Raw genomic sequence first — 53713 nt, forward strand, 5'->3', positions numbered from 1 at the left:
CTGCTGCGCCATCAGGTCGCCCAGCGGGTCCACGGCGGGCGGTGCCGGACGCAGCGGCGCGGGCACGTCGCCGACGGCGCCCGCATTGTGTGGCGCGATGCCGGCGACGGTGCTGTCGCGGCCCTGCGCCTTGGGCGCGTCGCGCAGGCGCTCGGCGATCAGCGCTTCCATCGGGTCGATGGCCTGCTGCGGATAAAGGTCCAGCACCAGCCGGTGCTGGTAGGCGGCCACCGGTGCGAGCGAGAAGACCTGCGGGGCGACCGTCTGCTTGAGATCGAACACGATGCGCACCACGCTGGGGGCGAACTGGCCGACGCGCAGGCCGTTGATGAAGGGGTCGCCGGGCTTGATCTTGCCGACCAGCTCGCGCAGCGCCGGGTTGAGGTCGATGCCTTCGATGTCGACCGCCAGCCGCGGCGGATTGCCGACCACCAGCTGCTGCGACCTGAGCCGGCCATCGGACTCGATGGTGACGCGCGTGTATTCGTTCGCCGGCCATACCCGAACCGCCACGATGGTGGCGCCGCGTGCGATCTCGTGCACGCCCAGCAGCAGGGCGAGGCTGCCGCCCTGCAGCAGCAGCGCCCGCCGATGCAGTCCCTTCGGGTTCATGCAGCGGCCTCGAGCAAGCGGCTGCCGAGCACGGTGTTCGCCTGCAGTGTCACGGTGCGGGTATCGTCGGTCATTGCTTCGATATTAATAGCAAGGTCGGCAAGCGGAATGCGCCCTGCAGCATTTTCGGGCCACTCCGCAAGCTTGAGGCCGGGGCCCGCGAAGATGTCGCGGAAGCCGGCGTCGTCCCATTCGTGCGGATCGCTGAAGCGATAGAAGTCGAAGTGAAAGATGGCGAGCCCGCCGGGCGCCTCGTGCGGCTCGACCACCGCATAGGTCGGGCTCTTGATGCGCGAGCCGATCCCCAGCGCCCGCAACAGGTGGCGAACGAAGGTGGTTTTGCCGGCACCGAGGTCTCCATGCATTGCGATGAACGCATCGCCCAGCGCTTGCGATGACGCGAGCTTGACCGCGAGGGCATCGCAGTCGTCCTCGCTCAGCCAGCGTTGCACCAGGGTTCGCGTTTCTACAATCGGCAGGTGATCGGAAGCCATCAACTCGTGAGTCGGATTCAGGCCTGGGCCCGGGAGCTCGGATTCTCCCAAATCGGGATTGCGGGTGTCGATCTGTCGAGCGCGGAGGCGGGCCTCGCGCAATGGCTGGCACAGGGCTTTCACGGCGAGATGCACTACATGGCCGCGCACGGCACGCGGCGCGCGCGGCCGGCCGAGCTGGTGCCGGGCACGGTGTCGGTGATCACCGCGCGCATGGACTACCTGCCGCGCGGCACCTCCGAGGATTGGCAGGCCATCGAGTTCGACCGGCTGCGGCGCCCAGGGGAAGCCATCGTTTCGCTCTATGCCCGCGGCCGCGACTACCACAAGGTGATGCGCACGCGCCTGCAGAAGCTGGCCGATCGCATCGGCGAGGAGGTCGGGGCCTTTGGCCATCGCGTCTTCACCGACTCGGCGCCGGTGCTCGAGGCCGAGCTCGCCTCGCGCAGCGGCCAGGGCTGGCGCGGCAAGCACACGCTGGTGCTGGACCGCGAGGCGGGCTCGATGTTCTTCCTGGGCGAGATCTATGTCGACATGGCGCTGCCGGCCAGCGCGCCCGTCAGCGCGCATTGCGGCAGCTGCAGCGCCTGCATCGAGATCTGCCCCACGCGCGCCATCGTCGCGCCCCACCGGCTCGATGCGCGGCGCTGCATCTCCTACCTGACGATCGAGCATGCCGGGCCGATCCCGCTCGAGCTGCGGCCGCTGATCGGCAATCGCATCTACGGCTGCGACGACTGCCAGCTGATCTGCCCCTGGAACAAGTTCGCGAAGAAGAGCGCGCTGCCCGATTTCGATGCGCGCGAGGGGCTGACGGGGCGCCGGCTCGGCGAGCTTTTCGCATGGAAAGAGGCGGAGTTCCTGCGCTTCACCGAAGGCAGCCCGATCCGCCGCATCGGCCACGAGCGCTGGCTGCGCAATATCGCGGTGGCGCTGGGCAATGCGCTGCGCGCCGGGCAGGAGGAGGCGCGCGACGCGCTGGCCACGCGGCGGGGTCATCCGAGCGCGCTGGTGCGCGAGCATGTCGAATGGGCCCTCGGCCAGGGCGATCAAGGTTCAACGCCGCAGGATCGCGGAGATCTGCGCGGTGGCGGCATCGAGCGAGCGCATCGAGCTCAGCCGTAGCGAGGCGTACTTGAGCGCCGGGTTGCTGATCAGCTTGCCGGCGAAGTGGCCGTTGAAGCGCGCGTCCGTGCAGCCGCTCATGTCGAGCTCCAGCGAGGCGTTGGCAGGAGAGACGAAGTCGGTGCTGGAGCCGCTCAGGGTGCAGGCCGCGTCGGGGAGCTGGCCGCGCACGCTGCCGTCGCTGGCGATCTGCAGGCTGCCGTCGAAGACGGCCGGCGGGCCCAGCGCGCCGGTGTCCTGCTGCGTCACGTAGAGCAGGAACGGGCCCTGCCACCCGCCCTGGTAGCGGGTGTACTCCTGGGCGTGCAACGCCGGCGCAAGCGATGCCGCAGCGAGAACCAGCAGGGAGCGCATCGCCGAGATGTTAGTCCCAGCCGCCCAGCGAAAGTGCGAATGGAAGGCTCGCGACGCCCAGCAGCGTGGACAGCGTCACCAGCCCCGCGACATAGGGGCCGTTGTAGCCCATGCGTGCCGCCAGCACGTACGCGCTGGAAGCGGTGGGCACGGCGGAGAAGGTCATCAGCACCGCCGCCTGGGCGGCATCGAGCTTCAGCCCCAGCGCCAGGCCCCAGGCGATCAGCGGCAGCACCAGGTGCCGGATCGCCAGCACCGAGACGGCCAGCGCCTTGCCGCGCGCCAGCGTCGCGAACTGCATCCCCGCGCCCGCAGCCATCAACCCCAGCGCGAGCGAGGCGGCGCCGATGCGCGTGAGGGTGGGGGTCAGCCAGTCCGGCACGGTGACGCCCAGCAGGTTGGCCACCAGCCCGCTGAGCGTGGCGATGATCAGCGGATTGCGCAGCAGCTGGCGCGCGAAGCCGCTCTGCGCATGCCGCGTCATCGGCCAGACCGCGGCGATGTTGAAGAGCGGCACGCACACGCCGATCAGCACCGCGATCATCAGCAGGCCGGCCGGCCCGGCCATGCGATCGGCCAGCGCCAGGCAGATGAAGGAGTTGAAGCGAAACGCAATCTGCGCGCTGGCCGCGTGGTCGCTGCGGTCGATGCGCGTGCGCAGCCAAGGCAGGAAGGGCAGGGCGTAGGCCAGCGCGATGCCGGAGAGGCCGACGCCGACGCCGGCGGTGAGCAGGTGCGAGGTGGCGCCGAAGTCGAGCGGGCTGCGCACGATCGAATGAAAGAGCAGCACCGGGAAGAGGAAGTAATAGACGAGGCTCTCGACCTGGTCCCAGACCCGGCGATTCAGCGCGGTGTAGCGGCACAACAGCCAGCCGCAGGCAATGAGGGAGAAGTCGGGGAAGAGCAGCTGGGCATAGTTCACCCGTCGAGGATAAACGTGGTTTTTCCATGGGTTATCCACGAACTGGGGCGTGTGCGAAGCCGTTAGCATCCCAGCTTTCGAAATTCGATCTCCAGGAGTCTTCTTCATGCAACGTCGTCAATGGAATGCACTCGCCGGCGCCGCCGCGCTGGCGCTGGTCGCCGGCCCGGCCTGGTCGCAGGGCTATCCCAACAAGCCCATCGAGCTGCAGGTGCCCTTCGCGCCCGGGGGCACCACCGACATCGTGGCCCGCGTGATCGCCGAGCCGCTGGGCAAGCACCTGGGCCAGAGCGTGGTGGTGATCAACAAGGCCGGCGGCGGCGGCATCGTGGGCGCGGCCGAGACCGCACGCGCCACGCCGGACGGCTACAGGCTGGGGGTGGCGACGGTGTCGAGCACGGCCGCCAACCCGGCCATCAACCCGAAGACGCCCTACGACCCGATCAACGACTTCACGCCCATCATCAACATCGCGGCCACGCCGAACATCATCGCGGTGCACCCGAGCTTCCCGGCCAAGAACTATGCCGAGTTCGTGGCCGAGATCAAGAAGAGCCCGGGCAAGTACTCCTACGCCTCCTCGGGCACGGGCGGCATCGGCCATCTGCTGATGGAGCTCTACAAGAACCTGACCACCACTTTCGTGACCCACATTCCCTACCGCGGCGCCGGTCCGGCCCTGAACGACACGGTGGCCGGGCAGGTGCCGATCATCTTCGACAACATCCCCTCGGCGCTGCCCTTCATCAAGGCCGGCAAGCTGGTGCCGATCGTGGTCGCCGCGCCCCAGCGTCTGAAGGAGCTGCCCAACGTGCCGACCTTCAAGGAAGTGGGCCTGGAGCCCGTCAACCGCATGGCCTACTACGGCATCCTCGGGCCCAAGGGCCTGCCGAAGGAGGTGGTCGACAAGATCAACGCAGGCGTCAAGAAATCGGTCGAGGACCCGGCCGTGCGCAAGCGCATCGAAGACACCGGCTCGCTGATCGTGGCCAACTCGCCCGAGCAGTTCGCCGAGCAGATCAAGGCCGAGTTCGCGGTGTACAAGCAAGTGGTGGCCAAGCAGAAGCTCACGCTGGACAACTGAAGCACCCGGCGCTTCCCACAGAAAGCCGCCCGCGATCCGGGCGGTTTTTTGTTTTTTGCTATCTTGCCGTCCCATGACTGCGGCCATCCTCGACACGCCCCTCGCCACGCCCGAGATCGATGACTTCATCGACGCGCTGTGGCTCGAGGACGGCCTGTCGAAGAACACGCTGGCGGCCTACCGGCGCGATCTGGCGCTGTTCGCGCAATGGCTGCATGCCCAGGGCGGCCGGGCGCTGGACGCCGCACGCGAAAGCGATCTGCAGGCCTACATGGGCGCGCGGCTCACGGCCCGGGGCAAGGCGACCTCGGCCAACCGGCGCTTGACGGTGTTCAAGCGCTATTTCCGCTGGGCCGTGCGCGAGCGGCGCATCGGTGCCGATCCCAGCCTGCGGCTGGTGCCCGCGCGGCAGGCGCCGCGCGCGATCAAGACGCTGTCGGAGAAGCAGGTGGACGACCTGCTTGCCGCACCCGACATCGACACGCCGCTGGGACTGCGCGACCGCGCGATGCTCGAGCTGATGTACGCGAGCGGGCTGCGCGTGAGCGAGCTGGTGGCGCTCAAGGTCTTCGAGCTGAGCCTCAACGACGGCGTGCTGCGCGTGCTGGGCAAGGGCAGCAAGGAGCGGCTGGTCCCCTTCGGCGGCGAGGCGCGGCGCTGGATCGAGCGCTACATGCACGAGTCGCGGCCGGCCATTCTCGACGGCCAGCAGACGGCCGATCTCTTCGTCACCGCACGCGGCGCGGGGATGACGCGCGTGATGTTCTGGATGATCGTCAAGAAGCACGCGCAGGCGGCGGACATCCATGTGCCGCTGTCGCCGCACACGCTGCGCCACGCCTTCGCCACGCACCTGCTCAACCACGGCGCCGACCTGCGCGCGGTGCAACTGCTGCTTGGCCATGCGGACATCTCGACCACCACCATCTACACGCACGTCGCGCGCGAGCGCCTGAAACAATTGCATGCGCAGCACCATCCGCGCGGATGAAGTGCATGCCATGTGAAGGAATCGAGCGACAAGGAACGAAGCGATGACCCGGAAGCTTTCCCCTCGCGTCCGTGGCTGGCTGCTGGGCGTGGCCTGCAGCCTCGCCGTCGCGGCCGTGCATGCACAGGCCGTCCCGAAGACCATTCGCATGGTCGTGGCTTATCCGGCCGGCGGTGTCAGCGACGTGGTGGCGCGCGCACTGGCCGAAAGGCTGGCCATGCAGTTGGGCAGCACGGTGGTGGTCGAGAACAAGGCGGGCGCCAGCGGCACCATCGGCATGGATGCGGTCGCCAAGGCCCCGCCCGACGGCGCGACGCTGGGCTTCGCGGCCATCAGCCCGCTGGTGCTGAACCCGCACCTCGGCAAGTCGCCCTTCGACCCGCTGAAGGACATCACGCCGGTGGCGAGCGTCATGTACTCGCCCGTGCTCCTGCTGGCCACGGAGGCCACGGGCACGCGCGATTTCCGCACGCTGATGGAGGACGCGCGGGCCCGGCCGGGGGCGGTGCGCTGGGCCACTTCGGGCCAGGCCTCGCTGGGTCACATCCTGCTGGAGCAGTTGCGCAGCGCGGCGCGGGTGGACATCACGCATGTGCCCTACAAGGGCGGCGCGCAGCAGATGAACGATGCGCTGGGCGCGCAGTTCGAGATCCTGTCGATCAACGCGGGGCCGGCGGTGGCACCGCATATCCGCTCGGGCAAGCTGCGCCCGCTCGCGGTGGGCGCGCCGGTCCGGTTGCAGAGCCTGCCGAAGGTGCCGACGCTGGCCGAGCTGGGCTTTCCGGCGGCCAATCTCAGTTCCGTGTTCGGCGTGTTCGCACCCGCTCGAACGCCCGCCATCCTGATCGCCAAGTACAACGCCGAGATCAACAAGGCGCTGGACAGTCCCGAACTGCGGGCCCGGTTGGTTGCCACCGACAACGTGCCCGCCGGCGGCGGGGCGGAGGCCTTTGCCGACGAGATCGCCGAGGAGTACGAGAGCAACGCGCGCATCGTGAAGGCGGCGGGCATCAAGAACGACTGAAGCAGGGGCGCGGGCCGCCCTGCGGCAGGGAACGTCGCGCCAAGCTGATCGTGTGTCTAGGCTTCCTGCTGCGAAGCAGGCTTGTCAGCCGGGGACGCGAGCGCCTCCAGTTCCTCCGGAGTGAAGCCCGCGCGCGCCCGGGCCTCGAGGTTGAAGGGAGCCCGCAGGCGCGGCGCTTCGTGGCGGCGGTAGAGCACGCGGTAGTGCGCGATCGGGTCCAGCCCCTCTCGTTCGCAAAGCCAGCGGTACCAGCGGTTGCCGATGGCGACATGGCCGATCTCGTCGCGCAGGATGATGTCCAGGATCTCGCAGGCCCGGATCGCATCCGGCGTGTTCACGCGGCGCAGCTTGGCCTGGATCAGCGGCGTTGCATCCAGCCCGCGCGCTTCCAGCGTGCGCGGCACCAGCGCCATGCGCGCCAGCACGTCGTGCCGGGTCTTCTCGCACATGGTCCACAGGCCGTCGTGGCCCGTGAAATCGCCGTAGCGCCAGCCCATGCCGCGCAGGAGCTCGTGCAGCAGAGTGAAGTGCAGGGCCTCCTCGTCGGCCACGCGCAGCCAGTCGCGGTAGTAGGCCTCGGGCATGCCGTCGAAGCGCCAGGCAGCGTCGAGGGCGAGGTTGATGGCGTTGAATTCGATGTGGCAGATCGAATGGATCAGCGCCGCCCGGCCTTCGGGCGTGAAGGGCGAGCGTTTCTCCACCGCGGTGGCGGCCACGCGCAACGGCCGGTCCGGACGGCCGGGCACGCCGGCCTCGTCGCCTTCGGTGCGCACGGGCGTGGCGGGCGCCGGATGCGCCCGCATCCGCGCTGCCGCGGCATGCGTCGCGGCCACCTTCTGGTCGGGGTCGGTGAGGCGCAGCGCGGCCAGGGCATCGAGGCGAGGGTGCTGCATCCCTACAATTCTAGTTTTGCACCCCAGGAGACTTGGAGATGGCCCTCTACGAACTCGACGGCGTGGCACCGCAACTCGGGCAGGGCGCCTATGTGGCGGACAGCGCGACCGCCATCGGCCGCGTCATCATGGGCGACAACGCCAGCCTCTGGTTCGGCGTGGTGGCGCGCGCCGACAGCGACACGCTGACCATCGGCCGCAACAGCAACGTGCAGGACCTTTCGATGCTGCACGCCGACGCCGGCGTGCCCATGACCATCGGCGAGAACGTGACGGTGGGCCACCACGTCGTGCTGCACGGCTGCACGATCGGCGACAACTCGCTGATCGGCATCGGCGCGGTGATCTTGAATAACGCCAAGATCGGCCGCAATTGCATCGTCGGCGCCGGCAGCGTCGTGACCGAGGGCAAGGAGTTTCCCGACAACTCGCTGATCATCGGGGCGCCGGCCAAGGTGGTGCGCACGCTCGACGATGCCGCCGCCGAGCGGCTTCGGAAGAACGCCGATCACTATGTGGAAAACGCCCGCCGCTTCGCGAAGGGCCTGAGGAAGATCGGCTGAGAGCCGATCGGAAAGACTGCCTTGAGCGAGTTGCACAAATTCCTGTTCGACGGCCTGCCCGTGCGCGGCATGATCGTGCGCCTGACCGATGCCTGGCAAGAGATCCTGGCGCGCCGTGCCTCGAACACTGCCACCGGCCCGTACCCCGCGCGCGTGGCCGAGCAGCTCGGCGAGATGACGGCAGCGGCCACGCTGATGCAGGCCAACATCAAGTTCAACGGCGCGCTGATCCTGCAGATCTTCGGCGACGGGCCGGTCAAGGTCGCGGTGGCCGAAGTCAAACCCGATCTCAGCCTGCGCGCCACCGCCAAGGTGCTCGGCGAGCTCGATCCCGATGCGCATCTTTCCGAGATGGTCAACGCGAACGGCAAGGGCCGCTGCGCGATCACGCTCGATCCCAAGGACAAGCTCCCGGGGCAGCAGCCGTATCAGGGCGTGGTGCCGCTGGTCGATGGCGACGGCCGCAAGCTCGAGCGGCTCAGCGAGGTGCTGCAGCACTACATGCTGCAAAGCGAGCAGCTCGACACCACGCTGGTGCTCGCCGCCGACGACAAGGTGGCGGCCGGCCTGTTGATCCAGCGACTGCCCGTCAAGGGCGCGGCCAACCTCGAGGGCACCGGCCGCGGCGCCAGCGACCCGATCGGCGTGGACCAGATCGGCCACAACGAGGACTACAACCGAATCGCCATCCTTGCCGCCAGCCTGACGCGCGACGAGCTGCTCACGCTCGACGTCGAGACGATCCTGCGCCGCCTGTTCTGGGAAGAGAAGCTGCTGCGCTTCGAGCCGCAGAGCGGCATGCTGGGCCCGCATTTCGCCTGCACCTGCGGGCGCGAGCGGGTGGCGCAGATGATCCGCGGGCTCGGTCAGGAGGAGGCTGAGTCCATCCTCGTGGAGCGCGGCGACATCGAGGTGGGCTGCGATTTCTGCGGCAAGCAGTACCGCTTCGATGCGGTCGACGCGGCGCAGATTTTTACTGCGCCGAGCGACCAGTTGCCGGCGAGCCCGGTGATGCAGTAGGGGGCGTTCGACGAAGGGGCGAAGTGCTGCGCGAGGGCTTCGACAGGCTCAGCCCGAACGGGGTTGGCTTCGACAGGCTTAGCCCGAACGGGGTTGGCTTCGACAGGCTCAGCCCGAGCGGGGCTGGTTTTGACAGGCTCGGCCCGAACGGTTCTGCTTATCGAAGGCGAGTCGGTGTCAGCGCACGCCGGTCGCGAAGCGGCCGAAGCGGATGTCCGGCGCACTGGTGTTGTGGCGCGAGGGAATGCTGCGGCCGAAGCGAACATCGGCCGCCTGCAGCGTCCTGACCTCCGGCAGCGGCTTGCTTTGCTCGGCGGCATCCGGCGTGGGCCGCCATGCCACTTCGCTCATGTCCGCGTTGTCCGGCGCGACATACATCGAGCGCAGCACCGCGAAGCGCGCGCCTTGGCCTCGCCCCGGCGTCATGGCCACGTCGAGCGTGGTGCGCGCCTCGCTGATCTCGCGCACGTCGACCTTCGCCTCGCCGCCGTTCGCGAAGCGCAGCTTGAAGACCAGCGGCTTGGTGTCGATCGCGATCGATGCAATGCGCGCCATCGGCCTGCCGGCCTGCTCGACCGGGCCCATGACGAAGGAGGAGCCGTACACGCCGTCGCCGAAACGCGGCGCGGGCAGGGGCTTGATGCGCCAGTAGCCGTCGGACGGGTACATGACGATCGCCTCCAGCGGCTTGGCGCCGGTCTTGGCAAAGACCTGGATCATGTGGAAGCCGCGATCTTGCCGGCCGTCGACGCGCACCGGCACGCGTTCGGGCCGCCAGAAGGAGGGGAGGGTGATGCCCACGACCTGCCATCGCGGGCCGTCGTGCAGCACCTTGCGCCGCTCCTTGAAGCTGTAGCGCGGGTCGGTCGGGTGCGTGCCGCCATCGAAGTTGCAACCCGAGAAATCAGGTGCCGTGCGGTCCTGCTCGATGCTGGCGAGGTAGGCAGGCGGCAGTGCCTCCACGCGAAAGCGGCGAATGCGGGCGCCGTCGAGATTGAGGGAGACGTTGTCCTCCTCGGCGCAGGCGGTCTTGTGGGTGTCGTTGCTCACGGTGGCCTGGGCCGGCGCGGCCGAAGCCGCTGCGCAAGTCAGCAGGGCCCCCAGCAGGGCGGCTGCGCGGAGTCTGAGATGCTTCATTCCTTCGGTTCCTCTTCGCTATGACGAGCGTCCGGCGACAAGATCGCTGAACAATCGGTGCTCGCAGGCCGGGTCGGAGCACTTCTCGCAGGTCCAGGACCACGCGATGGCGCCCTCCGGAGCAGCAGCGCTGCCGGCATCGGCATCCGCTGCGGGCTTGATTGCATTCCACGCGTTGGCCAGCTGTTCCGCGCCCTCGCCGTGCACCACTGCAAAGCTCAGCTTCGCGTCCATGAGTGCCTTGCGCAGCAGGTCGTCGACCGGGGTCGGCGAGGCGGGTGCGATGAGCAGGATGAGGGCACCACGATGAGCCTCGAGCGCGCCGGCATCGAACGAGCCTTTCCACAGGGGCTCGACCACCAGGTGCGCCAGGATGCCGCGCTGCGCCAGCCGTTGCGCGAGCGCTTCGCTCAGCCTGGCTTTGCCGCTGTCATCTGCGCCGAGCAGCGCGATCACGCAGCCGGTTGGCAGGGCGGGGGTCATGAAAGCCTTCAGCGCGTGATCTGCACGAACACTTCGTTGGGCTTGACCATGCCGAGCTCCTGGCGTGCGCGCTCCTCCACCATCTCCAGCCCCTGCTTGAGGTCGTTGACTTCGGAGTTGAGCCGGTCGTTGGCGAGCGCCGCTTTCGCGTTGACGTCCTTCTGCTCGGCCAGCTTGTCCTTCAGTTGCGCCACGTCGCGCACGCTGCCGCGCCCGGTCCACAGTTGCCACTGGAGAATCAGCAGCAACAGGACCAGGATGACCGGAACGATGCGCGAACGCATGGTGCTCCGTCCCGCGGGTCAGCGCAGGTTGTAGAAGGCCGCGCGTCCGGGGTAGCTGGCGACGTCGCCGAGGTCTTCCTCGATGCGCAGCAGCTGGTTGTACTTGGCGATGCGGTCCGATCGCGACAGCGAGCCGGTCTTGATCTGGCCGGCGTTGGTGCCGACCGCGATGTCGGCGATGGTGGAGTCCTCGGTCTCGCCCGAGCGGTGGCTGATGACGGCGGTGTAGCCGGCGCGCTTGGCCATCTCGATCGCGGCGAAGGTCTCGGTCAGCGTGCCGATCTGGTTGATCTTGATGAGGATCGAGTTGGCGATGCCCTTGTCAATGCCTTCCTGCAGGATCTTGGTGTTGGTGACGAACAGGTCGTCGCCCACCAGCTGCACGCGCTTGCCGAGGCGCTCGGTCAGGAGTTTCCAGCCGTCCCAGTCGCCTTCGTGCATGCCGTCCTCGATGCTGATGATCGGGTACTTGTCGACCCAGGTCGCCAGCATGTCGGCCCAGTTGCCGGCCGACAGGGTGAGGTTCTCGCCGGCGAGCACGTACTGCCCGTCCTTGTAGAACTCGCTGGCGGCGCAGTCCAGGCCCAGGGCGATCTGGGTGCCGGCGGCGTAGCCAGCCTTGTCGATGGCTTCCAGGATGAGCTGGATCGCGGCCTCGTGGTTCTCGACGCTGGGGGCGAAGCCGCCCTCGTCGCCCACGGCCGTGCTGATGCCGCGGTCGTGCAGGATCTTCTTGAGGGCATGAAAGACCTCGGCGCCGTAGCGCACGGCCTCGCGCAGGCTGGGCGCGCCCACCGGGATGATCATGAACTCCTGCAGGTCCAGGCTGTTGTTGGCGTGCGCGCCGCCGTTGATGACGTTCATCATCGGCACCGGCAGTTGCATGCCGCCCATGCCGCCGAAGTAGCGGTACAGCGGCAGGCCCGATTCTTCGGCCGCAGCGCGGGCCACGGCCATCGACACGGCCAGGGTCGCATTCGCGCCCAGGCGGCCCTTGTTGTCGGTGCCGTCGAGGTCGTTCAGCGTGCGGTCCAGGAAGGCCTGCTCGCTGGCGTCCAGGCCCAGCACGGCTTCGGAGATCTCGGTGTTGATGTTCTCGACGGCCTTGAGCACGCCCTTGCCCAGATAGCGGCCCTTGTCGCCGTCGCGCAGCTCGATCGCCTCGCGCGAGCCGGTGGAAGCGCCGGAGGGGACCGCGGCGCGGCCCATGGTGCCCGATTCGAGCAGCACGTCGCATTCGACGGTGGGGTTGCCGCGGCTGTCGAGGATCTCGCGCCCGACGATGTCAACGATTGCACTCATTGCTTGTTACCTTCTCTCTTCGAAAATCAGCTTTGGTTCTTGCGCATCAAACCTTCCCCGCCAGGGGAAGGGCAGGGGAGGGGAGGACGCATGGGCTCCGAAGGAGAGCCATCAGGCCACTCCTTCGACAACGACCATGCGCATGATCGCAGCTCCGGCGCGCGCTTCGCGTGCCTTGCCGTATTCCGGCGAGGCATAGAACTTATTCGCCGCCTCCACGTCCGGGAACTTCAGCACCACCAGGCGCTGCGGATTCCAGTCGCCTTCCAGCACGTGGACCTTGCCTCCGCGCACGCAGACCTCGGCGCCGTGCGCCTTCATGGCCTCGGAGGACCACTTCTTGTAGTCCTCGTACTGCGTGGGATTGGTGACTTCGACGTTGGCGATGATGTAGGCGCTCATTGGAAGGAGTTCTCCAGGAATTCGTTCTTCTTGGTGACGCGGTCGAGCGCCAGCAAGGTCTCGAGCAGCGCCTTCATGTGCTTGAGCGGCACGGCGTTCGGGCCGTCGCTCAGGGCGTTGGCGGGGTCGGGGTGCGTCTCCATGAAGAGGCCCGCCACGCCCACCGCCACCGCGGCGCGCGAGAGCACGGGCACCATCTCGCGCTGGCCGCCCGAGCTGGTGCCCTGGCCGCCGGGCAGCTGCACCGAGTGGGTGGCATCGAAGACCACCGGCGAGCCGGTCTCGCGCATGATCGCCAGCGAGCGCATGTCCGACACCAGGTTGTTGTAGCCGAAGCTGGCGCCGCGCTCGCAGGCCATGAAGCTGTCTTCGGGCAGGCCCTTTTCCTTGGCGGCCGCGCGCGCCTTGTCGATCACGTTCTTCATGTCGTGCGGCGCGAGGAACTGCCCCTTCTTGATGTTGACCGGCTTGCCCGACTGCGCCGCGGCGCGGATGAAGTCGGTCTGCCGGCACAGGAAGGCCGGGGTCTGCAGCACGTCGACCACCAGCGCGGCGGCCGTGATGTCCTCTTCGGTGTGCACGTCGGTCAGCACCGGCAACCCCAGCTCCCGCTTGACCTTGGCCAGGATCTCCAGGCCCTTGTCGCGGCCCGGGCCGCGAAAGCTGGTGCCCGAGGAGCGGTTGGCCTTGTCGAAGCTGCTCTTGAAGATGAAGGGGATGCCCAGCGAGGAGGTGATTTCCTTCAGCGTGCCGGCGGTATCCATCTGCAGCTGCTCGGACTCCACCACGCACGGTCCGGCGATCAGGAAGAAGGGCTTGTCCAGCCCGATGTCGAATCCGCAAAGCTTCATAGATCCCCCCACGCTTGCGTCGCTCCGGCGCCGCTCATGCGACGACCTTCAATGCCTGCTTGTCCGCGCCCTGATGTTCGAGCGCCGCCTTGATGAAGGCGTTGAACAGCGGGTGGCCGCTCCATGGCGTGGACTTGAATTCGGGGTGGAACTGCACGCCGATGAACCAGGGATGCACGTCCTGCGGCAGCTCGACGATCTCCGTCAGGTGCTCGCGCTGCGTCAGCGCCGAGATCACCAGGCCGGCGCGGCGCAGCTCGTCGAGGTAGTTCACATTGGCTTCGTAACGGTGGCGGTGCCGCTCGGTCACCACATCGCCGTAGATGCTGTGGGCCAGCGTGCCGGGCGCCACGTCGGAGCTCTGCGCGCCCAGGCGCATGGTGCCGCCCAGGTCGGACTTCTCGTCGCGCAGCTTGATGGTGCCGTCGCGGTCCTTCCATTCGGTGATCAGGGCGATCACCGGGCAGCTGGTGTCGGGGTCGAACTCGGTGCTGTTCGCATTCTTGAGGCCCGCCACGTTGCGCGCGTACTCGATGGTCGCGACCTGCATGCCCAGGCAGATGCCGAGGTAGGGCACCTTGGTCTCGCGGGCGAAGCGCGCCGCGGCGATCTTGCCTTCCACGCCGCGCTGGCCGAAGCCGCCAGGCACCAGGATGGCGTCGTACTTGCCGAGCCGGGCCACATCCTGCGGCGAGATGGTCTCGGAGTCGATGTATTCGATCTTCACCCGCGCATGGTTCTTCATGCCGGCATGGCGCAGTGCCTCGTTGAGCGACTTGTAGCTGTCGGACAGGTCGACGTACTTGCCGACCATCGCGATGCTCACTTCCTTCTGCGGATGCTCGACCTCGTAGACCAGGTCGTCCCAGCGCTTGAGCTTGGCCGGAGGGGTGTTGATGCGCAGCTTGTCGCAGATCAGGCCGTCCAGGCCCTGCTCGTGCAGCATGCGCGGGACCTTGTAGATGGTGTCCACGTCCCACATCGAGATCACGCCCCACTCGGGCACGTTGGAAAAGAGCGAGATCTTGGCGCGCTCGTCGTCGGGGATGGGCCGGTCGGCGCGGCACAGCAGGGCGTCGGCCTGGATGCCGATGGCGCGCAGCTCCTTGGCGGTGTGCTGCGTGGGCTTGGTCTTGAGCTCGCCGGCCGCCGCGATCCAGGGCACGTAGCTCAGGTGCACGAAGGCCGAGTTGTTGGGGCCCATGCGCAGGCTCATCTGGCGCACGGCCTCGAGGAAGGGCAGAGACTCGATGTCGCCCACGGTGCCGCCGATCTCGACGATGGCGACGTCGACCTCGTGCGGCGTGGCGATGCCGGCGCCGCGTTTGACGTATTCCTGGATTTCGTTGGTGATGTGCGGGATGACCTGCACCGTCTTGCCGAGGTAGTCGCCGCGGCGCTCCTTCTCGAGGACGGTCTTGTAGATCTGGCCGGTGGTGAAGTTGTTGGCGCGGCGCATGCGCGTCGTGATGAAGCGCTCGTAGTGGCCGAGATCGAGGTCGGTTTCGGCGCCGTCGTCGGTGACGAAGACTTCGCCGTGCTGGAAGGGCGACATCGTGCCGGGGTCGACGTTGATGTAGGGGTCCAGCTTGATGAGGGTGACTTTGAGGCCGCGGGACTCGAGGAGTGCGGCGAGCGAGGCGGAGGCGATTCCCTTGCCAAGGGAAGACACCACACCACCGGTGACGAAGACGAATTTGGTCATGCCAGTTCCGAACGTGGGTCCGGGCAGTGGGAAATGCAGATTATAGGTGCGGCCTCATGGCGTCGAAGACGCGGGGCCACGCGGCGAACGCGTGCGTAGCCGGGCTGCTACATTGCCGGCTTATATGCAAGACCTCGCCGGCAAACACATCGTCCTGGGCCTCACGGGCGGCATCGCCTGCTACAAGTCGGCCGAGCTGTGCCGGCTGCTGGTCAAGGCCGGCGCCACCGTGCAGGTGGTGATGACCGAGGCGGCGACCCAGTTCATGACACCCGTCACGATGCAGGCGCTGTCGGGGCGGCCGGTCTACACCTCGCAGTGGGACGCGCGCGAGCCCAACAACATGCCGCACATCAACCTGAGCCGGGAGGCCGACGCGATCGTGCTGGCGCCCGCCAGCGCGGACTTCATCGCGCGGCTGGTCGAGGGGCGTTCCGACGAACTGTTGAGCCTGCTGTGCCTCGCACGGCCCATCGAGCGCGTGCCCTTGCTGATCGCACCTGCCATGAATCGAGAGATGTGGGTTCATCCTGCGACGCAGCGCAACCTGCGCCAGGTCGATGCCGACGGCGCACGCGTGCTGGGCGTGGGCAGCGGATGGCAGGCCTGCGGCGAGACCGGCGATGGCCGCATGCTCGAGCCCCAGCAACTGTTCGAGGAGATCGTGGCCCAGTTCCAGCCCAAGGTGCTGGCCGGGCAGCAGGTGGTGGTCACGGCGGGGCCGACCTTCGAGGCGCTCGATCCGATCCGCGGCATCACCAACCACTCCTCGGGCAAGATGGGCTTCGCGATCGCGCGCGCCGCGCGCGAGGCCGGCGCCGAGGTCACGCTGGTGGCAGGCCCGGTGCATCTGCCCACGCCGCGCGGCGTCGCGCGCATCGACGTGCAGTCGGCCCGGGAGATGCTCGAGGCCTGCCGGCAGGCCGCACAGAGCGCGTCGGTGTTCATCGCCACCGCCGCGGTGGCCGACTGGCGGCCGGCCTCGCAGAGCGAGCAGAAGATCAAGAAGGACGGCAGCGGCCAGGCGCCGGTGCTTCATTTCGTGGAGAACCCCGACATCCTGCAGAGCATTGCGCAGGGCGAGCGCGCCAAGGCCGGCAAGCTCTTCTGCGTGGGCTTCGCCGCCGAGAGCGAGAACCTCGCCGCGCATGCCAAGGCCAAGCGCGAGCGCAAGGGGATTCCGCTCCTGGTGGGCAACATCGGCCCGCTGACCTTCGGCCAGGACCACAACAGCCTGCTGCTCGTCGATGCCAATGGCGTGCGCGAGCTGCCCCGTGCGCCCAAGCTGGCGCTGGCGCGCGACCTCGTGGCCGAGATTGCGGCGCGATTGCCGCCAGGGAGTCCGTGATGAATCCGCAATGGAACACGCCGCCGGACGGCGATTTCGCCCGCTACGTCGAGCGCCTCACCGCGCAGGCCGCGCAGCCCCGCGGCCCGGTACAAGAGGGCGAGCATGGGCTCGACGTCGGCATGACGCAGCAGCACCAAATGCCGCCGGCCCAGCAGCAGGCGGAGGCGCGTCCGGCGGCCATCGGCGCCGGCCTGGGCCGCAACCTGCTCAAGGGGCTCGGCATCGCCTGGCTACTGGCCTTGCTGGTGCTGCTGGCGGCCGATGCGTCCCTGGTCCTCGTCGTGGCCCTGTTCGCGGGCGGCCTGTGGCTGGCCTACAAGCTCAAGCACCTGGTGTTCCCGCCGGGCGTGGAGAACTGGAAGCAATGGCTGGAAGAAGCCGCGAAACGACAACAGCAACTGCAACAGCAACGAAAGCGCAACTCGAAGTGAACGTCGACGTCCGAATCCTCGATCCCCGCATGCAGGACCAACTGCCTGCCTACGCCACCCCCGGCAGCGCCGGGCTGGACCTGCGCGCCTGCCTCGATGCGCCCATCACGCTGGCGCCCAACGCCTGGCAACTGGTGGGCACCGGCATCGCGATCCACCTGGCCGACCCGGGCTATGCGGCGCTGATCCTGCCGCGCTCGGGCCTGGGCCACAAGCACGGCATCGTGCTGGGCAACCTGGTGGGACTGATCGATAGCGACTACCAGGGCGAACTCAAGGTCAGCGCCTGGAACCGCAGCGACACGGCCTTCGTGCTGCAGCCGATGGAGCGGCTGGCGCAGCTGGTGATCGTGCCGGTGGTGCAGGCGCAGTTCCGTGTGGTCGCGCAGTTTCCGCCGAGCGAGCGCGGCGAAGGCGGCTACGGCTCGACCGGCAAGCACTGACCGGGGCCGTGTAGGCGCAGGCTTGCGGGGCCTGGGCCATGTTGCTCACAGGTAAAGAACGGAACCGGCGATATGGCCTGGGCATCGAAGGTTTCAACATGTGTTCACGGTCATCGCGCAGCGGTGCAATCCGTTAGAGCCCATGGAGAGCGCATTGCGCCGACCTGTTTCGAGGAGTACACAGCATGAAAAGCCCAACTCGTTTTGTTTCCGTCACCGCCTCCGCGCTCGCGCTTGCTGCGCTGACCGCGTGCGTGGCGCCCCAGCCGGTCTACCAGACTTCGCGCTACCGCTACCAGCCCAGCTACCCGGCGGCCCAATCGCCCTATGTCGAGTACGGCCGCGTCGCCAACATCGAGGTGATCCGCAGCCAGAGCTCCGGCGCCGGCACCAGCGGCGGAGGTGCCGTGGCGGGTGGCGTCCTCGGCGGCGTGGTGGGCAACCAGTTCGGCCACGGCAGCGGACGCGCCGCGGCCACGGCACTGGGCGTGGTCGGTGGTGCCCTGCTGGGCAACAGCATCGAGGCCAATGCGAACGCGCCGCGTGTCTACGAGAGCTACCGCGTCTCGATCCAGACGGACCATGGCGGCTATCGCTCCTTCGATGTGCCGAGCCCGGGCGACCTGCGCATCGGCGACCGCGTGCGCATCGACGGCGGGCAGATCTCGCGCTTCTGAGCGCGCAGCCAAAACGAAAAGCCGGGCACCGCCCGGCTTTTTTTCGCCTGTCGATCGGCCTGTTCAGTGCAGCGTGCCGCTGCCCGGCGTCGTGGGCGATACCTTGAAGAAGCCGGTCCCGGCCGTCCCGCGGCCGATTTCCTCCTCGGTCGCTTCCCGCACCGAGCGCACCGTGAGATCCAGCCGCAGCGCGATCCCCGCCAGCGGATGATTGCCGTCGAGCACCAGGTGCTCGGGGTAGATCTCGCTCACGGTGTAGATCGCATCCTTGGGCATGTCGGGATTCACGCCGGCCGGCAGCGCGGCGCCGTCGAAAGTCATGCCCTCCTCGATGCCCTCGGGGAAGAGCGATCGCGGCTCGAGAAAAAGCAGTTGATCGTTGAAGTCGCCGAAGGCCTGCTCGGGCTCGAGCTGCAGCTGCACGCGGGCACCGGGCTCATGACCGAGCAGCGCGGCCTCGATCGCGTCGAAGAGATCGTCGCCGCCGACCAGGAACTCCACCGGTTCCTCGAGCACGTCCAGCACGTCGCCGAGGGTGTCCTTCAGCGTCCAGGTCAGGCCGACCACGCATTGTTCAGAGATTTCCATACGAGAATTCTCCCATGGAGATTCAACGACCCCTGGCCCTGCTCGGCGGCCTGAGCGCCGCGCAGTTCATGCGGCGCCACTGGCAGAAAAAGCCCTTGCTGGTGCGCCAGGCCATTCCCGGCATGGTGCCATCGATCGGGCGCGAGGAGTTGTTCGCGCTCGCCGGCCGCGAGGAGGTGGAGTCGCGGCTGATCCGCCACGGCAAGAGCGGATGGGCGCTCAAGCACGGGCCCTTCGCGCGCCGGGCGCTGCCTTCGCCGAAGCAATCCGCCTGGACGCTGCTGGTGCAGGGCGTGGACCTGCACCACCAGGGCGTGCATGCATTGCTCCAGCAGTTCCGTTTCGTACCCGATGCGCGGCTGGACGACCTGATGATCAGCTATGCGAGCGACACTGGCGGCGTCGGCGCGCACTTCGACAGCTACGACGTGTTCCTGCTGCAGGCGCATGGGCGGCGGCGCTGGTCCATCGGCAAGCAGCGCGATTTGCGGCTCGTGCCCGATGTGCCGCTCAAGATCCTCGCGCACTTCGAGCCCGAGGAGAGCTTCGTGCTCGAGCCCGGCGACATGCTCTACCTGCCGCCGCGGTATGCCCACGAAGGCGTGGCCGAAGGCGGCGATTGCATGACCTATTCCATCGGCCTGCGCGCGCCTGCGGCCGCGCCGCTGGGGGCCGACCTGCTGGCCCGCATCGCCGAGGCGCATGCCGAGGCTCTGCAGGACGCACCTGCCGGATCTGCCGTTCACTACAAGGACCCTGCGCAACCGGCGGTGCCCGCGCCGGCCGAGATGCCGGCTGCATTGCAGGCGTTCGCGCGCAAGGCCGTGATGGCGGCGCTGCGCGACCCCGACGCGATCGACCGCGCGCTGGGCGAATCGATGACCGAGCCCAAGCCCACCGTGTGGTTCGAGCAGGGCGAACTGCCCGACGCACTGGGCAGCATCTCGCTCGACCGCCGCACGCGCATGCTCTACGACGCGCGCCATCTCTACATCAACGGCGAAAGCTTCCGCGCCTCGGGCCGCGACGCCCGGCTCATGCGCCGGCTCGCGGACCAGCGAACGCTGGGACCGCGCGATCTCGCGACTGCGAGCGAGGACGCACGCGCATTGCTGGAAGACTGGTGCGAAGCGGGGTGGCTGCATGCCGAATGAAGTCTCCACCGGCAGCCTGCTGCCCGAAGGTGCGTTCGATGGCCGCCGCGCCTTCGAGGCGCATGTGCATGCCGCCCTGGCCGCCGCCGCGCGCGAGAACTGGCGCGAGATCGTGTTCGCGGATGCCACCTTCGTCGACTGGCCGCTGGGCGAACGCGCGATGGCCGAGGCCCTGCAGGCCTGGTCCGCGGCCGGCCGCAGCTTCGTGATGCTGGCGCAGCGCTTCGACGTGTTCGAGCGCGAGCACGCGCGCTTCGTGACGTGGCGGCGCATGTGGAGCCACATCGTCGAATGCCGCGCCTGCGATGGGCCGGGCCTGCCGCAGGTGCCCAGCGGCATCTGGACGCCGGGCTGGTGCCTGGCGCGCATCGATGTCGAGCGCGTGCGCGGCGTCTGCGGGTGCGATCCAGAGCGCCGGCGGGCGCTGCGCGAACGCATCGACGAGTGCCTGCGCCATGCGAAAGCGGCATTTCCGGCAACGACATTGGGCTTGTAAGCCAATGCCGCGAATCGCGGCGCAATGGGCTTTCTGGTCAGGGTAGAGGTCTAGAATTTTTTCTTCGAGACCTTCATCCAAAGGAGCCCTGTAATGAGAAAGTCCGTCCTGCTCGCCTCGTTGGTCGCTGCGGTTGCCCTTGCCGCGTGCGGCAAGAAAGAGGAGTCCGCGCCGGCCGTCGTGACCCCGCCGCCTGCCGCCGTCACGCCGGCACCCGCTCCAGCCCCCGCACCGGCGCCCGCACCCGACACTTCGGCGACGACGACGCCGCCCCCGTCGCCCGGCGCTTCTTCGGCACTGGATGCAGCGAATGCCGCCACCGAGGCCGCCAAGAAGAAGGAAGAAGCACCCAAGCAGTGATGCTGCACGGCAGCTTCCGCGAAAGGCCGCCTTCGGGCGGCCTTTCCGTTGGTACGCACAGCATTTGAGGCGAGCGCCGCATGGGAGGGGTGAGGGGTGCTCCCTATACCGATGCCCGGAGGTCGAGCCAGGCCGACCCTTCCGAGGCGTTGGCCGTCAGCATCTCGTGCTCGCTCGCCCCCAGCGCCTCGGCCATCGCGCGGCGCACGAGTTCGGGCCGGTTGTTCTGCTCGCTGAGGTGGGCGCCCAGCACGTGATGCAAACCGCCGTGGTGCAGTGCCCGCGCGATCGCCGCCGCAGCGGCGTTGGACAGGTGGCCGTAGTTGCCGCCCACGCGCAGCTTCAGGAAGGGCGGGTAGGCCGAGCGGGCCAGCAACTCGCTGTCGTGGTTGAACTCGAGCAGCAAGGCGTCCAGTCCCCACAGCCGCGACAGCACATGCGGCGTCGCGTGCCCGAGGTCGGTCAGGATGCCGAGGTGGCGTGCGCCGTCGCTGCAGCGCAGTTGCAGCGGCTCGCGCGCATCGTGCGGCACGGTGAAGGGCTGGACCAGGATGTCGCCCACTTCGATGTCGATGCCATCCCGCGCAAGCCGCAGGCGCCCTTCGAAGTCGTGCCCGCCGGCGGCGAGCCAGGTGCCCTCGCTCATCCAGACGGGAATGCGCTCGCGCTTCGACAGAGCACGGGCGCAGCCGATGTGGTCGCCGTGCTCGTGCGTGATGAAGACGGCGTCGATGTCGCTGGCTGTGAGGCCGGCGCGCGCCAGGCGCGCATCCAGGTGCTTGAGCCCGAAGCCGCAGTCGATCAGCAGCCTCGAACGGCGCCCGCCGCTGGTCGCCTCGACCAGCGTGGCATTGCCGGTGCTGCCGCTGCCCAGGCTGCGGAAGCGCAGCATGCGGGGCCCGGCTTACTTGAGATCGTCCGCGATGACCTGGACGATGCGCTGGGCATTGGCCGAGGTTTCGGCGGCGCCGCTGTCGTTCTGCACCGACACCGTGCTCGATTCGCCCGTTCCCTTGACCAGGATGCGGAACTTGAGCGGCGCCTCGGCCTTGCTCGAGCTGAACATCTTGGCGAAGAAGCCCGGCTCCTTCTTGTCCGGGTTCGGCGGCACGTAGCGCACGAAGTACACGCCGGCGGCGCGGTCGCGGTCCTCGACGGTGAAGCCGGTGCGGTCCAGCGCCAGGCCGACGCGGCGCCAGGCGCGATCGAAGCTCTCGTTGATCTGCACGACGGGCTGGCCGCCGACATTGGAAACGCTCGCCGTCTTGGCCGGCGCACTGGTCTGCGCGACGAGCTTCGACTGCTCTTGCGAGACGCCCAGCTTCACCATCAGGCGGCGCAGGAATTCGGTCTCGAGTTCGGGGTCGCTGGGGCGCGGCTGCCAGACGGTCTGGTCCTGGCGCGTATTGGTGTAGACCTCCTGCATCCCGCGATGGCTCACGAAGATCTCGGTGGAGCCGTTGGCGCCGCGCTCGATGCGCGTGCGGAAGCGGTCGAGCTCGCCGGTGGAGTAGATCGCGTCGACCAGCTTGCCCAGCGTGCCGCGGATCACGTCCTGCGGCAGCTTGGCGCGGTTCTCTGCCCAGTCGGTTTCCATGATGCCGAGGTTGCGCTGCTCGGTGGTCAGCAGGAAGCCGCTCTCCTGCCAGAAGTCCTTGATCGGGTCCCAGAGCTGCTCGGGCGAGCGATTGACCACGATCCAGCGCTGCGTGCCCGTGCGCTCCATGCGCACGTCGCCGAGATTGGCGACCGCCGTCGGAATGCCGGGCGCGTTGGCCACGCCGGCCTGATAGGCATTGGCCGAGACCGCGTTGCCGGGCACCGCGTAGCGGTTCTCGCGCGACAGCTGGGTGAGGTCGGGCGGCACCTCCAGCGTCGGGGCCTTGCCGGCGCTCTTGTAGTCGATCTTGTCGCTCTCGAGGACCGAGCAGGCGGCGAGGCTGGCAACCAGGGCCAGCAGTGCGAATCGCGAAAGGGTTTTCACTCGTCTTCTTCCTAGTGTGGAATGTTTAGCGCTGTGTCTGAGCGCCGGCCCCGCAAAAAGGTTGCCGGGCTTCGTGTACGGCAGGTAAAGATGGAATCAGTTCTTGAGGAGACCGCTGGCGCGCAGCGCGGATTCGACCACCGGCCGGCTGGCCTCGCCGAGCTCGGTGAGCGGCAGCCGGAGCGCGCCGCCGCAAAGGCCCAGCCGTGCCATCGCCCACTTCAGGGGAATGGGATTGGGCTCCACGAACAGATGGCGGTGCAGCGGCATCAGCTCGAACTGGATCTGCATCGCGCGCTTGGCATCGCCGGCGATGGCCGCCACGCACAGCTCGTGCATCTTGCGCGGTGCCACGTTGGCCGTGACGCTGATGTTGCCTTGGCCGCCGCACAGCATCAGCGCGACGGCGGTCGGGTCGTCGCCGGAGTACACGGCGAAGTGCTTGGGGACTTCCTTGATCAGCCACTGGGCTCGCTCGATGTTGCCCGTGGCCTCCTTGATGCCGACGATGCCGGGCACTTGTGCCAGGCGCAGCACGGTGTCGTGCGCCATATCGGCCACCGTGCGGCCGGGCACGTTGTAGAGCACGATGGGCAGGTCGCCCACGGCCTCGGCGATGGCCTTGAAGTGCCGGTACTGGCCTTCCTGCGTCGGCTTGTTGTAGTAGGGCACCACCTGCAGCTGCGAATCGGCGCCCACGCCCTTGGCGAATTTCGCGAGCTCGATCGCCTCTTGCGTCGAATTGGCGCCGCAGCCGGCCATCACGGGCACGCGGCCCCGGGCCTGCTCGACGGAAACCCGGATGATCTCGCAATGCTCCTCGACGTTCACCGTCGGCGACTCGCCGGTGGTGCCGACCACGCCCAGACAATCGGTGCCTTCGTCGATGTGCCAGTCGATCAGCCGGCGCAAGGCGGGATAGTCGACGCTGCCGTCGTCATGCATCGGCGTGACGAGCGCGACGATGCTGCCTGTCAATTGCTCCAAGGGGGTCTCTTTGTCGGTTGCGGAAAGGCAGCCATTCTACTGACTGGCCCGGAAGGCCCCTCAGAGGGGGTAGCGCATTGGTTTTCCAGCCGAAAGCTCGGGCGGTTCACGGACGGCGGCGATCCGCTGCACGAAGCGCTCCGGCTCGGCCACGAATCCGTCCTCGTACGCCACCACCCGAAGGCCCGCGCAGGCTGCCAGCAGCTCGCCGGGCTGCAGCAGGAAATCGGGGCGCGAGGGCTTGCCGACGGTCTCGTTGCCGGCTGCGAAGGTTTCGTAGAGCAGCACACCGCCCGGCGCGACGGCCGCCACGATGTCGGGCAGGCGCGCGCGCCACAGGTAGTTGGTCACCACCACCGCGCCGAAGACCTGGCCGGCGAAGGGCCAGGGGCCGTCCTCGATGTCGGCCCGCAGGGCCGTGCCGAAGCGCGCCGAAGCGGCGACCGCCTCCGGTGCGCGGTCGACCCCGGTCACCGGGTGCCCGCGCTGCGCGAACCAGCCCATGTGGCGGCCTGCGCCGCAGGCGACGTCCAGCACGGTGGCGCCGGGAGCGAGCAGGTGCGACCAGCGCACGACCCAGGGGGAGGGGGAGAGATCGTGGCTCACTCAGAAGCAGGCCCAGATCTGGTCGACCAGCGCCACGAGCAACGCGGGGCGGGTGTAGAGGCCGAACACGCCCAGCAGCACCAGCACCGCTGCGGTCAGCCAGCCGGCGTGCACGAGGCGATGGCGGATGCCCGGGCGCATGGCGGTTCAGGCCGGCTGAGGGGCCGGCCGGCGCACGATCGCGCCTTCCTTGACCGGCAGGTTGACCAGCGCCGCGAACACGCCCAGCGCGATCGCGAGGTACCAGACGATGCCGTAGCTGCCGGTGCTGTCGTAGAGATAGCCGCCCAGCCAGACGCCGAGGAAGGAGCCGACCTGGTGGCTGAGGAACACGAAGCCGCCCAGCATCGAGAGATGCGCCACGCCGAAGATCTGGGCCACGATGCCGCTGGTGAGCGGCACGGTCGACAGCCACAGGAAGCCCATCACGCTCGCGAAGACGTACACCGACAGCGGCGTGATCGGCGCCGCCAGGAAGATCGCGATGGCCGCCGCGCGGCTGAAGTAGATCGCGGCCAGCAGCTTGCGCTTGGCCAGCCGTGCCCCGAGCGAGCCCGCGACATAGGTGCCGAACACATTGAACAGGCCGACCAGCGCCAGCGCATAGCTCGCCACTTCGGGCGAGAGCCCCTTGTCGCGCAGGTAGCTCGGCATGTGAACGCCGATGAAGGCCAACTGGAAGCCGCAGACGAAATAGCCCGCCATCAACAGCACGAAGCTGGGGTACTTGAAGGCCTCGCCCACGGCCTGGAGGATGGTCTGGTCGCGGTGGGCGACGGCGGCATGGCCGACACGCGGCTCGCGCAGGCCGAAGGCGAGCGGCACGATCAGCAGCACCATCAGCGCCAGCACCAGCAGGGCCGTATGCCAGCCGAAGCCCGCGATCAGCTGGCCTTCCACCGGCACCATCAGGAACTGCCCGAAGGAGCCGGCGGCGGCCGCCACGCCCATGGCCCAGGATCGCCGCTCCACCGGGATCTGCCGGCCGATCACGCCGTAGATCACCGCGTAGGTGGTGCCGGCCTGGGCCGCGCCGATCAGCACGCCGGCCGTCAGCGCGAACATGAGCGGCGTGGGCGACAGCGCCATGCCCGCCAGGCCGATCGCGTAGAGCACGGCGCCCGCCACCAGCACGCGGAAGGCGCCCAGCTTGTCGGCCAGCATGCCGGCGAACACGCCGATCACGCCCCAGGAGAGGTTCTGGATGGCGATTGCCAGCGAGAAGCTCTGGCGCGTCCAGCCCTGCTCCTGCGTGATGGGCTGCAGCCACAGCCCGAAGCCGTGGCGGATCCCCATCGAGAGGGTGACGATCATCGCGCCGCAGAACAGGACCTGCTTGAGCGACAGTGACTGGGATTGAGCGCGCATCCGGCGACTTTAGCCAAAAGCGAAAGGCCGCACCGGCCACGGCCGCGACACGCATTGTTGATATTTACGTGCGGCGTTGATGCGGCCTGCGCATCGGCGCCGCTCTGTATGTCCATCCAGGTATTCGGCAGGCCCACGCATACAATCCACCCCCATGGCGACCCTCAGCAAGACTCCCCCGGCCTATTCGGAAGGCTCGATCCGCGTCCTCAAGGGCCTGGAGCCCGTCAAGCAGCGTCCGGGCATGTACACCCGCACCGACAACCCGCTGCACATCATCCAGGAAGTGCTGGACAACGCCGCCGACGAGGCGCTGGCCGGCTACGGCAAGAAGATCAAGGTCACGCTCCACACCGACGCCTCGGTCAGCATCGAGGACGACGGCCGCGGCATCCCCTTCGGCCTGCATCCCGAGGAGAAGGCGCCGGTGGTCGAGCTGGTCTTCACCCGCCTGCACGCGGGCGGCAAGTTCGACAAGGGCGCCGGCGGCGCCTACAGCTTCTCGGGCGGCCTGCACGGCGTGGGCGTGTCGGTGACCAATGCGCTGTCGAAGCGGCTCGAGGTGCAGTCCTTCCGCGAAGGCTCGGCGGCGAGCATCGCGTTCGCGGCCGGCGACGTGGCCGAGCCGCTCCAGGTCCGTTCGATCGAGAGCGGCGAGCGCCGGCAGGGCACCACGGTGCGCGCCTGGCCCGACCCGAAATACTTCGAATCCGGCGTGCTGCCGGTCAACGAGCTCACCCACCTGCTGCGCAGCAAGGCGGTGCTGATGCCCGGCGTGACCGTCACGCTGGTGGTCGAGAAGACCAAGGAGACCCAGCAGTGGCTCTACAAGGGCGGCCTGCGTGACTACCTCATGCAGACGCTCAACGCCGACCCGGTGATCCCGCTGTTCGAAGGTGCCGGCCATGCCGACAAGAACGCCGACAACTTCGCCGAAGGCGAGGGGGCCGAGTGGTGCGTGGCCTTCACCGAAGAGGGCCAGCCGGTGCGCGAGAGCTACGTCAACCTGATTCCCACCAGTGCCGGCGGCACGCATGAAAGCGGCTTGCGCGACGGCCTGTTCAACGCCGTCAAGAGCTTCGTCGAGCTGCATTCGCTCCTGCCCAAGGGCGTGAAGCTCTTGCCCGAAGACGTGTTCGCGCGGGCCTCCTACGTGCTCTCGGCCAAGGTGCTCGACCCGCAGTTCCAGGGCCAGATCAAGGAACGCCTCAATTCGCGCGACGCGGTGCGGCTGGTCTCCAGCTTCGTGCGGCCGGCGCTGGAGCTGTGGCTCAACCAGCACGTCGACTATGGCCGCAAGCTGGCCGAGCTGGCCATCAAGGCCGCGCAGACGCGCCAGCGCGCCGGCCAGAAGGTCGAGAAGCGCAAGGGCTCCGGCGTGGCCGTGCTGCCCGGCAAGCTGACCGACTGCGAGAGCAAGGACACGGCCCACAACGAGGTCTTCCTGGTCGAGGGCGATTCGGCCGGCGGCAGCGCCAAGATGGGCCGCGACAAGGAAAGCCAGGCCATCCTGCCGCTGCGCGGCAAGGTGCTCAACACCTGGGAAGTGGAGCGCGACCGGCTGTTCGCCAACACCGAGATCCACGACATCTCGGTCGCCATCGGCGTCGACCCGCACGGGCCGGACGACTCGCCCGACCTCTCCGGCCTGCGCTACGGCAAGATCTGCATCCTGTCCGACGCCGACGTGGACGGCTCGCACATCCAGGTGCTGCTGCTCACGCTCTTCTTCCGCCACTTCCCCAAGCTCATCGACACCGGCAACGTGTACGTGGCCAAGCCGCCGCTGTTTCGCGTCGACGCGCCGGCGCGCGGCAAGAAGCCGGCCTCCAAGGTGTATGCGCTCGACGAAGGCGAGCTCACCGCCATCCTCGACAAGCTGCGCAAGGACGGCGTGCGCGAGGGCGCCTGGACCATCAGCCGCTTCAAGGGGCTGGGCGAGATGAGCGCCGAGCAGCTCTGGGAGACCACCCTCAACCCCGACACGCGCCGCCTGCTGCAGGTGCGCCTGGGCCGCTTCGACCTGCTGGGCACGCAGGGCGAGATCACCAAGCTGATGGGCAAGGGCGAGGCCGCGGCGCGGCGCGAGTTGATGGAGCTGCGCGGCGACGACGTCGAAGTCGACGTCTGAGAAGACGCCCGAGCTCTCAGGCCATGAAGGCCGCCGGCACGGGGGCCTCCCCGAGCGCTTGGCGCAGCACCGCCCAGTGCATCGCCTCGTCGCCCAGGATGCTGGCCGCAGCCTTGGAGAGCGCGCGGTCGTCGAACAGCGGCACCGCGCCCAGGTAGGCGCTGACGGCGCCTTGCTCCAGCCTGGCGGCAAAGCGCAGAACATCCGCTTGCGACTTCAGCTGCGCCGTCGGAAAGTCGTACTTGCTCTTGGCGCTCACGGCCTTGCCGCCGAGCTTTTCGACCGTGGCCGCGAGCAGCGCGGCATGCGCCCGGTGGTGGCCCTGGAAGGTCACTGCGAGGTCGAGCACCGGCTTGTCGAGCAGCTTGCTTTCGGCGCCGACCTGGTAGGCCGCGATGGCCTCGTACTCCGAGCCGAGCGCCGTGTTGAGGATCTGCACGTCGCCGGGTCCGTCGCTCCCGGCCTTGGCCGCAAGCGCGTCCTGCCCCGCAAGCAGCGCGATCGCCGTTCCTGAGAGCAGGAGGCCGGAACGGCCGAGGAAGAGGCGTCGCGCCGCGACGGGCGTGGGCATCCGAAGGAAGGACATGGAAGTCTCCTTGAAAAGGGTGGAGGGTGGATGGAAAGGATCAGGCGTGCCGGCCCGGCGGTGCCCCGCCGATGACGGCCATCACGCCCGCGACGATGCGGTCGCAGCGTGCGCCGGCGAAGGAGAAGGCGTCGCCGATCGCGACATCGATCTCGCGCGACAGGGCCTCGCGCAGCAAGCCGCGCGCACGGAAGAAGCGGCTGCGCACGGTGGCTTCGGGAATGTCCAGCGCTGCAGCCACTTCCTCGATGCTCATGTCCTCGACCGCGCGAAGCACGAAGACCGTGCGAAACACCTCGGGCAGCGCATCGATGCCCGCCTCGATCAGCTTGCGCGTCTCGCCGCGCATCGCGTGGCCCTCCGGTTGCTCTGCAGACTCCGTGTGCATCGACGTTTCCTCCTGGACACCGGCCGTTTCGGCGGCCATGTCCAAAGCGATGACCTGCGCGCTTGCACGCCGCCGCAGCCGCCCGAGGGCTTCGTTGGCCACGATGCGCACCAGCCAGGTCGACAGCCGCGCCTCGGCACGGAAGGTGCCGAGCGAGCGCCAGGCTCGCAGGTAGGCCTCCTGCAGGGCGTCCTGCGCCTCGTCGTCGTCCTTCAGGATGCTGCGGCCAGTGCGGAACAGCAGCCGGTTGTGGCGCCGCATGATCTGCTGGAACGCGAGCGCGTCGCCTTGCGCTGCGCGCGCCGCGAGCTCGGCGTCGCTCAATTGGGTGAATTCATCCGTCCCGTGAAGTTCATCGAGCGTGTGCATGGTTCGTCCTGTTGCCCATTGGATGGATGGGGCTGTCATCCTGTTCCCGCATGGGAATCGGCGGGCGTCGGCGACAATGCGCCCGGCGATGAATTCCCGACACGCTTCCGGCCGCTGGTGGCGGCTCCCGCTCCTGCTGCTGGCCCTGTGCGCATGGCTGCCGCTTGCGCACGCATCCGACATCTTCGGCTATGTCGACGACAAGGGCGTGGCCCACTTCGCCTCCGAAAAGATCGACGAGCGCTACCAGCTCTTCTTCCGCGGCGGCCAGGCCTTCGATACGGCCCAGGGCGTCGGCCCGCTGGCCCGCGGTCGCGCGGGCCGCATCGATGGCCAGGTGCCCCGCGCGTCGCAGTCGCTGCTCGCCCTGTTCGAGGCATCCCCCAGCTACAAGCCCGCGCAGAAGGCGCTGCGCGAAGCGGCGCAGCGCCACGACATCGACTACGAGCTGCTGCAGGCCCTGGTCGCGACCGAATCGGGCTTCGATGCGCAGGCCGTCTCGCCCAAGGGCGCGATGGGCCTGATGCAGCTGATGCCGGCCACCGCGCAGCGCTATGGCGTCGGGGCCGACAAGCGCGGCTCGATCGAGAAGAAGCTTTTCGATCCGCACATCAACATCGCCGCCGGCGCGCGCTACCTGCGCGACCTGATCGCGATGTTCCCCGGCAACATCGAGCTCGCGCTCGCGGCCTACAACGCAGGCGAGGGCGCGGTGCAGCGCGCGGGCAACAAGATCCCCAACTACCGCGAGACGCAGAACTACGTGAAGACGGTGCTGCAGCTCTATGCCTATCTGAAGCCCTCCGTGGCCACGGGCCGCGGCAACGCGCCGGGCCGCGTGCGCATGGAGCTGGCGGCACCGCGCGGCGGGGCGCTGGGGCGTGGGAACATGCCTTCGCCATCGGGTGCGATGCCCGTGTTGTCGGCGCTGGCCGAGGCACCGCAGGCGACCGAAGCGGATGCAAATGCTGCGCCGCTGAAGCTGTCGGATCGGATCTCGAAAAAGCCATAGGAGCGCCCGCCATGTGGCGCCGACCAGGGGCCCGACTGCGGCCCTCAGGCACCGCCTGAGGCGGGGTTTGCGACTTCCGCATTTCCCGCGGCCGTGGCTTTGGTGAGACTGGGCACATGCCCAAGCCATCTTTTTTTCCTGTGGGATTCCTGCGTAGCGGCCGGAGGCGCACATGAGCGCGCTGGCCCCGGAGAGCGCCGCCATCTGGGCGGCCATCGCTGCCGTCTTCATCCTGGCCGGCATGGTCAAGGGCGTCATCGGGCTCGGTCTCCCCACGCTGTCGATGGCGCTGCTGGCCGTGTGGATGTCGCCGGCCGCGGCCGCGGCGCTGCTGATCGTTCCTTCGCTGGTGACCAATGTGTGGCAGCTGCAGCCCTGGCGCGGACTGGGCCGCCTGGCCCGCCGCCTCGGCGGCATGCAGCTGGGCATCGTCGCCGGCACGCTGCTCGGCGCCTGGCTCTTCGGTGCGCCGGACGGTGCAGCCGCGAGGCTGGCGCTCGGCACCGCGCTCCTCGCGTACGCCGCGTGGTTGTTGCTGGCACGGCCGCTCGCGCTCGATGCGCGGCACGAACCATGGCTGGGCCCGCTGGTCGGTGCGCTCACCGGCGGCATCACGGCGATGACCGGCGTCTTCGTGCTCCCCGCGGTCGTCTACCTGCAGGCCTTGTCGCTGCCGCGCGACGCGCTGATCCAGGCGATGGGACTCTCGTTCACCACCTCGACCCTCGCGCTGGCCCTGGCGCTGGCCGGGCGCGACAGCTATTCCACGCCGCTGCTCGGCGCCTCGCTGGCGATGCTGCTGCCGGCCCTGGCCGGGATGGCCTTCGGCCAGTGGATGCGCGTGCGCATGCCGCTGCCGTTGTTCAGGCGGTGCTTCCTGGCGGGGCTGGCGCTGCTCGGCCTGTACATGGTCGCGCGGGAGCTGATGCGCTGAGAGGGCGGGGGGCGCGGCCACTACACTTGCCGCTCTCACAAAGTCTCTCCCCATGGATTCCCAACCGACCCTCGATTTCCAGAACCCCGAAGAGGACGGGGCCCTCACGCTGGCCGATTACGCACAGACCGCCTACCTCGAATACGCGCTTTCGGTCGTCAAGGGCCGTGCGCTGCCGGATGTCAGCGACGGCCAGAAGCCGGTGCAGCGGCGCATCCTCTATTCGATGTCGCGCATGGGCCTGGGCTTCGGCGGCACCAACGGCACCGTGGGCGCCAAGCCCGTCAAGAGCGCGCGCGTGGTCGGCGACGTGCTGGGCCGCTTCCATCCGCATGGCGACCAGGCGGCCTACGACGCGCTGGTGCGCATGGCGCAGGACTTCTCGCAGCGCTATCCGCTGGTCGACGGACAGGGCAACTTCGGCAGCCGCGACGGCGACGGTGCCGCGGCCATGCGCTACACCGAGGCGCGGCTGTCGCGCATCACCAGCCTCTTGCTCGACGAGATCGACGAGGGCACCGTCGACTTCATTCCCAACTACGACGGCTCCACCGAGGAGCCGCGCCTCCTGCCTGCGCGGCTGCCTTTCACGCTGCTCAACGGCGCCAGCGGCATCGCGGTCGGCCTGGCCACCGAGATCCCCAGCCACAACCTGCGCGAGGTGGCCGACGCCTGCGTGGCGCTGATCAAGTCCAACGGCAAGCTCTCCGACGAGGAACTGTTCGCGCTGGTGCCCGGGCCCGACTACCCCGGCGGTGCCCAGATCATCAGCGGCCCGGCCGAAATCGCCGAGGCCTACCGCACGGGCCGCGGCTCCCTGAAGGTGCGCGCGCGCTGGAAGATCGAGGACCTCGCGCGCGGCCAGTGGCAGCTGGTGGTCAACGAGCTGCCCCCGGGCGTCAGCACGCAGAAGGTGCTGGAGGAGATCGAGGAGCTCACCAACCCCAAGGTCCGCGCCGGCAAGAAGGCGCTGACGGCCGAGCAGACCCAGCTCAAGGCGGCCGTGCTCGCAGTGCTCGACGTGGTGCGCGACGAGTCCAGCAAGGACGCGCCGGTGCGCCTGGTGTTCGAGCCCAAGACCTCGCGCATCAGCCAGGAGGAGTTCATCACCACGCTGCTGGCGCAGACCTCGCTCGAGAGCTCCGCACCCATCAATCTCACGATGGTCGGCATCGACGGCAAGCCGACGCAGAAGTCGCTGCGCCAGATGCTGGGCGAGTGGATCGCCTTCCGCGAGATCACCGTCGAGCGGCGCTCGCGCCACCGGCTCGGCAAGGTGCAGGACCGCATCCACATCCTCGAGGGCCGGCAGCTGGTGCTGCTCAACATCGACGAGGTGATCGCGATCATCCGCGCCGCCGAGGACCCGAAGGCCGCGTTGATCGCGCGCTTCAACCTCAGCGAGCGCCAGGCCGAAGACATCCTCGAGATCCGGCTGCGCCAGCTGGCACGGCTGGAGGCCATCAAGATCGAGCAGGAGCTCAAGAACCTGCGCGAGGAACAGAAGAAGCTCGAAGACATCCTGGCGACCCCGGCCGCGCTGCGCCGCCTGCTGGTGAAGGAAATCGAGGCCGACGCCAAGAGCTTCGAAGACCCGCGCCGCACTTTGATCCAGGCCGAGAAGCGCGCCGTGGCCGAGGTGCGCGTGGTCGACGAGCCGGTGACGGTGATCGTCTCGCAGAAGGGCTGGGTGCGCACGCAGAAGGGCTGGGCCAGCGAGCGCGCCGCCGGCGCCGCCGCGCCCGAGTACAGCTTCAAGTCCGGCGATGCGCTCTATGGCGCCTTCGAGTGCCGCTCGGTGGACACGCTGCTGGTCTTCGGCACGGCCAAGGACAAGAGCGTGCGCGTCTACAGCGTGGCCGTGGCCTCGCTGCCGGGCGGCCGCGGCGACGGCCAGCCGATCACCACGCTGATCGACCTGGAGAGCGGCACGCATCCTGCGCACTACTTCGCGGGCCCGAGCGGGGCCGCGCTGCTGCTGGCCAACACGGGCGGCTACGGCTTCATCGCCTCGGTCGAGAACATGATTTCGCGGCAGCGCGGCGGCAAGGCCTTCATCGACGTGGGCGAGGGCGAGCAGTTGTGCCGGCCCTCGCTGGTCGGCGGCGCGAGCGGCGCCGAGCCCATGCCGGCGGCGACCCACGTGGCCTGCGCCTCCACGGGCGGGCGCATCCTGACCTTCGAGATCCTCGAGATGAAGGCGCTGCCCAAGGGCGGCCGCGGGCTCACGCTGATCGACCTCGATGCCAAGGACACCCTGGCCGGCGCCGCTGCCTACACGCGCAGCGTGCGGATCGAGGGCATCGGCCGCGGCGGCAAGGAACGCGAGGAGACGCTGGAGATCCGCACGCTCAACAACGCGCGCGGCAGCCGTGCGCGCAAGGGCAAGGCGGCGGACCTGGGCTTCAAGCCGACGGGCGTCGTGCGCGTGCTCTGAGGACGCCTTCGAATGATGGATTTCGGGCCGGTCGGCATCTTCGTCCTCATCGTGACCAGCGCCGCGAGCTTCCTGCTCGCGCGCTGGTTGTCCAGGCGTGTGCGAGACAAGCGCCGCGAGCGGGAGCGTCGGGCCGCGGAGTCCGCGCAGAGCCGGCAGGTGCGGCGGGCGCGCGAGCGCAGGAAAGTGAATCGGGATCGCTGATCTGAAACTTGCGCGCTGGCAAGCCAGAGCTCAAGGTCATGCCTCGTACGCCCATGGGTCGAAAAGCTTGATGCCAGGGATCGTTCCAGCCGCACGATCCCGATCTCCTGCTCGACCACCGCGACAGCCGACAAAAAGAATTGGCTGTGCGACATGGTCGCGGCCCAGGCGCGCACGGTGGCCGAAGCTTGCGGCTTTCCTGGTCGCAGTTCCGAAAGGACATTCGTGTCCAGCACGTACATTCGTCAGCTTTCCTCTGGAAGCTTCAGCTCGACTGCACGCGCGGTGCATCGAAATCGATGCCCTCTGTAGGCGGCAGGCTTTCCATCAGCTCCAACAGTGAGAGCTCGCGCTGGCCGCCGCTGAGTTGGTAGTAGTCCTCGATCTTCAGCAGCGCAAAAGCAGGTCTTCCGCGGTCGGTGATGAATACCGGGCCCTCGGCCGCCAGCCGCTTGGCGTGGCCAACATCGCGCGCGAAATCTCGGCTTGGAACGGTGTGGATCGACATGGGCTTGGTCCTTTTCGATGCAGCTGACAGGGCCGGTCTCGCATTGCGTCAAGCACTGATCCAGATTCCTATTTTCTTGTCATTCCAGTGCATTACCTCAGGCCTTCCCACCACAACGCATTGCTCCTCGGCTGCCCGATCGTCAGCACCTCCCCGATCACGGGCGTCGCCAGCTCGATCTTCTTGGCCTGCGCCAGCTTCGCGATGCGCTCCAGCGGGTCGTGCCAGGTGTGGAAGGCGAGGTCGAAGGTGCTGTTGTGCACCACGTACAGCACCTTGCCGCGCAAGTCCTCGAAGGCGCGCACGCTCTCCTCGGGCGTCATGTGCACCGAAGGCCAGTAGGGGTCGTAGGCGCCGTTCTCGATCAGCGCCAGGTCGAAGCCGCCGAAGCGCTCGCCGATCTGCCGGAAGCCGGTGAAGTAGCCCGAGTCGCCGCTGTAGTAGATGCGCTCGCGTCCGCTTTCGACGATCCAGGAGGCCCACAAGGTCTTGTTGCGGTCGTTCAGCGTGCGGCCCGAGAAGTGCTGGGCCGGCGCGGCGGTGAGCCGCACGCCGTCGTGCTCGGCGGCTTGCCACCAGTCGAACTCGGCCACGTGCCCGGCCGGCACGCCCATCTCCAGCAGGCGGGCGCGCACGCCCAGCGGCACGAAGTAGCGCTTCACGCGCTGCGCCAGGTACTCGATGGTCGGCACGTCGAGGTGGTCGTAATGGTCGTGCGAAAGGATCAGCCCCTCGATGGGCGGCAACTGCTCCAACGCGATCGGCGGCTTGTGGAAGCGCTTCGGCCCGATGAACGAGAAGGGCGAGGCGCGCTCGCCGAACACCGGGTCGATCAGCCAGTACTTGCCGCGCAGCTTGAGCAGGTGCGAGGAATGGCCGAGGCGGATGACGTGATTGGCATCGCGGTCCAGCGCCTCGAGCTGCGCCGCGTCCAGCGTGCGCACGGGAATCGGGTCGACCGGCACCGTGTCGGTCTTGCTGGCCACCAGGAAGCGTGACCAGATCTTCCACGGGCTGGCGGAGGGGAGGGCCTGCGGATTGGGCGCGTTCTCGAACAGGCAGTTCTTGAACTGCGGCGAGCCCGCGTAGGCCGTTTCGCAGGCGCTGCTGGCGGTAGCGGCGCAGCCGGCCACCAGGGCGCAGAACAGGGCGAGCACCATGCTGCGGCCCAGCAGGCGCGCGCAGACGGAGCTGCGGGGATCGACGTGCGGCGTGTCGGAGGGCATGGCGTGGCTTTCCGGAGCGGGCCGGAGGGGCCCGGGTCGGGGGCGAGCTTAACCGCTGGGCCCAGCGGTCCGGCATAGACCGTTCGCGGCATTGCCGCCCCTTGCGAGGCGTGAAATATTCCACGCCGAACAGCGTCCACCGAACCAGGAGCCGCATGGACGAGACCATCCAGAAGCTGGTGACCGCACGGCGCCAAGCGCTCGCGGGCGTCGACGACGGCCACAGGCCCTGGGGCCTGGCGTTGTCGGGTGGAGGCATCCGCAGCGCGACCTTCTGCCTCGGCCTGCTCAAGTCGCTGGCCGCGCGCCGGCAACTGCTCAGGTTCGACCTGGTCTCCACCGTCTCGGGCGGCGGCTACGTCGGCGCCACCCTGGGACGGCTGTGCACCAACGCCAGGTCGGCCGAGGAGGTGCGCGAGATCGAGCGCGCCTTCGGCGACGTCGACCGTGCACGCTTCGGCTGGTGGCTGCGCGGCAACGGCCGCTACCTGATCCCCGGCGGCCTGCGCGACACGCTGTTCGCCGGCGCGCTCTACCTGCGCAACCTGCTGGGCACGCACATCGAGATCGCGATCGCCGCCGGCCTGATCGGCATGGTGCTGGCCGCCGTCAACCTGCTGCTGTGGGACTCGGTGTTCCGCGCGGTCGACCTCAACAGCGTGCCGCCCGACTCGGTGGTCGGCGTCAGCGACCTGGCCAGCGTGCATTCGCTGCGCCTGCTGGTCCAGTGGGCCACCCAATGGCCCACGCTGTGGTTCACGCTGGTGGGCCCCTTCATCGCCTCCGTGGTGCTGGCCTGCGGCTACTGGTCGGTGCGCGACAGGAAATCCACGGCCTTCATGCTGCTGCAGGTGGCGATGTGGTGCGTGCTCGCCGCCGCCGCCTGCTGGGTCGGCCCGCAGCTGGTGCGCCACTACAGCGGGGCGCCGTGGCTGGCGCCGGCCTTCGTCGGCTTCGCCATGTGCTGGGTCGTGGCACTGCTGTGGGTGCTGTGGCGCAGCCGGAAGCGCTCGCCCGCCGAGCTGCGCAACGACCTGACCGATGGCCTCGCCTCGGTGATCAACACCGCGCTGCTGATCGTGATGCTGGGCCTGCTCGATCGCGCCGCCTGGTGGATTGCGGCCGAGAGCCAGGACCTGCGCGCCTTCTACGGCGCCACCTTGCTGGTGGTGGCCGCGGCGCTGCGGGGCGTGCTGCCGATGCTGCTGTCGCAGAAGCAGCAGGCGCCCGGCATCGGCAAGACGATGGTGCTCAGCCTGGCGAGCCTGCTGGGCCTGCTGCTGGCCTTCTGCCTCGCAGCCTGGTGGGTGGGCGTGGTGTACGCGGCCACGCTGCTGCCGGTCTTCACGCAGGGCGGGCTGGACTTCTCGCGCGGCTGGGTCTGGCTGGGCACCATCTTCGTCATCGTCTTCAGCTATGCGCTGGTGACGGGACGCAACTTCGGTTTTCTCAACGTCTCCTCGCTGCACATGTTCTACAAGGCGCGGATCGTGCGCGGCTACCTGGGCGCGGCCAATGCGCGGCGGCTGGGCGCCAGCCCGACCGACCAGGTGTCGGGGCTGGCGCCGCCGCAGGTGCCGGTGGGCCAGGTCGACGCGCATGACGACATCTCCCAGCTGCACTACGCGCCGCACCTGCACGGCGGGCCGGTCCACCTGGTCAACGTGTGCATCAACCAGACGCACGACACCAAGCAGAAGCTCTTCAACCGCGACCGCCGCAGCCTGCCGCTCACCATCGGTCCGCAGGGCTGGATGCAGGCCGGCGGCGCCGGCTGGGCGCAGGCGCACGGCGACGGCGCGCTCACGCTGGGCGCGTGGACCGCGATCTCGGGCGCGGCCTTCGCCCCCGGCCTCGGGCGCCTGACCAAGCGCGGCATCGCCGCGCTGTCGGTGTTCGCGGGACTGCGCCTGGGCTACTGGTGGAACAGCGCCGAGGCCGGCATCGTGCAGAGCGGCGCCGCCGTGCACGGCAGCCCGCTCTTGATGAAGACCCGCTTCATGCTGCTCGAATGCTTCGGCATCTTTCCCGGCAGCAGCTCCGCCAACTGGTACCTGAGCGACGGCGGCCACTTCGAGAACACCGGCGCCTATGCGCTGCTGCGCCAGCAGGCGGCGCTGATCGTGATCGCCGATTGCGGCGCCGACCCGGACTACCGCTTCTGCGACCTCGAGGTGCTGATCCGCCGCGCGCGCATCGACCTCAACGCCGAGATCACCTTCATGAAGCCGCGGCCCGGTGCCGACTGGGCGCACCTGGGCGCCTTCGGCTCGCTCAACGACCTGGCCTCGTCCAACAGCCAGGCGTGCCTGGCGCTGGCGCAGGTGCGCTACGCCAGCGGCGCGACCGGGCAGATCGTGCTGGTCAAGCCCAATGTCTCGGCCGCGCTGCCGGTGGACCTGGTGAACTTCAAGGCCGCCAATCCGCTGTTCCCGCAGCAGCCCACCACCGACCAGTTCTTCGACGAGGCGCAGTGGGAGAGCTACTTCCGCCTCGGCGCCGAGATCGGCACGCGCCTGGAAGCCGAGATGCTGGAGCAGGTGGCGCAGGGCGCGCCCGGCATGTTCGTGCCCGACGACGGCCAGCCGCAGGCGGTCGTGAAGGCAGGCGCCGCACAGGTCGGCGCCGAGGGGCAGGACAAGGACGGCGCCACCGCGGCCGCCGTCGGCTCGATGAGCCGGCTGCAGGCGCGCGTGATGCGGGCCGGCGCGGTCACCGCCTCGGTGGGCATCGGCACCGCCGCCACCTTCGGCGTCGCGGCCTGGCAGGGCATCGACAGCTGGCGCGCGCAGCGGGCCGAGACGGAGAAGTCCGAGAACAGCTCTTTCAAGGAACTGACCGAGCGCTGGGCCCGCCTGCAGGCGAGCGCCCCGAGCGCCCCGAGCGGCGATGCGCCGGCGCAACTCGCGGCCGAGCTGCTGCGCACCGGCGACCTGCTGTGCCGCGACGGCCGCGACAATTTCATGGCCAAGTTCCGGCTCTCGGTGCGCATCGTGGACGACGCCAAGCAGGCCTGCGCCAAGGAGCCGCCGGAGGCGCGCGCGCCGGCCTGCGCGCGCCTGCTCGACGCCGGCAACGGCATCGACTGCCTGCAGCCGGCGCAGGCGCCGCCCTGCGCGCCGCGCTACTGGGCGCGCGACTACACCGGCCAGGTCGGCTCCAAGCAGAACTGCAGCGGCATCCTGCCTACGCCGTTTCCGGCGGTGGTGTGGCTGCGCGACCGCTTCCTGGACCTCATGCCCGAAGGGCCGCAGGTCGCGTCGGTGGAGGTGCCGATGACGAGGCCGCCCGTGCCGCGACCTTACCCGGTGCCGGCGCCGGGTCCGGGTGTCGCGCCGTCAAACGGCGCCGAGGCACCCCAGCCGCCACCGCCGCCCGCGCCCGATGTCTGCGCGGGCACGGTCGTCTACATCCAGATCTACGGCCCCGCGCTGCGCGACAAGGTGCGCAGCTGGCGCGGGCCCTGGCGCACGCTGGGCGCCTCGGTGCCGCCCATCGAGGACGTGCTGAGCACCTCGCGCCGGGCCGGACGCTCGCCGCCGGTGGGCCATCCGGAGCCCACCGTGATCATCCGCGACGAGAAGACGCGCCCCTGCGCCCAGGCCCTGATCCAGACCGCCGCCTCGCCCACCGGCCAGCCCTGGGCCATCAAGCTGCGTCCGCAGGGCGGCGCCGAGACGAAGAGCAACATCGAGGTGTGGCTGCCGCGCACCGGCGGGCCGCTGGCGAACTGAAGGCATGGGTGCGCTGAATCGCTGAAATGAAACCTGCGTCCTCCGCGATGCGAGCCAAGCCGCTATCATTGACCTGTGTACGTTTTAACGTACGCTAACCGGCACCTTAGGAGAACTCGATGGCCACACTCGTCACCGCCAGCCAAGCACGCGCCAGCCTGTATCGGCTTATCGACCAAGCTGCCGAATCCCACCAGCCCGTGCTGATCTCCGGCAAGCGCAGCAGCGCAGTCTTGGTATCGGCCGAGGACTGGCAGGCGATTCAGGAGACCCTTTACCTTCTGTCGGTTCCCGGCATGCGTGAGTCCATCAAGAAGGGCATGGCCGAGCCTTTGGATAAGAGCGCAAAGGCAGTTGCCTGGTGAAGTGGACCGTGGTTTATGCCAAGCATGCGTTGAAGGATGCGAAGAAGCTATCGGCTGCGGGGCTGAGGGAGAAGGCTCAAGAGCTTCTCGAAGTCTTGGCCAACGATCCATTTCAGAATCCGCCTGCTTATGAGAAGCTTGTAGGGGACCTTGATGGGGCCTATTCGCGCCGAATCAACATTCAACATCGACTTGTCTACGAAGTATTCAAGAAGAAGCGCACCGTGCGTGTGCTGAGAATGTGGTCGCACTACGAATGAAGCCGACAACGAAGCCCCGGCAAGGCACCCATCCGAGCTCGACGAGCCGGTTCCAGGCCAAGCGATCACGGATGACGGTTTAGGAGCAAAACCATGGCAACCAACGGCAGGCCCGTCGTGATCGTGCGGCCGGAGCAGCTCGGCTTCGGCGACAACAGCGTGAGCCCCTCGGACTTCGGCCGGCACATGCTGGCGGAGGGGGACTCGTGGTTTTCGTTTGGCTCGCTCCTGGGCAACAACCTGCTGAACCGGCTGGTCTTCACGCGCAGCACGCTGGTGACCAGCACCGCGCGCCCCAGCGACACGCTGGCCCACATGGTCGACTGGTGGCGCGACCCGGCCTTCGCGACGCTGCTCGCCGACGGGCCCCGCAGCTGGCCCTTCGATGCCATCCTGCTGAGCGGCGGCGGCAACGACCTGATCGACGCCGTCAGCGATCGCCTGGTCGGCCAGCAGCTGCTGCGCCTGCTGCCGGCCGGCAGCGACCCGGCTTCACCCGAAGACTGCATCCATCCCGAGGCCTGGGCGGCGTTCGAGACCTATCTGCGCGCCAACTTCGCGATGGTGTCGCAGCTGGCCGCCGGCAGTCCGCACAACGCCGCCACGCCGATCTTCGTCCACACCTACGACTACGCCACGCCCAACGATCTGCCCGCGGCGCCGGGCCGCGGGCCCTGGCTGCTGCCGGCGCTGAGGGCGCACGGCATTCCCGAGCCGATGCACCAGCCCCTGGTCGACCACCTGATGGAGCGCCTGGCCGGCGTGGTGCGCACGCTGGGCCTTGCGAACGTGCACGTGATCGACACGCTCGGTACGCTGACCCGTGCGGACGCCGGCGCCACCGGCGACAGCAACGACTGGCTCAACGAGATCCACCCCAATCCGCAGGGCTACGGCAAGCTGGCCTTGGTGTGGCGCGCCACCGTCGAAGCCGTCGTCGCGCCCTGAATGCCCGCGCGGACCAGGCGCAGCGCGTGGCGCGCGATCACGGCCTCCTCGTCGGTTGCGATCACCCACGCGCTGGCCGGCGAGCCGGGGGCCGAGATCACGCGGTCCTCGCGTCCCTCGGGCTGGGCCGCGGGGTCGAAGTCGATGCCGAGCCAGTCCAGCCCGCCCAGCACGGCGGCGCGCACCCGCGCCGAGTTCTCGCCGATGCCGCCGGTGAAGACCAGGGCATCGATGCCGCCGAGGGATGCCGCGAGCGCACCGGCCTGGCGACGGATGCAGGCGCAGAAATACGCGATCGCCTCGCTCGCGTGCGGGTCCTCCGAGGCCTCCAGCTCGCGCATGTCGTGCGAGATGCCCGACAGGCCCTTGAGGCCCGACTCCTTGTAGAGCAGGTCGGACAGGCGCGCCGCGTCATAGCCGTGCGTTTGCAGCAGGTGCAGCAGCACGCCCGGGTCGATGGCGCCGCTGCGCGTGCCCATCGGCAGGCCGTCGAGCGCGCTGAAGCCCATCGTCGTGTCGATCGAGCGCCCGCCGCGCAGCGCGCACATCGAGGCGCCGTTGCCCAGGTGGGCGACGATCACCCGTCCTGCGGCCTCGTGCGGCGCGAGCTCGGCCAGGCGCCCGGCGACGTACTCGTAGGACAGGCCGTGGAAGCCGTAGCGCCGGATGCCGGCCTCGAAGTAATCGCGCGGCAGTGCATAGGCTTCGCTCAGGAAGCCGCCGCCGCGGTGGAAGGCGGTGTCGAAACAGGCGACCTGCGGCACGCCGGGGAAAGCGCGCAGGGTGGCCTCGATGCCGACGATGTTGTTCGGCAGGTGCAGCGGCGCCAGCGGCACCAGGGTGCGCAGCGACGCCAGCACCGCATCGTCGATCAGCGTCGAGGCGCTGAGGCGCGCGGCGCCATGCACGACGCGGTGGCCGATGGCGGCGAAGCGCAGCTGCGGGAACTCGGCCTGCATCAGCGCGAGGATCGCGGCCAGTGCGTCGCCATGGCCGACCCGGTCACCCGCGGGCAGGTCGTCGTCGTGCAGCACGCGGCCGTCCGCGGCCTTCGCCGCGAGGTGCGCGCCGGCACCCAGCCCATCGACCTGGCCTGCGGCCGCGCGGCGCAAGAGGCCATCGGCGCCGATCGAGAACAGCGCAAACTTGATCGAGGACGAGCCGGCGTTGAAGGTGATGATGTGATCGGACATGAGGCTTGCCTGTTCGTGTGGCCGTCGCGGTTTCAGTCCGAGCCGGGCCGCCACACCTGCGCCAGCACCGCGAGCCGGCTCTTGAAGCTGTGCCGCTCGTCCGACAGCGCGTCGATGAAGTCCGAGAGCCGCTTGGACTTGATCATGGTGTAGAAGGTGAGCCAGGTGGTGAATCCGCCCACCACGCCGAACCACAGCAGTTTCTTCCACAGCGGCGAATCGGCTTCGGCCAGCAGGTTCATCCCCAGGAAGCCGGTGGTGACCGTGCCGATCAGGCCGAAGAGCGTGACCACCGTGAGCCGCACCACCGTGTTGGCCTGGCGGCGCAGGCTGTCGGCGTCGAGATAGGTGTTCATGTCGGCGATGCGCTCCTTGACCTCCTCATAGAGCGGATCGAGCCCCAGGTGCGTGGCGCACAGGTGCGACAGCGCGCGCACCTGCGCCTGCTCCGAGATCTCGTGGAACCAATAGCGGTGCGTGAAGCGCAGGAAGCTCTCGAAGCTCGAGCGGATCGCGCGCTTGAAGTTCTTGACGCTCGCGATGTCGTGCACGTCGAGCCGGCGCAGTGCCTCGACCAGGCGGTCGGAGAACATCAGCAGCGCCGCTTTCTGGAAATGCGCGATCAGGAACAGCAGGAAGTGCTGGTGCCGGAACTGCGCCAGCACGCCGCGGTCGCGGCAGCAGAAGAACTCGGAGTCCGCGGTGCCGATCACGACCAGCGAACGGCCGCTGCACAGGTAGCGCGTGTTCGGCGCGCTGCCGGCGTCGACCCAGAAGCGGTCGTAGCAATAGCGCTGCTCGAAGTCCGCCAGGTGCTCCTCGGCGAAGGGCAGGGGGCCGCTGCCGCCGACCGCGGGCTCGGCCGCGCCGGTGACGAGCGCCAGGCGGATGAAGTCGGCACGCGAGAGCCGGCGCGGATCGTCGAGCGCGAGGTAGGCCATCAGCGGCATGCGGTAGTACTCGAGCTGGCGAAAGCGCAGCGCGCCCGGCTCCCCCGAATGGTCGCTCACCAGGGGCAGCATCAGCCAGGCCCAGTGCGCGGCGATGCGCGGTGCGCGGTGCTCCGCCACATGCTCGAGGAAGAGGTCGCGCTGCTGCGCATCGGAGCTCGCGAGCACGCGCCCTTGGGCATCCAGCCACTCCACGCTGGCCATGCAATGCAGCGCCGCGCCCTGGGCATCCCAGCCGCCCGGGTAGGCACGGCCGAAGCGGTAGAGGACCTCCTGCGCCTGCGGCAGGCTCAGGTCGTCGGTGCCGACTTCCATGTTGAGCATCACCACGTCGACGTCGAAGAAGAAATACAGATCGGTGTGCACCACCTGCAGCGTGACGGGCGCATCGCCCGGGCGCGCCATCACGCGCACGGCGGCGATGTCGCGCCGGCGGAAGACGCGCATCGGCGACTCTCCGCCCGTGCCGCCGGCCTCGCGGCCGCGGCGGCCTTCGCCGTAGAGGAAGCGTTGCACGTAGGGCAGGAAGCTCACGAACTCGTTGTAGTGACGCTCGTGGAAGCCTTCGCTGCTGCCCGTGTATTCGTCGACTTCCTCGCGCCAGGGCGAGGCATCGCCCGATTCCTTGAGCACTTGCCAGGGACTGCGCCGCTTCTGCTCTGGTGGCGCCTGCGTCGGCATCAGGCGCAGCGGCCACAGCAGGGTTGCGCGCAGGTGGCGCACGGCGGGCGCCGTGCCGGCGTTCGCCGCCTGCGCCGCAGCCTCTAAGGTTGGAGTGATCTGCTGCATGCCGCGAGTGTAGGCATGCGGGCGAGGAAGCGGATGTGGGTGTCTAGGGAAATCCCTGATTGGTGCTGAAACCGGTTTCAGTAAACTGGACCCACCCTCCGGAATGCCCTTCTTCGGTGCCTTCGCAAGCGCGAATGCACCCGCCCCGAACCCCCATCCCCCGTGAACTACCAATTCCAGTTCGACGCCGTCTTCGCCGCCTGGCCGCTGCTGCTGAAGGGCACCTGGATCACCATCCAGCTCTCGCTCGTGGCCACGCTGCTCGGCCTGGTGGTGGCCATCTTCTGTGCCTGGGGCAAGACCTCGGGGCCGGGCTGGCTGCGCTTCGTCGTCAACGCCTACATCGAGGTGATCCGCAACACGCCCTTCCTGGTGCAGTTGTTCTTCTTTTTCTTCGCGCTCCCGGCCGTCGGCCTGCGCTGGTCGCCCTACACCGCGGCGCTCACCGCGATGGTGGTCAACCTGGGCGCCTATGCCACGGAGATCATCCGCGCGGGCATCGAATCCATTCCCAAGGGCCAGATCGAAGCGGGCAGGGCGCTCAACCTCAAGCCCTGGGAGATCTTCCGCTTCGTGATCATCAAGCCGGCGCTGAAGGCCATCTACCCCGCGCTCACCAGCCAGTTCATCCTGCTGATGCTGAGCTCCGCGGTGGTGTCGGTGATCTCGGCCGACGACCTGACCTCGGTCGCCGCCAACCTGCAGTCGCAGACCTTCCGCAGCTTCGAGATCTACATCGTCGTGGCCGGCATCTACCTGGCGCTCGCGCTCGCGTTCTCGGCGCTGTTCAAGCTGATCTACCGGCGCACGCTCAACTACCCGGACCGTCGCTGAGGCCCTGTCAAACATGCGTACCTTCGGCTTTCCCGACTTCCTCTTCATCCTCGAAGCGGCCAAGTGGACCTTGGCGCTGTCGCTGATCGCCTTCATCGGCGGTGCGATCCTGGGGCTTTTCATCGCGCTGGCGCGCACTTCGGAAAGCAAGACCGCGCGGCTTCTGTCCACCGGCTTCATCCAGATCTTCCAGGGCACGCCCCTGCTGCTGCAAGTGTTCCTGATCTTCTTCGGCGCGCCGGTGATCGGCTTCGACATCAACCCGTGGGTCGCCGCCGGAGTGGCGCTGGTGCTCAACAGCGCGGCCTTCCTCGGCGAGATCTGGCGCGGCTGCATCGAGGCGATTCCGCGCGGCCAGGCCGAGGCCGCGCACGCACTCAATCTGGGCTATGCGAGCCGCATGCGCGACGTGGTGCTGCCGCAGGCCTTCAAGATCGCGCTGGCGCCGACCGTGGGCTATGGGGTGCAGATCATCAAGGGCACGTCGCTCGCCGCGATCATCGGCTTTACCGAGGTCACGCGGGCCGGCCAGATCATCAACAACGCGACCTTCCAGCCGCTGTACGTGTTCACGACCGTGGCGGCCATCTACTTCGCCATCTGCTGGCCGCTGTCGCTCATGGCAGCGCGCATGGAGCGCCGGCGCGCACGGGCGCTCGCTCGCTGATTGCGCCTTTTTCTTTCCTCTTCACGTCCTCAAATCACGGAGCCTTCCACATGACCCTCTTCACCACCCGCCGCGCCGCCATCGCCGCGCTCGGCCTCGGCGCCGCGCTGACCGCCTTCGCACCGCTCGCCTCGGCCCAGTCCATGGCCGACATCAAGAAGAAGGGCGAGGTCACCATCGGCATGCTGGTCGACTTTCCGCCCTACGGCACCACCAATGCGCAGAACCAGCCCGACGGCTACGACGCCGACGTCGCCAAGCTGCTGGCCAAGGACTGGGGCGTCAAGGCCAACATCGTGCCGGTCACCGGCCCGAACCGCATCCCCTTCCTGCTGACCAACAAGGTCGACCTGCTGGTGGCTTCGCTGGCGGTGACGCCCGAGCGTGCCAAGCAGGTGCAGTTCTCGCAGCCCTACGCGGCCGCGACCATCGTTCTCTACGGCAAGACCGGCAGCAACATCAAGAGCGCGGCCGACCTGAAGGGCGTGCGCGTGGGCGTGGCCCGTGCCAGCACGCAGGACGTGGCCGTGACCAAGGCAGCGCCCGAGGGCACCGAGATCCGCCGCTTCGACGACGACGCCTCGGCCATGCAGGCGCTGATCTCGGGGCAGGTCGACGCCATCGGCTGCTCCGTCACCGTGGCGGCGCAGATCGCCAAGCGCGTGCCGGCCAACACCTTCGAGAACAAGTTCACCCTGGTGCAGCAAGCCATGGCGATCGCCATGCGTCCGGGCCAGGACGAGCTCCTGAAGAACGTCAACGAGTTCGTGTCGAAGAACACGGCGAACGGCGAGCTCAACAAGCTCTACAACAAGTGGCTGCAGACGGAACTGCCGAAACTCAACTGAGCGTCTCCATGAACCACGCAGTCGCTACCCACGCCGGTGCCGAATCGATCATCCGCATGGATGCGGTGAACAAGTGGTACGGCACCTTCCAGGTGCTGACGGGCATCGACCTGTCGGTGCGCACCGGCGAGCGCATCGTGATCTGCGGGCCTTCGGGCTCGGGCAAGTCGACGCTGATCCGCTGCATCAACCGGCTCGAGACGGTGCAAAAGGGCAGGATCGTGGTCGACGGCATCGAGCTCACGGCCGGCGGCAAGAACGTCGATGCGGTGCGTGCCGAAGTCGGGATGGTGTTCCAGCAGTTCAACCTGTTCCCGCACCTCACCATCCTGCAGAACTGCACGCTGGCGCCGATGCGCTCGCGCGGCATGTCGAAAGAGCAGGCCGAGGAGGTGGCGATGAAGTACCTCACGCGCGTGCGCATCCCGGAGCAGGCCCACAAGTACCCGAGCCAGCTCTCGGGCGGGCAGCAGCAGCGCGTGGCGATCGCGCGGGCGCTGTGCATGTCGCCCAAGATCATGCTGTTCGACGAGCCCACCTCGGCGCTGGACCCCGAGATGGTCAAGGAAGTGCTCGACACCATGATCGGCCTGGCCGAGGACGGCATGACCATGCTGTGCGTGACGCACGAGATGGGCTTCGCGCGCAGCGTGGCAGACCGCGTGATCTTCATGGCCGATGGCAAGATCGTCGAGCAGGCGCCGCCGGGGGAGTTCTTCGGCAGCCCGAAGCACGAGAAGACGAAGCAGTTTCTCGGGCAGATCCTCAGCTCGCATCAGGCGCACTGAAAAGCTCAAATGAATGTATTGATCTCCCTGTCGTCCTTTGGCGCTGCCGAGGTGGGGCGGCACGGGCAGCTGTGGTGTGCGCGGCTGGCGCTGGAGGCGGGAGCGGACGGCGTGGAGGTGCGGGAGGAACTGCTGCGCGACGCGGCGGGCGAATTGCCTGCGCTGGCCGGCCTGGCAGCGGTCTACTCGAGCCCCCAGGGGCTGTGGGCGCATGACGGAACCCTGGATGAAGGCGCGCTCGTACGCGGCCTGGCTGCGGCCGGCACACTGCGCGCGCACCGGCTCAAGATGTCGATCGGGGGCTTCGGCGCAGCTTCGCATGCCTCGCTGCCGCGGCTGAAGTCGCTGCTCGATGCGCAGGCGGTGGAGCTGTTGATCGAGAACGACCAGAGCGTCGGCGCCGGCACGCTGCCCGCGCTGCAGGCTTTCTTCGGTGCGGCCGACGCGGCCGGGCTCGACCTGGGCATGACCTTCGACATGGGCAACTGGCATTGGGTGGGCGAATGCCCGCTCGCGGCCGCCCGGGCGCTGGCGCCGCGCGTGCGCTACGTGCACTGCAAGGGCGTGCAGCGCCTGCCCGCCAAGTGGGTGGCGGTGGCGCTGGCCGACTCGCTCGCGCCCTGGCGCGCCGTGCTTCGGGTTTTGCCTGCCGATGTGCCGCACGCCATCGAATACCCTCTGGTCGGCGACGATCTGCTTGCCGTCACGCGCGAGCAGGTCGCGCACATCCGTTCGCTGAAAGTCCTGCCATGACCAGTTCCGAATTCGATGTCGCGCTGTTCGGCGAAGCCATGCTGCTGCTGGTGGCCGACCAGCCCGGTCCCATCGAGAACGCCACCGTCTTCCACAAGCGCACCGCCGGCGCCGAAACCAACGTCGCGATCGGCCTCTCGCGGCTGGGCCTGAAGGTCGGCTGGGCCAGCCGGCTCGGCACCGACACGATGGGCCGCTCGCTGCTGGCGACCATGCAGGCCGAGGGCATCGACTGCTCGCATGTGACCACCGACCCGGCGCAGCGCACCGGCTTCCAGTTCAAGGGCCGCGTGACGGACGGCAGCGACCCGCCGGTCGAGTACCACCGCAAGGGCTCGGCCGCAAGCCACATGGGGCCGGCCGACGTGGACGAGGCCTGGCTGCGCTCGGCGCGCCACCTGCATGCAACGGGCGTGTTCGCCGCCATCTCCGACACCTGCCTGCAGGCTTCGCTGAGGACCATGGAGGTGATGCGCGCGGCCGGGCGCAGCATCTCCTTCGACCCCAACCTGCGGCCCACGCTGTGGTCCTCGACCGAGACCATGCGGCACTGGATCAACGAACTGGCCGCGCGCGCCGACTGGGTGCTGCCCGGCCTGGAAGAGGGCCTGCTGCTCACCGGCCAGAGCACGCCGGAGGGCGTGGCGCGCTTCTATCGCGAGCGCGGCGCGAGGCTGGTGGTGGTCAAACTCGGCGCGCAGGGCGCCTACTACGACAGCGACGCGGCGGGCAGCGGCCGCGTCGAGGGCTTTCCGGTGGCCAAGGTGATCGACACGGTGGGCGCCGGCGACGGCTTCGCGGTGGGCGTGATCAGCGCGCTGCTCGAGGGCAGGACCGTGCCCGATGCGGTGCGCCGCGCCGCCTGGATCGGTGCCCGCGCAGTGCAGGTGCTGGGCGACACGGAAGGCCTGCCGACGCGGGCGCAACTGGACGAGGCACGGCTGTGACGCGCAAGAAGGTCCTGGTCTTCCGCGAACTGCCCGAGGACCAGCTGGCCCGCCTGCAGGCGGCGCACGAGCCCACGGTGGCCAACCCGCGCATCGCGGCGCAGCGCGGCGCCTTCGAGGCCGCGCTGCCCGAGGCCCGGGCCCTGATCGGCTCCAGCTTCCCGGTCGACGAGGCGCTGCTCGCGCGCGCGCCGAAATTGGAAGTGATCTCCAGCGTCTCCGTGGGCGTGGACAACTACCCGCTGGCGGCGCTGCACGCGCGCGGCATCCAGCTGTGCCACACGCCGGGCGTGCTCGACGAGACGGTGGCCGACACCGTCTTCGCACTGCTGATGGCGACCAGCCGCCGCGTGGTCGAGCTTTCCAGCCTGGTGCGCGAAGGCCGTTGGACGAAGAACATCGGCGAGGATCTGTTCGGCTACGACGTGCACGGCAAGACGCTGGGCCTGCTGGGCTTCGGCCGCATCGGCCAGGCCATCGCCCGGCGCGCGGCCCTGGGCTTCGGCATGCCGGTGCTCTACCACGCGCGGCGCGCCGTCGACCTGGCGGCGCAGGCGCCCGAGCTGCTGGGCCGGGCGGCGCACACGCCGCTGGACGAATTGCTGGCGCGCGCCGATGTCGTGGTGGCCATGCTGCCGCTGTCGGACAGCACCCGCGGCATGATCGATGCGCGCGTGTTCGGCCGCATGAAGCCGGGCGCCATCTTCATCAACGGCGGGCGCGGCGCCACGGTGCAGGAGCGCGCGCTGCTGGCCGCGCTCGACCAGGGCACGCTGCGCGCCGCCGGGCTGGACGTCTTCGCGACCGAGCCGCTGCCCCTCGATTCGCCGCTGCGCACCCACCCGCGCGTGACCCCGCTGCCGCACATCGGCTCGGCCACGCACGAGACGCGGCATGCGATGGCCGAGCTGGCCGTCACCAACCTGCTGAAGGCGCTCGCCGGCGAGCGGCCGCTGGCGGTCTACGACACGGCATCGCCATGAGCAGACGGGCCGCTCCCCAGGCAAATGCCGCAGCCCAAGGCGAAGGCATTCCGATGAGCCTGAAGAACAAGACCGCGCGAGCCACCATCGCCGACGTGGCGAAGGAAGCCGGTGTCTCCAAGGCCACCGTGTCGCGCTTCCTCAACCACCGCGATCGCCTGCTGAGCGACGACATCGCCGCGCGGGTCGAGGCCGCGGTCGCGAGGCTGGCCTACACGCCGAGTCCGATGGCACAGGCCCTGAGCCATGGACGCTCGCGCCTCATCGGCCTGATCGTGGCCGACATCACCAACCCCTATTCGGTGGCCGTGCTGCGCGGCGCCGAGAAGGCCTGCCAGGAGGCCGGCTACCTGGTGATGCTGTTCAACCTCGGCAACGACATCGACCGCGAGCACGAGGCCATCGATGCGCTCGCGGGCTACCATGTGGACGGCTTCATCCTCAACACGCTGGGCCGAGGCGCCGGCCTGGTCGATGCCGACGCGCTGCACGGCAAGCCCGCGGTGCTGGTGGACCGGAGGCACGAGGGCATGCACACCGACTTCGTCTCGCTGGACAACGCTGCCGCGATGAAGGCCGCCTGCGACCACCTGGTCGAGGGCGGGCACCGCGAGCTGCTCTACATCACCGAGCCGCTGCAGGGCGTGAGCTCGCGGCGCGAGCGGACGGCGGCCTTCGCCGACTGCATCGCGGCGCACCAGCCGCGCGTTGCCGGCGAGGTGTTCGAAAGCACCGGCGAGGACAACGACGCGCTCGACGCTGCCCTGCGCGCCCTGCGCAAGCGCGCGAGGGGCGGGCGCCGCGCCGCCGTGCTGTCCGGCAATGCGATCGTGACCCTGCGGGTCGCCTCGGCGATGGCGCGCCTGGGCTGGCATTTCGGTGTCGAGCTCGGCTTCGTGGGCTTCGACGATCCCGAATGGGCGCCCCTGATCGGGCCGGGGCTCAGCGCCGTCGCCCAGCCCACGGACGCCATCGGCCGCACCGCCGCGACCTGCCTGATCGAACGGCTGCGCGGGCTCGACGGGCCGCCGCGGCAGCTGCTGCTGCCGGGGGAACTCGTGGTGCGAGGCTCCTCGGGCGCGGCGTGACTCCCTCTCCCCCTGGGAGAGGGCCGGGTGAGGGCACCGGACCTTCGATGTGAACGCAGCGCCCACCGGCGCAGTCGCTTCGCGCATCAAGCTTTATCGAGCCGCATTGTTGGCAATCGGGAAACGGACAACTTCCCCGCGACGTCTTTGAGAGGCAATGTCCCGCCGTCAAACTCGGCCTTCATTGCAACGAGCCCGGGCCATCCCCAAGGCCCAGGCTTTTCTTTTTGAAGACCCTGCCCATGAATGCTCCCTGTACCACCTGCGACGATGCCGTGCTCGCGCCTGCGCGCACGCAAGAGCCCACGCGGCCCACCTGGCTCGCGGTCGGCTCCATCGCCGTCGGCACCTTCGCCATGGTCACGACCGAGTTCCTGCCCATCGGCCTCTTGACGGATATTGCGGCCGGCCTCGGCGTCTCCGACGGCACGGCCGGCCTGATGGTCACCATGCCCGGCGTGCTGGCCGCCTTCGCCGGCCCGGCCCTGATCGTGGCCTCGGGCCGGCTGGATCGGCGCACGGTGATGATCGCGCTCAGTGCGCTGCTGGTGGCCTCGAACTTCCTGGCCGCGCTGGCGCCCGACTTCGCCACCATGCTGATCGCGCGCCTGCTGCTGGGCCTGTGCATCGGCGGCTTCTGGACCTTCGCGCCGGGCGCGGGCACGCAACTGGTGCCGGATGCTTCGAAGGCGCGTGCCATGGCCGTCGTGCTGGCCGGCATCTCGGGCGCCACCGTGTTCGGCGTGCCCCTCACCGCCTTCATCGGCAACCTGGCCGGCTGGCGCGCCGCCTTCGGGGCGACCGGGTTGCTCGCGGCGGTGGTGCTGCTGATGCAGATCTGGCTGCTGCCTTCGATGCCGCCGGCGCGCGCCATCCGGCCGCGCGACCTGCTGACGCCGCTCACCCGCCGCATGGCGCAGGTCGGGCTGTTGGCCGTGCTGTTCCTCATCGCCGGCCATTTCGCGGCCTACACCTACCTCAAGCCGCTGCTGCAGCAGAGCTTCGGGCTCGGGCCCGACGCAGTGACGAGCTTGCTGCTGGTCTACGGCGCGACCGGCTTCGTCGGCACCTTCTTCGGCGGCAGCCTGGTGGCGCGCAGCGTGCGCGTGGCCGCGCTGGCGGCGGCGCTGCTGCTGGCTGCGGCACTGGTGCTGTCGACACTGGTTGGCAGCGGCATGCTGGGCGGCGCGCTCGTGGTCGTGGTCTGGGGCGTGGCCTTCGGCCTGATCCCGGTGGCGCTGACCGGCTGGATGATGCAGGCGGTGCCCGATGCGCCCGAGGCCGGGCAGGCGCTGCTGGTGAGCGGCTTCCAGGTCGCCATCGCCAGCGGTGCGCTGGCCGGCGGGCTGGTGGTGGACGGCTACGGCATCGCGAACACGATGCTGATGAGTGCCGCGCTCGTGCTGGTGGCCGCGGCCGTCATCGGCATGCTGGGACGGGCGCCGCGCACGCTGGCCCTGAGCGCTTCGGCCGAGCGGTCGTAGCGGCGTGGTTCAGGCGTTGGCGCTTGTCGTTGCGACCCGCCGGACGGACAGGGTCCAACGACGCCTCCGTGCTCGATGGCGCCGAGGATGCGGCGGACCTTCTCGCTACCGAGTTCGTTGATGGCGAACTCGGCGGGCGTCTTGCCATCGAGCAAGGCATGAGGCGTTGCCATCCAATCCGAGGGCGTTCTCTCCGAACACCACGATAGCGCGGTCCAACAGGTCTGCGTGTCTGAGTACCTGTTCCGTCATGATCGGTTCAGAGACGGCTGGACTGCGTCCTTACTCGACCTCGGCGATCAGCTCGATCTCGACGCAGGCCCCAAAGGGAACCTGCGCCACGCCGAACGCGCTGCGCGCATGCGCGCCCTTCTCGGAGCCGAAGACTTCGGCGAAGAATTCGCTGGCGCCGTTGGTCACCAGGTGCTGCTCGGTGAAGGTCGGCGTCGAGTTGACCAGGCTCATCACCTTGACGATGCGCTTGATCTTGTTCAGGTCGCCGATGGCCGCCTTCAGCGTGCCCAGGAGGTCGATCGCGACGGCGCGCGCCGCCTGCTTGCCTTCCTCGGTGCCGAGCCCGGCGCCGAGCTGGCCGACCCAGGGCTTGCCGTCCTTCTTCGCGATATGGCCGGAGAGGAAGACCAGCTTGCCGGTCTGCACGAAAGGCACGTAGGCGGCAGCGGGGATGGCGACCGGCGGGAGGGTGATGCCGAGGCTTTTCAGTTTGTCGTCGATGCTCATGAGGGTTCCTTGTCGGGGTCTTGGAATGGGGATTGTGTCTGGGTCTGGGACTGCACCTGCTGCACCTGCTGCACCGCCGGCGCGGCCTCGGCCCGCAGCTCCTCCAGCGGCCGCACCGTGACGCCGACCGACAGGGTGTGGCGCGCGCCGCCGTGCAGCACGCCGCGCATCGGCGAAACATCGGAGTAGTCGCGGCCGATGGCCAGCGCCACGTAGTCCTCGCCGGGCTGGCGGCCGTTGGTGGGGTCGAAATCGGCCCAGTCGCCCGGCCCGTCGGCGCCCGGGATGTAGACCGAGACCCAGGCATGCGAGGCATCGGCGCCGAGCAGCCGCGGCTGGCCCGGCGGCGGCTGCGTCAGCAGGTAGCCGCTGACGTAGCGCGCCGGCAGCCCCAGGGTGCGCAGGCAGGCGATCATGATGTGCGCGAAGTCCTGGCACACGCCGTGGCGCTGGGCCAGGGCCTCGATCGCCGGGGTGCTGATCTCGGTGCTGCCGCTGTCGTAGACGAAGTCGGTGTGCATGCGCAGCGCCAGGTCCATCGCGGCGTCGAAGAGCGGGCGGCCCGGCGCGAAGCTCGGCCGCGCATAGGCGGCGAAGTCGTCATGCCGGGGCACGTAGTGCGAGGGGAAGACGAATTCGGCCGCGGCATCGAAGCGCGTTTCCTTGGCGTAGCGGAAGCGCTCGCGCACCTGCTCCCAGGGCAGCTCGCGCGCCGCGGCGGGCGAGAGCACGGGCGTGGCGGTCTCGACCACGCTCTCGGCCGTGACCACCAGCTCCTCGTGGGTGGAGTCCAGGGCGAAGAAGGCCCGCGCGTTGCCGTAGACGTCGGGCGACTCGCTGCGTTGCGCGGGCTCC

58 protein-coding genes and 1 pseudogene (2 of these 59 cut by a window edge) are annotated in these 53713 nt (G+C 68.8%); 31 read left to right on the plus strand and 28 right to left on the minus strand.

Annotated features, from left to right (window positions below; genetic code table 11):
• Both AC3A6Y_RS10465 and tsaE read right to left on the minus strand, forming a co-directional pair.
• Nucleotides 1-612, minus strand: partial view of an N-acetylmuramoyl-L-alanine amidase gene (locus AC3A6Y_RS10465; RefSeq protein ID WP_487868155.1) — the 5' end (the start) only. 894 nt of this gene lie to the left of the window's left edge; the window shows 612 of its 1506 coding nt (coding positions 1-612); its start codon is at nucleotides 610-612; its stop codon lies off the left edge, out of view.
• Nucleotides 609-1106 carry a tRNA (adenosine(37)-N6)-threonylcarbamoyltransferase complex ATPase subunit type 1 TsaE gene (gene tsaE / locus AC3A6Y_RS10470; RefSeq protein WP_487868156.1) on the minus strand — a complete coding sequence of 166 codons (498 nt, stop codon included), beginning with the start codon at nucleotides 1104-1106 and terminating at the stop codon, nucleotides 609-611. Before tsaE ends, AC3A6Y_RS10465 begins: the two co-directional genes overlap by 4 nt.
• Here tsaE and queG point away from each other — a divergent pair.
• On the plus strand, nucleotides 1092-2231 hold the full coding sequence (queG, locus tag AC3A6Y_RS10475) for a tRNA epoxyqueuosine(34) reductase QueG (protein WP_487868157.1): 1140 nt from the start codon (nucleotides 1092-1094) through the stop codon (nucleotides 2229-2231). The genes tsaE and queG overlap by 15 nt on opposite strands.
• On the opposite strand, the gene AC3A6Y_RS10480 is transcribed toward queG, so the two are convergent.
• Nucleotides 2163-2585 (minus strand): hypothetical protein, encoded by a 423-nt coding sequence (locus AC3A6Y_RS10480; protein ID WP_487868158.1) that lies wholly within the window; start codon nucleotides 2583-2585, stop codon nucleotides 2163-2165. The genes queG and AC3A6Y_RS10480 overlap by 69 nt on opposite strands.
• A 10-nt stretch (nucleotides 2586-2595) precedes the next feature.
• Nucleotides 2596-3507, minus strand: coding sequence for an AEC family transporter (locus AC3A6Y_RS10485; RefSeq protein ID WP_487868159.1), 912 nt, complete (start codon nucleotides 3505-3507; stop codon nucleotides 2596-2598).
• Between the two features lie 106 nt (nucleotides 3508-3613).
• Between AC3A6Y_RS10485 and AC3A6Y_RS10490 the strand changes: the two genes are divergently transcribed.
• From AC3A6Y_RS10490 to AC3A6Y_RS10500, 3 genes are all read left to right on the plus strand, one after another.
• Complete coding sequence (locus tag AC3A6Y_RS10490; RefSeq protein ID WP_487868160.1) at nucleotides 3614-4591, plus strand: tripartite tricarboxylate transporter substrate binding protein BugE; 978 nt, start codon at nucleotides 3614-3616, stop codon at nucleotides 4589-4591.
• 73 nt (nucleotides 4592-4664) lie between these two features.
• Nucleotides 4665-5582 carry a site-specific tyrosine recombinase XerD gene (gene xerD / locus AC3A6Y_RS10495; protein ID WP_487868161.1) on the plus strand — a complete coding sequence of 306 codons (918 nt, stop codon included), beginning with the start codon at nucleotides 4665-4667 and terminating at the stop codon, nucleotides 5580-5582.
• A gap of 43 nt (nucleotides 5583-5625) precedes the next feature.
• Nucleotides 5626-6606, plus strand: a complete 981-nt coding sequence (locus tag AC3A6Y_RS10500; protein ID WP_487868162.1) for a Bug family tripartite tricarboxylate transporter substrate binding protein — start codon at nucleotides 5626-5628, stop codon at nucleotides 6604-6606.
• Between the two features lie 56 nt (nucleotides 6607-6662).
• Here the strand turns inward: AC3A6Y_RS10500 and AC3A6Y_RS10505 are convergent, their stop codons facing one another.
• Nucleotides 6663-7499, minus strand: coding sequence for a ferritin-like domain-containing protein (locus AC3A6Y_RS10505; RefSeq protein WP_487868163.1), 837 nt, complete (start codon nucleotides 7497-7499; stop codon nucleotides 6663-6665).
• Between the two features lie 38 nt (nucleotides 7500-7537).
• On the opposite strand from AC3A6Y_RS10505, the gene AC3A6Y_RS10510 reads away from it, so the two are divergent.
• Together AC3A6Y_RS10510 and hslO are read left to right on the plus strand one after the other, a co-directional pair.
• Nucleotides 7538-8062: a gamma carbonic anhydrase family protein gene (locus tag AC3A6Y_RS10510; protein ID WP_487868164.1), complete on the plus strand. Its 525-nt coding sequence runs from the start codon at nucleotides 7538-7540 to the stop codon at nucleotides 8060-8062.
• A gap of 21 nt (nucleotides 8063-8083) precedes the next feature.
• Nucleotides 8084-9082 carry an Hsp33 family molecular chaperone HslO gene (gene hslO, locus AC3A6Y_RS10515; protein ID WP_487868165.1) on the plus strand — a complete coding sequence of 333 codons (999 nt, stop codon included), beginning with the start codon at nucleotides 8084-8086 and terminating at the stop codon, nucleotides 9080-9082.
• 177 nt (nucleotides 9083-9259) lie between these two features.
• Here hslO and AC3A6Y_RS10520 read toward each other — a convergent pair whose 3' ends face one another.
• The 7 genes from AC3A6Y_RS10520 to pyrG all read right to left on the minus strand — a co-directional run bounded on the left by AC3A6Y_RS10520 (nucleotide 9260) and on the right by pyrG (nucleotide 15246).
• The gene (locus tag AC3A6Y_RS10520) at nucleotides 9260-10219 is read right to left on the minus strand and encodes a hypothetical protein (protein WP_487868166.1); all 960 of its coding nucleotides are present in this window, start codon (nucleotides 10217-10219) and stop codon (nucleotides 9260-9262) included.
• Between the two features lie 18 nt (nucleotides 10220-10237).
• A complete protein-coding gene (locus AC3A6Y_RS10525) occupies nucleotides 10238-10702 on the minus strand; it encodes a hypothetical protein (protein WP_487868167.1) in 465 nt (154 codons plus the stop codon).
• Between the two features lie 8 nt (nucleotides 10703-10710).
• The gene (gene ftsB, locus AC3A6Y_RS10530) at nucleotides 10711-10986 is read right to left on the minus strand and encodes a cell division protein FtsB (RefSeq protein WP_487868168.1); all 276 of its coding nucleotides are present in this window, start codon (nucleotides 10984-10986) and stop codon (nucleotides 10711-10713) included.
• Between the two features lie 18 nt (nucleotides 10987-11004).
• On the minus strand, nucleotides 11005-12288 hold the full coding sequence (eno, locus tag AC3A6Y_RS10535; RefSeq protein ID WP_487868169.1) for a phosphopyruvate hydratase: 1284 nt from the start codon (nucleotides 12286-12288) through the stop codon (nucleotides 11005-11007).
• A gap of 111 nt (nucleotides 12289-12399) precedes the next feature.
• Entirely contained in the window at nucleotides 12400-12690 is a 291-nt protein-coding gene (locus AC3A6Y_RS10540; RefSeq protein WP_487868170.1) for a DUF1330 domain-containing protein, read from the minus strand.
• The gene (gene kdsA / locus AC3A6Y_RS10545) at nucleotides 12687-13541 is read right to left on the minus strand and encodes a 3-deoxy-8-phosphooctulonate synthase (RefSeq protein WP_487868171.1); all 855 of its coding nucleotides are present in this window, start codon (nucleotides 13539-13541) and stop codon (nucleotides 12687-12689) included. Before kdsA ends, AC3A6Y_RS10540 begins: the two co-directional genes overlap by 4 nt.
• A 34-nt stretch (nucleotides 13542-13575) precedes the next feature.
• A complete protein-coding gene (gene pyrG, locus AC3A6Y_RS10550; RefSeq protein WP_487868172.1) occupies nucleotides 13576-15246 on the minus strand; it encodes a CTP synthase in 1671 nt (556 codons plus the stop codon).
• A 124-nt stretch (nucleotides 15247-15370) separates the two neighbouring features.
• Here pyrG and coaBC point away from each other — a divergent pair, with 124 nt between their 5' ends.
• The 4 genes from coaBC to AC3A6Y_RS10570 all read left to right on the plus strand — a co-directional run bounded on the left by coaBC (nucleotide 15371) and on the right by AC3A6Y_RS10570 (nucleotide 18148).
• Nucleotides 15371-16594: a bifunctional phosphopantothenoylcysteine decarboxylase/phosphopantothenate--cysteine ligase CoaBC gene (coaBC, locus tag AC3A6Y_RS10555; protein ID WP_487868173.1), complete on the plus strand. Its 1224-nt coding sequence runs from the start codon at nucleotides 15371-15373 to the stop codon at nucleotides 16592-16594.
• Nucleotides 16594-17028 carry a hypothetical protein gene (locus AC3A6Y_RS10560; protein ID WP_487868174.1) on the plus strand — a complete coding sequence of 145 codons (435 nt, stop codon included), beginning with the start codon at nucleotides 16594-16596 and terminating at the stop codon, nucleotides 17026-17028. Before coaBC ends, AC3A6Y_RS10560 begins: the two co-directional genes overlap by 1 nt.
• On the plus strand, nucleotides 17025-17471 hold the full coding sequence (dut, locus tag AC3A6Y_RS10565; protein ID WP_487868175.1) for a dUTP diphosphatase: 447 nt from the start codon (nucleotides 17025-17027) through the stop codon (nucleotides 17469-17471). The genes AC3A6Y_RS10560 and dut overlap by 4 nt, the downstream gene beginning before the upstream one ends.
• A gap of 185 nt (nucleotides 17472-17656) precedes the next feature.
• A complete protein-coding gene (locus AC3A6Y_RS10570) occupies nucleotides 17657-18148 on the plus strand; it encodes a glycine zipper 2TM domain-containing protein (protein ID WP_487868176.1) in 492 nt (163 codons plus the stop codon).
• Between the two features lie 63 nt (nucleotides 18149-18211).
• Here AC3A6Y_RS10570 and AC3A6Y_RS10575 read toward each other — a convergent pair whose 3' ends face one another.
• Entirely contained in the window at nucleotides 18212-18736 is a 525-nt protein-coding gene (locus tag AC3A6Y_RS10575) for an FKBP-type peptidyl-prolyl cis-trans isomerase (protein WP_487868177.1), read from the minus strand.
• Between the two features lie 14 nt (nucleotides 18737-18750).
• On the opposite strand from AC3A6Y_RS10575, the gene AC3A6Y_RS10580 reads away from it, so the two are divergent.
• The 3 genes from AC3A6Y_RS10580 to AC3A6Y_RS10590 all read left to right on the plus strand — a co-directional run bounded on the left by AC3A6Y_RS10580 (nucleotide 18751) and on the right by AC3A6Y_RS10590 (nucleotide 20746).
• Nucleotides 18751-19890, plus strand: coding sequence for a JmjC domain-containing protein (locus tag AC3A6Y_RS10580; protein WP_487868178.1), 1140 nt, complete (start codon nucleotides 18751-18753; stop codon nucleotides 19888-19890).
• Nucleotides 19880-20386, plus strand: a complete 507-nt coding sequence (locus AC3A6Y_RS10585) for a hypothetical protein (protein WP_487868179.1) — start codon at nucleotides 19880-19882, stop codon at nucleotides 20384-20386. The genes AC3A6Y_RS10580 and AC3A6Y_RS10585 overlap by 11 nt, the downstream gene beginning before the upstream one ends.
• 93 nt (nucleotides 20387-20479) lie before the next feature.
• Nucleotides 20480-20746: a hypothetical protein gene (locus AC3A6Y_RS10590; protein ID WP_487868180.1), complete on the plus strand. Its 267-nt coding sequence runs from the start codon at nucleotides 20480-20482 to the stop codon at nucleotides 20744-20746.
• 103 nt (nucleotides 20747-20849) lie between these two features.
• Here AC3A6Y_RS10590 and AC3A6Y_RS10595 read toward each other — a convergent pair whose 3' ends face one another.
• The 6 genes from AC3A6Y_RS10595 to AC3A6Y_RS10620 all read right to left on the minus strand — a co-directional run bounded on the left by AC3A6Y_RS10595 (nucleotide 20850) and on the right by AC3A6Y_RS10620 (nucleotide 25691).
• Complete coding sequence (locus AC3A6Y_RS10595) at nucleotides 20850-21638, minus strand: MBL fold metallo-hydrolase (RefSeq protein WP_487868181.1); 789 nt, start codon at nucleotides 21636-21638, stop codon at nucleotides 20850-20852.
• Between the two features lie 12 nt (nucleotides 21639-21650).
• A complete protein-coding gene (bamC, locus tag AC3A6Y_RS10600; RefSeq protein WP_487868182.1) occupies nucleotides 21651-22730 on the minus strand; it encodes an NlpB/DapX family lipoprotein in 1080 nt (359 codons plus the stop codon).
• 96 nt (nucleotides 22731-22826) lie between these two features.
• Nucleotides 22827-23717, minus strand: coding sequence for a 4-hydroxy-tetrahydrodipicolinate synthase (gene dapA, locus AC3A6Y_RS10605; RefSeq protein ID WP_487868183.1), 891 nt, complete (start codon nucleotides 23715-23717; stop codon nucleotides 22827-22829).
• Nucleotides 23718-23777: 60 nt separating this feature from the next.
• A complete protein-coding gene (locus tag AC3A6Y_RS10610) occupies nucleotides 23778-24323 on the minus strand; it encodes a class I SAM-dependent methyltransferase (protein ID WP_487868184.1) in 546 nt (181 codons plus the stop codon).
• Nucleotides 24324-24464, minus strand: coding sequence for a hypothetical protein (locus AC3A6Y_RS10615; RefSeq protein ID WP_487868185.1), 141 nt, complete (start codon nucleotides 24462-24464; stop codon nucleotides 24324-24326).
• 6 nt (nucleotides 24465-24470) lie between these two features.
• Nucleotides 24471-25691 carry an MFS transporter gene (locus AC3A6Y_RS10620; protein WP_487868186.1) on the minus strand — a complete coding sequence of 407 codons (1221 nt, stop codon included), beginning with the start codon at nucleotides 25689-25691 and terminating at the stop codon, nucleotides 24471-24473.
• A 154-nt stretch (nucleotides 25692-25845) separates the two neighbouring features.
• Here AC3A6Y_RS10620 and AC3A6Y_RS10625 point away from each other — a divergent pair, with 154 nt between their 5' ends.
• The gene (locus AC3A6Y_RS10625) at nucleotides 25846-27822 is read left to right on the plus strand and encodes a DNA topoisomerase IV subunit B (protein ID WP_487868187.1); all 1977 of its coding nucleotides are present in this window, start codon (nucleotides 25846-25848) and stop codon (nucleotides 27820-27822) included.
• A gap of 16 nt (nucleotides 27823-27838) precedes the next feature.
• Here AC3A6Y_RS10625 and AC3A6Y_RS10630 read toward each other — a convergent pair whose 3' ends face one another.
• The gene (locus tag AC3A6Y_RS10630; protein WP_487868188.1) at nucleotides 27839-28408 is read right to left on the minus strand and encodes a ferritin-like domain-containing protein; all 570 of its coding nucleotides are present in this window, start codon (nucleotides 28406-28408) and stop codon (nucleotides 27839-27841) included.
• A gap of 40 nt (nucleotides 28409-28448) precedes the next feature.
• Nucleotides 28449-29165: an RNA polymerase sigma factor gene (locus AC3A6Y_RS10635; RefSeq protein ID WP_487868189.1), complete on the minus strand. Its 717-nt coding sequence runs from the start codon at nucleotides 29163-29165 to the stop codon at nucleotides 28449-28451.
• 88 nt (nucleotides 29166-29253) lie between these two features.
• Here AC3A6Y_RS10635 and AC3A6Y_RS10640 point away from each other — a divergent pair, with 88 nt between their 5' ends.
• The 4 genes from AC3A6Y_RS10640 to AC3A6Y_RS10655 all read left to right on the plus strand — a co-directional run bounded on the left by AC3A6Y_RS10640 (nucleotide 29254) and on the right by AC3A6Y_RS10655 (nucleotide 33752).
• Nucleotides 29254-30177, plus strand: coding sequence for a lytic transglycosylase domain-containing protein (locus AC3A6Y_RS10640; RefSeq protein WP_487868190.1), 924 nt, complete (start codon nucleotides 29254-29256; stop codon nucleotides 30175-30177).
• 172 nt (nucleotides 30178-30349) lie between these two features.
• Nucleotides 30350-31111 (plus strand): sulfite exporter TauE/SafE family protein, encoded by a 762-nt coding sequence (locus AC3A6Y_RS10645; RefSeq protein WP_487868191.1) that lies wholly within the window; start codon nucleotides 30350-30352, stop codon nucleotides 31109-31111.
• Between the two features lie 52 nt (nucleotides 31112-31163).
• Complete coding sequence (gene parC, locus AC3A6Y_RS10650) at nucleotides 31164-33548, plus strand: DNA topoisomerase IV subunit A (RefSeq protein WP_487868192.1); 2385 nt, start codon at nucleotides 31164-31166, stop codon at nucleotides 33546-33548.
• Between the two features lie 12 nt (nucleotides 33549-33560).
• Complete coding sequence (locus AC3A6Y_RS10655) at nucleotides 33561-33752, plus strand: hypothetical protein (RefSeq protein WP_487868193.1); 192 nt, start codon at nucleotides 33561-33563, stop codon at nucleotides 33750-33752.
• 265 nt (nucleotides 33753-34017) lie between these two features.
• Here AC3A6Y_RS10655 and AC3A6Y_RS10660 read toward each other — a convergent pair whose 3' ends face one another.
• Together AC3A6Y_RS10660 and AC3A6Y_RS10665 are read right to left on the minus strand one after the other, a co-directional pair.
• Nucleotides 34018-34260, minus strand: a complete 243-nt coding sequence (locus AC3A6Y_RS10660) for a type II toxin-antitoxin system Phd/YefM family antitoxin (protein WP_487868194.1) — start codon at nucleotides 34258-34260, stop codon at nucleotides 34018-34020.
• 92 nt (nucleotides 34261-34352) lie between these two features.
• Complete coding sequence (locus AC3A6Y_RS10665) at nucleotides 34353-35420, minus strand: MBL fold metallo-hydrolase (protein ID WP_487869042.1); 1068 nt, start codon at nucleotides 35418-35420, stop codon at nucleotides 34353-34355.
• 221 nt (nucleotides 35421-35641) lie between these two features.
• On the opposite strand from AC3A6Y_RS10665, the gene AC3A6Y_RS10670 reads away from it, so the two are divergent.
• The 4 genes from AC3A6Y_RS10670 to AC3A6Y_RS10685 all read left to right on the plus strand — a co-directional run bounded on the left by AC3A6Y_RS10670 (nucleotide 35642) and on the right by AC3A6Y_RS10685 (nucleotide 40793).
• Complete coding sequence (locus AC3A6Y_RS10670; RefSeq protein WP_487868195.1) at nucleotides 35642-39220, plus strand: patatin-like phospholipase family protein; 3579 nt, start codon at nucleotides 35642-35644, stop codon at nucleotides 39218-39220.
• A gap of 119 nt (nucleotides 39221-39339) precedes the next feature.
• Nucleotides 39340-39585, plus strand: a complete 246-nt coding sequence (locus AC3A6Y_RS10675) for a type II toxin-antitoxin system Phd/YefM family antitoxin (RefSeq protein WP_487868196.1) — start codon at nucleotides 39340-39342, stop codon at nucleotides 39583-39585.
• A complete protein-coding gene (locus tag AC3A6Y_RS10680; protein ID WP_487868197.1) occupies nucleotides 39582-39845 on the plus strand; it encodes a Txe/YoeB family addiction module toxin in 264 nt (87 codons plus the stop codon). Before AC3A6Y_RS10675 ends, AC3A6Y_RS10680 begins: the two co-directional genes overlap by 4 nt.
• Before the next feature lie 93 nt (nucleotides 39846-39938).
• On the plus strand, nucleotides 39939-40793 hold the full coding sequence (locus AC3A6Y_RS10685) for a hypothetical protein (protein ID WP_487868198.1): 855 nt from the start codon (nucleotides 39939-39941) through the stop codon (nucleotides 40791-40793).
• Here AC3A6Y_RS10685 and AC3A6Y_RS10690 read toward each other — a convergent pair.
• Nucleotides 40736-41986 carry an acetate/propionate family kinase gene (locus AC3A6Y_RS10690; protein WP_487868199.1) on the minus strand — a complete coding sequence of 417 codons (1251 nt, stop codon included), beginning with the start codon at nucleotides 41984-41986 and terminating at the stop codon, nucleotides 40736-40738. The genes AC3A6Y_RS10685 and AC3A6Y_RS10690 overlap by 58 nt on opposite strands.
• A 32-nt stretch (nucleotides 41987-42018) precedes the next feature.
• On the minus strand, nucleotides 42019-43725 hold the full coding sequence (locus tag AC3A6Y_RS10695; RefSeq protein WP_487868200.1) for a hypothetical protein: 1707 nt from the start codon (nucleotides 43723-43725) through the stop codon (nucleotides 42019-42021).
• 162 nt (nucleotides 43726-43887) lie between these two features.
• Here AC3A6Y_RS10695 and AC3A6Y_RS10700 point away from each other — a divergent pair, with 162 nt between their 5' ends.
• The 9 genes from AC3A6Y_RS10700 to AC3A6Y_RS10740 all read left to right on the plus strand — a co-directional run bounded on the left by AC3A6Y_RS10700 (nucleotide 43888) and on the right by AC3A6Y_RS10740 (nucleotide 52117).
• A complete protein-coding gene (locus AC3A6Y_RS10700) occupies nucleotides 43888-44559 on the plus strand; it encodes an amino acid ABC transporter permease (RefSeq protein ID WP_487868201.1) in 672 nt (223 codons plus the stop codon).
• Between the two features lie 13 nt (nucleotides 44560-44572).
• Nucleotides 44573-45226, plus strand: a complete 654-nt coding sequence (locus tag AC3A6Y_RS10705) for an amino acid ABC transporter permease (RefSeq protein WP_487868202.1) — start codon at nucleotides 44573-44575, stop codon at nucleotides 45224-45226.
• A 50-nt stretch (nucleotides 45227-45276) separates the two neighbouring features.
• On the plus strand, nucleotides 45277-46074 hold the full coding sequence (locus tag AC3A6Y_RS10710) for a transporter substrate-binding domain-containing protein (protein ID WP_487868203.1): 798 nt from the start codon (nucleotides 45277-45279) through the stop codon (nucleotides 46072-46074).
• An 8-nt stretch (nucleotides 46075-46082) separates the two neighbouring features.
• Nucleotides 46083-46862 (plus strand): amino acid ABC transporter ATP-binding protein, encoded by a 780-nt coding sequence (locus AC3A6Y_RS10715; protein WP_487868204.1) that lies wholly within the window; start codon nucleotides 46083-46085, stop codon nucleotides 46860-46862.
• A 9-nt stretch (nucleotides 46863-46871) separates the two neighbouring features.
• Complete coding sequence (locus AC3A6Y_RS10720) at nucleotides 46872-47615, plus strand: glutamine ABC transporter ATP-binding protein (protein WP_487868205.1); 744 nt, start codon at nucleotides 46872-46874, stop codon at nucleotides 47613-47615.
• Entirely contained in the window at nucleotides 47612-48562 is a 951-nt protein-coding gene (locus tag AC3A6Y_RS10725; protein ID WP_487868206.1) for a sugar kinase, read from the plus strand. Before AC3A6Y_RS10720 ends, AC3A6Y_RS10725 begins: the two co-directional genes overlap by 4 nt.
• Complete coding sequence (locus AC3A6Y_RS10730; RefSeq protein ID WP_487868207.1) at nucleotides 48559-49545, plus strand: 2-hydroxyacid dehydrogenase; 987 nt, start codon at nucleotides 48559-48561, stop codon at nucleotides 49543-49545. Before AC3A6Y_RS10725 ends, AC3A6Y_RS10730 begins: the two co-directional genes overlap by 4 nt.
• 53 nt (nucleotides 49546-49598) lie before the next feature.
• The gene (locus tag AC3A6Y_RS10735) at nucleotides 49599-50633 is read left to right on the plus strand and encodes a LacI family DNA-binding transcriptional regulator (RefSeq protein ID WP_487868208.1); all 1035 of its coding nucleotides are present in this window, start codon (nucleotides 49599-49601) and stop codon (nucleotides 50631-50633) included.
• Nucleotides 50634-50875: 242 nt separating this feature from the next.
• Nucleotides 50876-52117 carry an MFS transporter gene (locus AC3A6Y_RS10740; protein WP_487868209.1) on the plus strand — a complete coding sequence of 414 codons (1242 nt, stop codon included), beginning with the start codon at nucleotides 50876-50878 and terminating at the stop codon, nucleotides 52115-52117.
• Between the two features lie 77 nt (nucleotides 52118-52194).
• Here the strand turns inward: AC3A6Y_RS10740 and AC3A6Y_RS10745 are convergent.
• From AC3A6Y_RS10745 to AC3A6Y_RS10755, 3 genes and pseudogenes are all read right to left on the minus strand, one after another.
• Nucleotides 52195-52290, minus strand: a pseudogene (locus tag AC3A6Y_RS10745) (antitoxin Xre/MbcA/ParS toxin-binding domain-containing protein); the annotation flags it as partial.
• Between the two features lie 109 nt (nucleotides 52291-52399).
• Nucleotides 52400-52858: a RidA family protein gene (locus tag AC3A6Y_RS10750; RefSeq protein ID WP_487868210.1), complete on the minus strand. Its 459-nt coding sequence runs from the start codon at nucleotides 52856-52858 to the stop codon at nucleotides 52400-52402.
• On the minus strand, nucleotides 52855-53713 hold the 3' portion of the coding sequence (locus AC3A6Y_RS10755; RefSeq protein ID WP_487868211.1) for a transglutaminase family protein. It continues 134 nt past the right edge of the window; 859 of the gene's 993 nt are visible here — the last part of the coding sequence; its start codon lies beyond the right edge, outside the window; its stop codon occupies nucleotides 52855-52857. The genes AC3A6Y_RS10750 and AC3A6Y_RS10755 overlap by 4 nt, the downstream gene beginning before the upstream one ends.

It is taken from the genome of Variovorax sp. Soil_C_17 (assembly GCF_057657265.1).

Bases quoted from the DNA above. Each gene is read 5' to 3' on its own strand.
- tsaE (WP_487868156.1), bottom strand. From the start codon at position 1,106: ATGGCTTCCGATCACCTGCCGATTGTAGAAACGCGAACCCTGGTGCAA.
- AC3A6Y_RS10480 (WP_487868158.1), bottom strand. From the start codon at position 2,585: ATGCGCTCCCTGCTGGTTCTCGCTGCGGCATCGCTTGCGCCGGCGTTG.
- AC3A6Y_RS10490 (WP_487868160.1), top strand. From the start codon at position 3,614: ATGCAACGTCGTCAATGGAATGCACTCGCCGGCGCCGCCGCGCTGGCG.
- xerD (WP_487868161.1), top strand. From the start codon at position 4,665: ATGACTGCGGCCATCCTCGACACGCCCCTCGCCACGCCCGAGATCGAT.
- AC3A6Y_RS10500 (WP_487868162.1), top strand. From the start codon at position 5,626: ATGACCCGGAAGCTTTCCCCTCGCGTCCGTGGCTGGCTGCTGGGCGTG.
- AC3A6Y_RS10505 (WP_487868163.1), bottom strand. From the start codon at position 7,499: ATGCAGCACCCTCGCCTCGATGCCCTGGCCGCGCTGCGCCTCACCGAC.
- AC3A6Y_RS10510 (WP_487868164.1), top strand. From the start codon at position 7,538: ATGGCCCTCTACGAACTCGACGGCGTGGCACCGCAACTCGGGCAGGGC.
- AC3A6Y_RS10520 (WP_487868166.1), bottom strand. From the start codon at position 10,219: ATGAAGCATCTCAGACTCCGCGCAGCCGCCCTGCTGGGGGCCCTGCTG.
- AC3A6Y_RS10525 (WP_487868167.1), bottom strand. From the start codon at position 10,702: ATGACCCCCGCCCTGCCAACCGGCTGCGTGATCGCGCTGCTCGGCGCA.
- ftsB (WP_487868168.1), bottom strand. From the start codon at position 10,986: ATGCGTTCGCGCATCGTTCCGGTCATCCTGGTCCTGTTGCTGCTGATT.
- eno (WP_487868169.1), bottom strand. From the start codon at position 12,288: ATGAGTGCAATCGTTGACATCGTCGGGCGCGAGATCCTCGACAGCCGC.
- AC3A6Y_RS10540 (WP_487868170.1), bottom strand. From the start codon at position 12,690: ATGAGCGCCTACATCATCGCCAACGTCGAAGTCACCAATCCCACGCAG.
- kdsA (WP_487868171.1), bottom strand. From the start codon at position 13,541: ATGAAGCTTTGCGGATTCGACATCGGGCTGGACAAGCCCTTCTTCCTG.
- pyrG (WP_487868172.1), bottom strand. From the start codon at position 15,246: ATGACCAAATTCGTCTTCGTCACCGGTGGTGTGGTGTCTTCCCTTGGC.
- coaBC (WP_487868173.1), top strand. From the start codon at position 15,371: ATGCAAGACCTCGCCGGCAAACACATCGTCCTGGGCCTCACGGGCGGC.
- AC3A6Y_RS10560 (WP_487868174.1), top strand. From the start codon at position 16,594: ATGAATCCGCAATGGAACACGCCGCCGGACGGCGATTTCGCCCGCTAC.
- AC3A6Y_RS10570 (WP_487868176.1), top strand. From the start codon at position 17,657: ATGAAAAGCCCAACTCGTTTTGTTTCCGTCACCGCCTCCGCGCTCGCG.
- AC3A6Y_RS10575 (WP_487868177.1), bottom strand. From the start codon at position 18,736: ATGGAAATCTCTGAACAATGCGTGGTCGGCCTGACCTGGACGCTGAAG.
- AC3A6Y_RS10580 (WP_487868178.1), top strand. From the start codon at position 18,751: ATGGAGATTCAACGACCCCTGGCCCTGCTCGGCGGCCTGAGCGCCGCG.
- AC3A6Y_RS10585 (WP_487868179.1), top strand. From the start codon at position 19,880: ATGCCGAATGAAGTCTCCACCGGCAGCCTGCTGCCCGAAGGTGCGTTC.
- AC3A6Y_RS10590 (WP_487868180.1), top strand. From the start codon at position 20,480: ATGAGAAAGTCCGTCCTGCTCGCCTCGTTGGTCGCTGCGGTTGCCCTT.
- AC3A6Y_RS10595 (WP_487868181.1), bottom strand. From the start codon at position 21,638: ATGCTGCGCTTCCGCAGCCTGGGCAGCGGCAGCACCGGCAATGCCACG.
- AC3A6Y_RS10615 (WP_487868185.1), bottom strand. From the start codon at position 24,464: ATGCGCCCGGGCATCCGCCATCGCCTCGTGCACGCCGGCTGGCTGACC.
- AC3A6Y_RS10620 (WP_487868186.1), bottom strand. From the start codon at position 25,691: ATGCGCGCTCAATCCCAGTCACTGTCGCTCAAGCAGGTCCTGTTCTGC.
- AC3A6Y_RS10625 (WP_487868187.1), top strand. From the start codon at position 25,846: ATGGCGACCCTCAGCAAGACTCCCCCGGCCTATTCGGAAGGCTCGATC.
- AC3A6Y_RS10630 (WP_487868188.1), bottom strand. From the start codon at position 28,408: ATGTCCTTCCTTCGGATGCCCACGCCCGTCGCGGCGCGACGCCTCTTC.
- AC3A6Y_RS10635 (WP_487868189.1), bottom strand. From the start codon at position 29,165: ATGCACACGCTCGATGAACTTCACGGGACGGATGAATTCACCCAATTG.
- AC3A6Y_RS10640 (WP_487868190.1), top strand. From the start codon at position 29,254: ATGAATTCCCGACACGCTTCCGGCCGCTGGTGGCGGCTCCCGCTCCTG.
- AC3A6Y_RS10645 (WP_487868191.1), top strand. From the start codon at position 30,350: ATGAGCGCGCTGGCCCCGGAGAGCGCCGCCATCTGGGCGGCCATCGCT.
- parC (WP_487868192.1), top strand. From the start codon at position 31,164: ATGGATTCCCAACCGACCCTCGATTTCCAGAACCCCGAAGAGGACGGG.
- AC3A6Y_RS10655 (WP_487868193.1), top strand. From the start codon at position 33,561: ATGATGGATTTCGGGCCGGTCGGCATCTTCGTCCTCATCGTGACCAGC.
- AC3A6Y_RS10660 (WP_487868194.1), bottom strand. From the start codon at position 34,260: ATGTCGATCCACACCGTTCCAAGCCGAGATTTCGCGCGCGATGTTGGC.
- AC3A6Y_RS10665 (WP_487869042.1), bottom strand. From the start codon at position 35,420: ATGGTGCTCGCCCTGTTCTGCGCCCTGGTGGCCGGCTGCGCCGCTACC.
- AC3A6Y_RS10670 (WP_487868195.1), top strand. From the start codon at position 35,642: ATGGACGAGACCATCCAGAAGCTGGTGACCGCACGGCGCCAAGCGCTC.
- AC3A6Y_RS10675 (WP_487868196.1), top strand. From the start codon at position 39,340: ATGGCCACACTCGTCACCGCCAGCCAAGCACGCGCCAGCCTGTATCGG.
- AC3A6Y_RS10685 (WP_487868198.1), top strand. From the start codon at position 39,939: ATGGCAACCAACGGCAGGCCCGTCGTGATCGTGCGGCCGGAGCAGCTC.
- AC3A6Y_RS10690 (WP_487868199.1), bottom strand. From the start codon at position 41,986: ATGTCCGATCACATCATCACCTTCAACGCCGGCTCGTCCTCGATCAAG.
- AC3A6Y_RS10695 (WP_487868200.1), bottom strand. From the start codon at position 43,725: ATGCAGCAGATCACTCCAACCTTAGAGGCTGCGGCGCAGGCGGCGAAC.
- AC3A6Y_RS10705 (WP_487868202.1), top strand. From the start codon at position 44,573: ATGCGTACCTTCGGCTTTCCCGACTTCCTCTTCATCCTCGAAGCGGCC.
- AC3A6Y_RS10710 (WP_487868203.1), top strand. From the start codon at position 45,277: ATGACCCTCTTCACCACCCGCCGCGCCGCCATCGCCGCGCTCGGCCTC.
- AC3A6Y_RS10715 (WP_487868204.1), top strand. From the start codon at position 46,083: ATGAACCACGCAGTCGCTACCCACGCCGGTGCCGAATCGATCATCCGC.
- AC3A6Y_RS10720 (WP_487868205.1), top strand. From the start codon at position 46,872: ATGAATGTATTGATCTCCCTGTCGTCCTTTGGCGCTGCCGAGGTGGGG.
- AC3A6Y_RS10725 (WP_487868206.1), top strand. From the start codon at position 47,612: ATGACCAGTTCCGAATTCGATGTCGCGCTGTTCGGCGAAGCCATGCTG.
- AC3A6Y_RS10735 (WP_487868208.1), top strand. From the start codon at position 49,599: ATGAGCCTGAAGAACAAGACCGCGCGAGCCACCATCGCCGACGTGGCG.
- AC3A6Y_RS10740 (WP_487868209.1), top strand. From the start codon at position 50,876: ATGAATGCTCCCTGTACCACCTGCGACGATGCCGTGCTCGCGCCTGCG.
- AC3A6Y_RS10750 (WP_487868210.1), bottom strand. From the start codon at position 52,858: ATGAGCATCGACGACAAACTGAAAAGCCTCGGCATCACCCTCCCGCCG.